A 46,786-nucleotide genomic window follows, 5' to 3' on the forward strand; every position below is an offset into this window, starting at 1 on the left:
GACGGTGGGGATCGCGACCAGGACGCCGAACGCGAGGGTCACGCCGAGGTTCGCGCCGAGCGCGTCGATCGCGACCAGCGGTCCGGGGTGGGGCGGGACGAGGCCGTGCATCACCGAGAGGCCGGCGAGCGTCGGGATCGCCACCTTCATCAGCGGCAGACCGCTCCGGCGGGCGACCAGGATCACGACCGGGATCAGCAGCACGAGCCCGACCTCGAAGAACATCGGCAGCCCGATCAGCGCGCCGACGAAGCCCATCATCCAGGGCAGCGCGCGAGTGCTCGAGCGGGCGATGAGGGTGTCCACGATGCGGTCCGCGCCGCCCGAGTCGGCGAGGAGCTTGCCGTACATCGCGCCGAGGCCGATGAGGATGCCGACGCCGCCCATGGTGTTGCCGAACCCCAGCGCGAAGCTGGCGACCGCGTCCGCCGCCGCCAGCCCCGCGATCAGGCCCGTCGTCAGCGCTCCGATCAGCAGGGAGACGAAGGGGTGCAGCTTCAGCCAGGTGATCAGCACGACGATCACGGCGATGCCGACGACGGCGGCGAGGATCAGCTGCCCCTGCCCGGCGGTGGTGGCCGGCGCGTCCCCGGCGGCGGCGCGGAGGGCGGGGAGGAGGGTCGGTGTCATGAGCGTCCTTGGTCGAGCCGACGGCCAGCGGCCGGCTTTTGTCCGACATAACCTGCGTGTGTCCCGATCATGCCCGAAGATCGGCCGGGGCGCGACTCCGGCGATGGCAGGATGACCGCATGCCCGCGCCGACGCCCTCGCTGCACCACTCGGTGCTGGACGAGCTCGGCTCGCAGATCGTGCGCGGCGAGCTCGCGCCGGGCACCACCTTCAGCGCCGACGAGCGTGCGGAGCGGCGCGGGGTCTCCCGCTCGGTGATGCGGGAGGCGGTGCGCGTCCTCGAGACGCTCGGGCTCGTGACGTCCCGCCGCCGCGCGGGGACGCGGGTCCAGCCTCCGGAGTGCTGGAACGCCCTGGACACGCGGGTCGTCGCATGGGGACTGGACGGCCCGGACCGGCGGCGCCAGCTGCACCAGCTCAGCGAGCTCCGCCTCGGGGTGGAGCCGCTCGCGGCCCGGCTCGCCGCGGCGAACGCGACCGAGGAGCAGCGGCGGACGCTCACGGAGGCGGGCGACGCCCTCTCCACCCACTCCCGCGCAGCCGACCAGTCCGCCTACCTCGCCGCCGACACCGCCTTCCACCGCTCCCTCCTGGCCGCGTCCGGCAACCGGATGCTCGCGCAGCTGGGCGATCTGGTCGCCGAGGTCCTCGCCGGCCGCACCCGCAATGCGCTCATGCCGCGCGAGGCCGACTCCACCGCGGTGCGGCTGCACCGGGCGGTGGCCGCCGCCGTCGCCTCGGGCGACGCGGACGCTGCGGAGGCCGCGATGCGGGCGATCGTCGAGGAGTCGGACCGGGCGGTGCAGGAGAGCTGACGGGGTTGCACGCCCGCAGCGCCGCGCGCACAGTGGAGCGCATGGTCGAGGGATACACGTCCGCGCAGGTGCGGGCCGCCGAGGCTCCGCACCTGGCCCGGCGGGAGCCGCTGATGCAGCGCGCCGCCGACGGCCTCGCCCGCGAGCTGCGTCTCGTGCTCGCCGGGCGCTCCGACCGCTCCCGTCCGGCCTCGGTGCTCGTCCTGGTCGGTCCGGGCGACAACGGCGGTGACGCGCTCTACGCGGCCGCCGAGCTCTCCTCCTCCGGAACCGACGTCGTCCTCGTCCTCACGGCCGAGCGGGTGCACCGCCGGGGCCTCGCCGTGGCGCTCGACGAGGGCTGCGGGCAGGTGCCGGCCGACGACGCGCCCGGCCTCGCCGCGGCGGTGGCGCGGGCGGATGTCCTGGTCGACGGGATCCTCGGCATCGGAGCGACGGAGCCCGCGCTGCGGGGACGGCCGCGCGTCGTCGTCGAGGCGGTGCTCGACGCGCTGGAGCGGCGGGCCGAGCGCCCGGTGGTCGTCGCGGTCGACCTGCCGAGCGGCGTCCATCCCGACGACGGGTCGGTCCCCGATCCCACCGTGCTGCGCGCCGATGTGACGGTCACCTTCGGCGCGATCAAGGCCGGTCTGCTGCTGCCTCCGGGCGACTCCTACGCGGGCCGTCTGCGCCTGGTCGACATCGGCCTCGGCCCGGACCTGGCCGGAGTGGAGCCCGCGGTCCGCGAGTGAGTGAGCGGCTCAGGAGGGAGCGAGGAGGTGCGCCTTCTCGGGGTGCTGCTCGAACCACTGTCCGACGTACCAGCACATCGGCACGACGCTCCGCCCGCCGGCGGCCTCGATGTCGTCGACGGCGAAGGAGACCAGCTCCCCTGCGAGCCCGCGGCCTCGGAAGGGCGGGGTCGTGAAGGAGCGGACGAGGGAGACGCTGCCGGGCGCCTCGCGGTAGTCGAGGACGCCCACCAGGGCGCCGTCGAGGTGGAGCTCGTAGCGCGACGCGTCGTCCGCCCGGCGGAAGTCCTTGGCCATGCCTCCAGAGTAGGACGGCCCGGACGGATCAGGCCTCGTCGCCGAGCATCTCGCCGTCGACGTAGAGCCAGCGACCGTCCTCGCGCAGGAAGCGGCTGCGCTCGTGCACGAGGCCGGGGCCGGCGGGCGAGCGGTAGGAGGCGCGGAACTCGACCAGGCCCTCCTCGTCGCCCTCCCCGCCGAACGAGGTGTCGACGATCTGGAGCCGGCGCCACTGGACGTCGGGATCGAGGTCGATGCGGCGCGGCCGGGTCGAGGGGTGCCAGCTCGCGAGCAGGTAGGGAGCGCTGCCGAGGACGTTCGCGCTGTAGCGGCTGCGCATCAGGCGCTCCGCCGTCGGCGAGGGCTCCTCGCCGAGGTGGGCGGGGCGGCAGCAGTCGGCGTAGTGGCGGCGGCTTCCGCAGGGGCAGGAGTCGGCGGGATGCATCCGGCCAGTGTGGCAGGCGATGCGACGCCCCCGGCCCGCCGAGGCTCCGGCGAGCGCCGCGACTCCCCGGACCGTCCAGGTGTGCATCCCCTCCACATCCGCTCCGCCGCCTTGAGGGTGCCGCCGGATCCCGGCAACGTGGCCCCCTCATCGACCACGGACGGAAGGAACGACCCGATGCTCACGCTCACCGACAACGCCAGCACCGTCGTCAAGACCATCACCGGGCAGACCGAGACCCCCGTCGAGGGAGGCCTGCGCATCAGCGGCACCGATCTCGACGCCCGCAACTTCGCTGTCGCGGTCGCCGCGGCCCCCGAGACGACGGACGCCGTCGTGGAGCAGGACGGAGCGCGCGTGATCCTCGACGTCGCCGCCTCCGTCGCTCTCGGCGACAAGGTCCTCGACGCGCAGGTGGACGAGGGCGGCTCCGTCAGCTTCGGGATCGCTCCGCAGGGCTGACCCCGTCGACCCGGAGGCCGCCCCCACCGCAGTGCGGGAGGGCGGCCTCCGTCGTCCCCGGGATCAGGAGAGGACGTCGCGGGTGGTGAAGCGGCCGATCGCGAGCGACCCGAACACGGCGACGTAGGCGAGCTGGAGCAGCGCGTTCTCGCCGAAGGAGCTCCACGCGATCGGGTCGCGCAGGAGGTCGGCGAAGTCGAACCACCGGTCCGTCAGCAGGAACGGGTGGAGGGCGTCCAGCTGCGAGAGCGAGCCGACGATCTGCGCCGCGATGGAGACGACGACGGTGGCCGCCATGGCGCCGACCGGCACATCGGTCAGTGTCGAGATGAAGAGGCCGATCGCCGAGAGCCCGACGAGCGAGAGCGCCGCGTACACGGCGATCGCCAGGGCCCGGCCGATCGCGTCGCCGAGCGGGACGGTGCTGCCGGAGAGGAGCGTCACCGGTCCCGCCGGGAAGAGCGCCAGGCCGATCAGGATCCCGACCACCATGACGGTGAGTGCTGCGGCGAGGCAGAAGGCGAGGGAGGCGGCGAACTTCACCGCGAGCAGCCGCACGCGGCCGACGGGGCTGACCAGCAGGTAGCGCAGCGTCCCGAGCGAGGCCTCGCCCGCGATCGCGTCGCCGGCGACGACCCCGACCGTGAGCGGGAGGAACAGCGGGACGGCGACCGTGATGGCCGCGAAGCCGGTGAAGAGGCCGTTGCCGGCGATCGCTCCCACGAAGGACGGCCCGCCTCCGTCCCCGCCCGAGAGCCGCACCGCGACGGCGAGCAGGATCGGGATGGCGGCCAGGGCCGCGAGCAGCGCCCAGGTGCGGCGCCGACGGAAGAGCAGGGCGAGCTCGGAGGCGAGCAGGGACCCGATCCCTGCGCGGCGGACGGTCGCGTCAGCGCTCGACATCGAAGCCCTCCCCGGTCAGCTCGACGAAGCGCTCCTCGAGCGAGGGGCGGCGGACGGCGAACCCGCGGACGCGGACGTCGGCCCGCACGAGGTCGGCGACCAGCGTCTCGGCCTCGAGCCCGGGCGGCAGTGCGGCGACGACCAGCGGCGGATCGGCGGGGTGCGGGCCCGGCGCGGTGCGCGGCTCCAGACCCCGGGTGTGCAGGGCCACGATCGCGCGCTCGCGGTCGGGCGTCAGCAGCTCGACCGAGGCGGCGTCCCCGCGCAGCTCGTCGAGCCCGCCCTGGGCGACGAGGCGCCCGGTGCGCATGACGGCGGCGTGGGTGCAGAGCTGCTCGATCTCGGCGAGGAGGTGGCTGGAGACGAGGACGGTCGTGCCGTCCTGGTTCAGTCCGCGCACGAGAGCGCGGACCTCGCGGGTGCCCTGCGGATCGAGGCCGTTCGTGGGCTCGTCCAGCACGATCAGGTCGCGCGGCGAGAGCAGGGCGACCGCGATGCCGAGCCGCTGCTTCATGCCCAGGGAGTAGGAGCCGACCTTCTTGCGCGCCGCGGCCGAGAGACCGACGCGGGCGAGGGCCTCCTTCGCACGGGTGTCGCGGGTGCGGGACGAGGTGCCCGCCTCCGCGGCGTCGAAGCGCCGGAGGTTGGCCGCTCCGGAGAGGAACGGGTAGAAGCCCGGCCCCTCGACCAGCGCCCCCACCCGGGGCAGGACCTCGGCCGCGCGCCGGGGCATGGCCTGCCCGAGGACGGTGATGCTGCCCGCGGTCGGCGCGGCGAGGGCGAGCAGCATCCGGATCGTCGTGGTCTTGCCCGAGCCGTTCGGGCCGAGGAAGCCGAAGACGGCGCCGCGGGGAACGGCGAGGTCGAGACCGGAGACCGCCTCCTGGCGCCCGAAGCGCTTGGTGAGGCCCCGCGTCTCGACTGCGAGCTCGCCCGCCGTCACCGAGCGGAGGCCGCGTCGCGGAGCGTCTCGGCCGGGACCGCTCCGGCGAGGACGCGTCCGTCGTCGGTGACGAGGACGGTCAGCAGGGCGGAGGAGAGGATGCGGCCGCCGTCGACCGGCGTGGTGACCGCGTCGAGCGAGGAGAGCGCGTCGGCGTCACCGGCGGGCAGCTCGACGACGCTCGTCCAGCCGGAGCCCGTGGTGACGACGTCGGAGTGCCCGGTGGTGTCCGCGGCGGGCGCGTCGGAGGCGTCCGCCTCGTCGTCGACCGGAGCGGTCTGCTCCGTCACCTCGGCGCCGGCCGGGGGCGTGAAGGAGAAGAGGGACGCGTCGGGCGTCGAGAAGTCAATGCTCGTGTACGCGACGCTGAACGCGGGCGCGGTGCCCCCGCGGGCGGTCATGGCTACCCCGAGCGGGAGGCCCGTCTCGCCGTCGACCGAGACGGTCACGGAGCCCACGAGGGTGCCGCCTGCGCGGGGCGTGAGCACGAGCTCGTACGCGTCGCGCCCGGCGACGCTGACGTCCGAGCCGACCGCGACCGTGGTCGTCGGGTCGATCGCGGCGAGCAGCCGCTCGGCGGCGGACGACGGCGTCACGACCTGATCGCCCGGCGAGGCCTCGGGGGCTCCGCCCGCGGGAGGCACGAGGTGGGTGGCGGTGTTCGCGCTCGAGTCGTAGATCCAGACTCCGTCGGTCGTCGAGGCGACGACGTCGCGCTCGGCCAGCCGGTCGAGCACCTGGAGGCGCGCGCCCTTCTCGGCGTCGACGTACACGCGCGCCTGGTGCGAGCCCGTGGCGAGCTCGACGAGGGAGTCGGCGGGGTCGGCGGACGCCGAGCCGGCCGAGCCGCCGAGCGCCGAGAGGTCGGGCAGGCCGAGGTCCGAGGTCTGCCGGATCTCGCCGGAGAACGCCGTGGCGTCGCTCTCGGCGACGAAGGCGAGGAGGTCGGCGGCGGACTTCTCGGGGAGGTCTCCCGCGGCGCTCGCCGAGAGGGGGAGGGCGACGGCCGCGGCGACGACGACCGCGGGGACGACGGCGACGGGCGTCCAGCGCTTCCAGTCAATGCTCATGCCGGGAACGCTACGCCTCGAACCTCCGCGGCGGGCCCGGAACGTGCCGGTCCACAGCCTTCCGGAAGGGGGTGCGGTCGGAGACCGCGGCCGGGATGATCAGGGCATGGACCTCCCGTTCGCGCTCCCCCTCGCCCCGATGCTCGCCAAGGCCGTTCCGGCGGTGCCGGAGCAGACCGCCGTCGCGGGCGGATACTCCTACGAGCCGAAGTGGGACGGGTTCCGCGCGATCGTCTCGGTCTCCGGCGGGGAGTGCGAGATCGGGAGCCGCGGCTCCAAGCCGCTGACCCGGTACTTCCCCGAGCTCGTCGAGGCCTTCCTCCGGCTGCTCCCCGACGGCTGCGTGCTCGACGGCGAGATCGTCCTGGCGACCGGCGAGCCGGGAGCGCAGCGGCTCGACTGGGACCTGCTCTCGCAGCGCATCCATCCGGCCGCGAGCCGCGTGAGGATGCTGGCGGAGACCACCCCGGCGATGCTCGTCGCCTTCGACCTGCTCGCCGTGGACGGGCGCAGCGTGCTCGAGGAGCCGTACTCGGCGCGGCGGGAGGCGCTCGCCGCGGTGATGGCCGGCGTCCCGCATCCGCTGCACCTCGGCCGCGCCACCGACGACGAGGCCCTGGCGCGCGACTGGCTGGAGCGCTTCGAGGGCGCAGGACTGGACGGCGTCGTGGCGAAGCCCCTGGCCGCGCCCTACTCCCCCGGGAAGCGCGCCGTGCTCAAGGTCAAGCACCACCGCACGGCCGACGTGATCGCGATCGGGTACCGCGAGCACGCCTCCAAGCCGGGCGTGGGCTCGATCCTGCTCGGCCTGCACGGCGACGACGGAGAGGTCCGCCAGGTCGGCGGGGCCTCGGCCTTCAGCGACGAGCGTCGCGTGCAGCTGCTGGAGGAGCTCGCACCCGCGGTCGAGCGCGACGCGGGGGGAGCGCCGGTGCGCGGCGAGGGCGAGCGGAGCCGGTTCTCGAGCGGCCGCGACACCTCCTTCGTGCGCCTGCGTCCCGAGCTCGTGCTCGAGGTCCGCTACGACCAGCGCGAGGGCGACCGCTTCCGGCACACCGTGCAGTTCGAGCGCTGGCGCCCGGACCGCGACGCCGCCTCCTGCACCATGGAGCAGCTGGAGCAGCCGACCGCGTACGACCTCGGCGACGTCCTCGGCTAGGCCTTCTTCGCGCGGCTGGGCTGCACGCGGGGCGGCTCGCCCGGCATCTTGGGGAAGTCGGGCGGGAACGGCAGCTCGCCGAGGCCGGCGGCGACATCGCGCTCCCACCAGCCGAGCAGGGCGTCGAGGCGGCCGGGGGCGTCGTGCATCCGGGCCCACGGATCACCGCGCTCGGCGAGGCGCGCCGGGACCGTGCGGATCGTGAAGGCCCGCGGGTCGACGCCGTCGAGCTCGTCCCAGTCCAGCGGAGTGGAGACGGGAGCGTGCGCGAGCGGCCGCGGGCTGTAGGCACCGGCGATCGTCCGGTCGCGGTTGGCCTGGTTGAAGTCGACGAAGATCCGCTCGCCGCGCTCCTCCTTCCACCACGCCGTCGTGACCTGCTCGGGCATCCGCCGCTCCAGCTCGCGCGCCGCGGCGATCACCGCGTGGCGGACGTCGAGGAACTCGTGCTCGGCGACGATCGGCGCGAAGACGTGCAGGCCGCGGTTGCCGGACGTCTTCACGAACGGGTCGAGGCCGGCCTCCCGCAGGACCTCCCGCAGCGCGTGCGCGGCGACGACCGCGTCGGCGACGTCGGTGCCGGGCTGCGGGTCGAGGTCGATCCGGAGCTGGTCGGGCAGGTCGGGCGCATCGGCGCGGGACGCCCACGGGTGGAAGACGACGGTGTTCATCTGCGCCGCCCAGACGGCGGCCGCGGGCTCGTCGATCACGAGCTGCGGATGCACCCGCCCGCTCGGGTACGTCACCGGGACGGACCGGACGTACTCGGGCGCGCCCTTGGGCGGGTTCTTCGAGAAGAACTGCTCGCCCTCGATCCCAGAGGAGAACCGCTGCAGCGAGACGGGGCGGCCGCCGTTCGCCGCGACGAACGGCTCGCCGACGGCGATCAGGTACTCCGCGACCTCGCGCTTGGTGATGCCCGGCTCCGGGAAGAGCACTCGCTCGGGGCTCGAGATCCGCACCTCCCGGTCGCCGTGCGGTCCGGGGACGGTGAGGACGACGGCGTCGCTGCTGGGCATCTGCTGAGGCTAGCCCGCGGCGCCGCCCGGCGACAGGGGTCCGCCGGGGCGCCGCCGCAGCCGGATCGGGCCCTTCGCCCGCGAGGGGTCGACGACCTGTCCGCCCTGCACGATGTCGATCTCGCCCCGGTCGACCAGGCGGCGCGCGGCCCGGCGCACGGGCTCCATCAGCGGCCGCCACTCCTCGCCGCCGACCCGGCGCGCGACCTCGGACGGGCACGCCGTCGACGACGCCGCTCGCGCGAGCAGGACGGTGCGGATCTCCTCCTCGAGCCGCGCCTCCTCCGGTCCGACTCCGCGACGGCGGCAGGCGTCCGAGCAGTAGCGGACGTCCTCCCAGTCCCGTGCCCACTTCGCGCGCCACTCGATCTCGCGACCGCAGGAGGCGCAGGTCTTGCTCTCGGGATGCGCGGTGGACGTGCGCTGACGGTGGGCCATGCCCTCGAGTCTGCGCGCAGACCGCGGCCGCGGCGACGGGTTGCGCTGAGGGCGAGCGACGGGCGCGCGGAGGCCGGCGCCGACGACGGGCACCCGATCCGGCGTGATCGGGAACAGGGAGCGGCGGATCGGCGTTCCCCGAGGTGGCGGCGTCATACTCCGCAATGGGGCGGCCCTCCCCCGGCCGGTGCGCCAGTCTGGAGGAGCCGTGCTGCGGCGCGACGGCGGGCAACCACCCCGTGCCGCACCCTCGATCGATCAGGAGTCTCCGATGAGCCGCGAGAACCTCGCCACCACCCCGGACCGCGAGCCGGAGCACCGCGCCTTCGCCGGACTCTCCCCAGAGGACTTCAAGCTCGCGTTCCGCAACCACGCCGCCGGAGTCGCGCTGATCACCGCAGACCCGGGCACCGGCCCGGTCGCCCTGACCGCGACCTCCGTCTTCTCGGTGAGCGCCGAGCCGCCGCTGTTCGTCTTCTCGCTCTCGTCCGCCTCGTCCAGCTCTCCGGCCATCCAGGCGTCCGAGACGCTGGTCGTGCACCTGCTCGGGGCGGAGCAGCTCGACCTGGCGCGTCTGGGCTCGACCAGCGGCATCGACCGCTTCGCCGACACGTCGCTCTGGTCGCGGCTGCCCACGGGCGAGCCGTTCTTCCCGGGCGCCGCCGCCTGGATCCGCGGCACGGTGATCAACCGCATGGAGGCGGGATCGTCCACGATCGTCGCCGTGCACGCCCTCGAGGCCCACGTGCCCGAGGACTCCGAGACCACGGCGCCGCTCGTCTACCACAACCGCACCTGGCACCACCTCGGCGAGCACTCCCGCCTCAGCTGAGCTCCGCGGGCGCTCCGGAGCAGGCGGTTCAGGCCTCCGGGCCGGTCGCCACCGTCCGGCCCGGCGTGCTCGACCACTGCGACCAGGAGCCCGGGTAGAGCGCCGGCGCGAAGCCCGCGAGCGTGAGCGCGACGACGTCGACCGCGGCCGAGACGCCGCTGCCGCAGTACACGCCGACGGGGGCGTGCTCCCGCACGCCGAGCGCCTCGAATCCGGCGCGCAGGTCGGAGGCGGGCCGGAACCGCCCCTCGGAGTCGAGCGCCGCGGACGCCGGAGCGTTCCGAGCGCCGGGGATGTGGCCCGCCCGCGGGTCGATCGGCTCGACCTCGCCGCGGTACCGCTCAGGCGCGCGGGCGTCGAGCAGGACGCCCGCCGAGGGCAGCGCCGCCGCCTCGTCGATGTCCAGCACCGGGAGCCGACCGTAGGCCAGCTCGACGTCGCCCCGCTCGCGCGGGACGTCGCCCGTCTCGAGCTCCCGCCCCGAGCGGATCCAGCCGGCGAGCGACCCGTCGAGCAGGCGGACGTCCTCCACTCCCGTCGCCCGCAGCAGCCACCAGGCCCGCGCGGCCGGGACGCTACGCGCGTCGTCGTACACGACGACGGACCGGCCCCGGCGGAGCCCCCAGCCGCGCGCCGCCTCCTGCAGCACCTCGATCGGAGGCAGCGGGTGGCGCCCCTCCTCCGGCTCGCCGTGGGCGGCCAGCTCGTGATCGAGGTCGACGTGCACCGCGCCGGGCAGGTGGCCCGCGAGGTACTCCGGGCGGCCGTCGGGCCGGTCGAGGCGCCAGCGCACGTCGAGGACGAGCGGCGGCTCGGTGGAGGCCATGAGCTCGGCGAGCTCGTCAGGGGTGACCAGCAGGCTCTCGCGGCTGGAGGGGGTCGTCGGGGTCATGGCGTCCTTCCGATCCGCGTCGTCGGCGGAGTCCTGCCCCAGCATGCCGGGTCACCCGGCGGCGCGGGAGCTCGGGCGGCAGCGGAGCATCAGTGCGCAAGGCGCCTTGTCGATGGTCGTCCGCCGGAGAGCCTCTCGCGCAGGCGGGTCGTCTTCGCCACTCGGTACCCGCGAGCGTGGCCCGGAGGCCTGCAGGGGACCGCTCGGGCCTGAGAGCGGAGGGCGGCGGCTCTCGTCGTCCGAGGACGGCCGAAGGCCCGCCCTCCGGCAGAGCGGGGCGGGCCTTCGTACACGATCGAATGCGATCTCGGAGTGTCAGTACGGGTAGTCCTCGCAGGCGACACCGTTCGGAGGACGGTTCTCGTCGAGTCGGGCGAAGTCGCCGTACCACTGCGCCCAGTACTCCAGGAACGCCTGCGCCTCCTGCTGGCTGCTGAAGTCTCGGCAGTCCCGATCGGCGGGACGCGGGGGCGGATTGCCGCCGGGCGCCGGTGCCGGCGCCGGTGCCGCGGCCTGCGCGCTCGCCCAGAGTGCGCGGCCCTGCGGCGAGTAGATCACCAGATTGCCGTCGTTCTGCATGACCATCCGGGAGCCCGGGCTGCCCGCCGTACCGGACTGCCAGCGCGCTCCGCCGGAGCCCGCGTAGACCACGGCGTTGCCGTCGGACTGCATCTCGAGCCGGTTGCCGCCTCCGGACGTGCCGGCCGCCCAGCGGGCCGAGCCGCGCGAGTAGACGACGAGGTTGCCGTCGCCCTGCATGACCGCCTCGCTCCCTCCGTCTGAGGAGCGCAGCAGCTGTCCGGAGGTGAGCCGGCTCCCGGAGGAGAGGGTATCCCGGACGGCGGGCGCGGGCGGCGCCGGAGGGGTGTCGCTCGCCCACAGCGCGCGGCCCGAGGCGGAGTAGACGACCAGGTTGCCGTCGTTCTGCATCTGCAGGCGGGATCCCGGATTGCCCGCCGTACCCGAGGCCCACAGGGGTCGGCCCGAGGCGGAGGTGACCACGGCGTTGCCGTCCGACTGCATCGAGAGCGTCTCGCCCTCGCCCTGGGTGCCGGCGCCCCATCGGACGTCCCCCCGCGAGTAGACCGCGAGATTGCCGTCGCCCTGCAGGGAGGCGCGCGACCGGCCGTCCGGCGAGGTGAGCTGCTGTCCCCGGCTGAGCCGCGAGCCGGAGGAGAGGACGTCTCGGATCTCGGGCGCGCGCGAGGTCGAGCTCGCCCAGAGCGGCCGTCCGGAGGCGGCGGTGATCACCAGGTTGCCGTCGTTCTGCATCCGCATCCGCGCGCCCGGGTTCCCGGGCGTTCCCGCCTGCCAGCGCACGCCGGACCCGGGGGCCGAGACCACCGCGTTCCCGTCGGTCTGCATCGCGAGGCGGTTGCCCGCTCCGGAGGTGACGGAGCTCCAGCGCGGCGATCCGTCCACGTAGACGACGAGATTGCCGTCGCTCTGCATCGCGGCGCGCGAGCGGCCGTCGGAGGCGGTCAGCTGCTGTCCCGGAGAGAGCTCGCGCCCGCTGTCGAGGACGTCGGCGATCGGCTCCGGCTCGGGCTCCTGCTCATCGGCCGAGGACCAGGCCGTGTCCCCGTTCGGGCGGACGACCACGAGCTGCCCGTCGTCCTGGATGAGGGCGAGCGCGCCCGTCTCTCCCACGGTCCCGGACGCCCAGACGGGCGTGCCGGAGCCGGTCACGACGACGAGGTTGCCGTCCTCCTGCATCCGCACCGTGGTCGCTCCTGTGCCCTGGGTCCTGGTGCTCCAGACGGGGCGGCGCCCGGCGTCGTAGATCACGGCGTTGCCGTCCGCCTGCATCTCGAAGCTCGCGGAGTCTCCGTTCGAGAAGATGCGCTCGCCCGCGTCGAGCGAGTCGCCGCCGAGGAGGGCGTTCGTGTAGGTCTGCGATCCGCGCGCCTCGGCGGGCGGAGTCTCCCCCGGGACGAAGGCGGTCGGAGTCTCGGCGACGGCCTGCGTCGCGAGGGCGGACGGCGCCAGAGCGGCGGAACCGCCCGCGGCGAGCAGGCAGGCGAGGGCCATCGCCGCGAGGCGATGAGGAGGTCGTGGCACGGAGAGCCCTTTCGGAGGCGGCGGCGGCGGAAGCCGGGGTCGAGCGGAGCCTGGCACGCGCTCGCCACGGCCGTCCATCCGGGCCGCGCGGAACCACTCAGCCGGAGCGGGCGATCCGCGCCGGCTGCGCGGGCGCCGCGTCCGGACCACGGAGCCTCCGGCCGGCTCGCGCGCCCCGGTCGGGGGCGGCGGCGATCGACGCGGATCGACGGAGGACGTGCTCCCACGGCCGGAGCGCACCCCGCGCGGGCGCCCCGGGAGGCGGCTCGGACCTCCCGCGGCGCGGAGGAGGTCCCCGTTCCTCCTAAAATCGGAGGCATGTCGAAAGTGTTGAGCAGTCTGCCCGTGGGCGAGCGTGTCGGAATCGCATTCTCGGGAGGCCTCGACACATCCGTCGCCGTCGCCTGGATGCGCGAGAAGGGCGCGGTGCCCTGCACGTACACGGCCGACATCGGCCAGTACGACGAGCCCGACATCGAGAGCGTCCCGTCCCGCGCGGCCCAGTACGGCGCCGAGATCTCGCGCCTCGTCGACGCGAAGAGCGCGCTGGTCGAGGAGGGGCTCGTCGCCCTGCAGTGCGGAGCCTTCCACATCCGCTCCGGCGGCAAGACCTACTTCAACACCACCCCCCTCGGCCGCGCCGTGACCGGAACCCTCCTCGTCCGCGCCATGCGCGAGGACGGCGTCGACATCTGGGGCGACGGCTCGACCTACAAGGGCAACGACATCGAGCGGTTCTACCGCTACGGCCTGCTCGCCAACCCCCGCCTGCGCATCTACAAGCCCTGGCTCGACGTGCAGTTCGTCAACGAGCTCGGCGGCCGCACCGAGATGTCGGAGTGGCTGGTCGCCCGCGGCTTCCCCTACCGCGACGCCACCGAGAAGGCCTACTCGACCGACGCCAACATCTGGGGCGCCACCCACGAGGCCAAGCGCCTCGAGGAGCTCTCCAGCGGCCTCGAGCTCGTCGAGCCGATCATGGGTGTCGCGTCGTGGCGCGACGAGGTCGAGATCGCCTCCGAGGTCGTCTCGGTGCGCTTCGAGGCCGGCCGCCCCGTCGCGCTGAACGGCGTCGAGTTCTCGGACGCCGTCGCGCTCGTGCTCGAGGCGAACGCGATCGGCGGACGCCACGGACTCGGCGTCTCGGACCAGATCGAGAACCGGATCATCGAGGCCAAGAGCCGCGGCATCTACGAGGCCCCCGGCATGGCGCTGCTGCACATCGCCTACGAGCGCCTGCTGAACGCGATCCACAACGAGGACACTGTCGCCCAGTACCACTCGGAGGGCCGCCGTCTCGGCCGCCTGATGTACGAGGGCCGCTGGCTCGACCCGCAGTCGCTGATGCTGCGCGAGTCCATCCAGCGCTGGGTCGGCTCGGCCGTCTCCGGGGAGGTCACCCTGCGCCTGCGTCGCGGCGACGACTACACGATCCTCGACACGACGGGCCCCGCGCTGAGCTACCACCCCGACAAGCTCTCGATGGAGCGGGTCGGCGACGCCGCCTTCGGCCCCGAGGACCGCATCGGGCAGCTCACGATGCGCAACCTCGACATCGCCGACTCCCGCTCGCGGCTCGAGCAGTACGCGGCCGCCGGCCTCGTCGGCGGTCCGACCGCCGAGCTCGTCGGCGAGCTCGAGATCGGCGAGGCCGACGCGATCACCGAGGGCGGCGGCTCCGCAGCGGCCGATGCGCTCGGACGCGCCACCGACCTGGCCTCGGAGGGTGCGGCGTTCGACGCCGGCACCGACTGACCCCGCCCGTCCGACGCCCCCGCGCGCATCCGTCCCATCGGGACGCGAGGCGCACGGGGGCGTCGTGCTGTGCGGGCCGACCCGGCGCGCCGGCTGCGAGGGCGGGCCCGGCGCGAGAGCGGTGCTCCGGCGTTCGTCGCGCCGGCCGTCAGGGCGCGGAGGATCGGACGAGCGCGAGCGCGGCGTCCACGGTGGCGAGCGACTGCGCCGGATCGACGCGGGCCAGCACGAGCGCGGCCACCAGGAGCGACACGAGGACGTCCGCCTGAGCCGACGCCCACGCCTGCGCGTCGGGCCAGCGGGCCAGCGCTCCGGCGCGCAGTGCGCCCAGCAGCTCGGCCCGGTAGTCGGCGATCACCTCGCGCACGGCGTCGTCGCGTGCGATCGGCGCGCCCGCGGCGTTGAGCAGCAGGCAGCCGCTCCTCGCGGAGAGCGTGCGGGAGTCGGCGAGCGCCGCCCGCAGCCCGGCGAAGTACTCCTCGAGCGCCGTCGGCGACGCCCCTCGCGGATCGACGAGCGGGGCGAGCCGGGGCCGCACCACCTCGTCGAGGTAGCTCTGCACGGCAGCGTCGAAGAGCCCGCGCTTGCTGCCGAAGGCGTGGTAGAGGCTGGAGCGGCGCAGTCCGGTCGCGGACTCCAGGTCCGGGAGCGACGCCTCCTCGAAGCCGCTCTCCCAGAAGACGGCGCGGGCGGCGCGGACGACCTGCTCGGTGTCGAAGCCCTGCGTGCGACCCACGGTGCTCCTCCTGAGGGGTGACAGCTGCGGCGCCGCACTGGCGCGGACCGCTCGCTCCAGTATATTGTGGACTGGTCGTTACACAATCGGTGCGGAGCCCTCCGCATCACGACCATCGCCTGGAGGCCCGCCGTGATCGTTCTCGGACTGGTGCTCGCCGCTCTCGCCGCGGCGCTGCACGTCTACATCTTCGTGCTCGAGTCGGTCCTCTGGACGACCTCGCGCGCCCGATCGACGTTCGGCACGACCGCCGGCGAGGCGGAGGCGACGAAGGAGATGGCCTACAACCAGGGCTTCTACAACCTCTTCCTCGCCGTCGTCACCGTGGCGGGCATCGTCGCCGTCGCGATCGGCGCCACCGCCGTCGGCGCGGCCCTCGTGTTCGCCGGCGCCGGATCGATGGTCGCCGCAGCACTCGTCCTGCTCCTCTCCGCTCCGACCAAGCGCCGCGCCGCGCTGACCCAGATGACCCCGGGTCTGCTCGCGGTGATCGCTCTCGCCGTCGGCCTCGCACTCTGATCCCCTCCGCTCCACCACCACGAAAGGTCCTATGAGCACCGTCACCAGCACCCAGATCCAGCTCGTCCGCCGCCCCGACGGCTGGCCCGTCGCCGAGGACTTCCGGACCGCGACCGTCGAGTACGGCGATCCGGCCGCGGGCGAGATCCGCGTCGAGAACGCCTTCCTCTCGGTCGACCCCTACATGCGCGGCCGCATGAACGACGTGAAGAGCTACACCCCGCCCTTCGCCCTCGGCGAGACCATGACCGGCGGTGCCGTCGGCCGGGTGACCGTCTCCGACGACCCCGCGTTCCCCGTCGGCAGCGCGGTCCTGCACCAGCTCGGCTGGCGCGACGTCGTGCAGGCCGAGTCGTCGCAGTTCCGCGTCGTCCCCGAGATCCCCGGAGTGCCGCTCTCGCTCCGCCTCGGCATCCTCGGGATGACCGGACTCACCGCGTACGTCGGGCTCACCGCCATCGCGGGCATGAAGGAGGGCGACACCGTCTTCGTCTCGGGCGCCGCGGGAGCCGTCGGCTCGGCCGCCGGTCAGATCGCGCGCCTCCTCGGAGCCGAGCGGGTCGTCGGATCCGCGGGTTCGGCCGAGAAGGTCGCCCTGCTGACCGAGAAGTACGGCTACGACGCCGCCTTCGACTACCACTCCGGCCCGGTCCGCGAGCAGCTGGCCGAGGCCGCGCCCGACGGGATCGACGTGTACTTCGACAACGTCGGCGGCGACCACCTCGAAGCGGCCCTCGACGCCTTCCGCGACGGCGGGCGCGCGGCGCTCTGCGGAGCGATCGCCGGCTACAACAGCACCGAGAAGACGCCCGGCCCCGACAACATGGCGAACATCATCACCCGCGGTCTCACGCTGCGCGGATTCACGCTGTCCGGCTACCTCGACCACGCGCCGGAGTTCAACCGGCTGATGGCCGGCTGGTTCGCCGACGGAGAGATCGCCTACGACGAGACCGTCGTCGACGGCATCGACCACGCCGTGGACGCGTTCCTCTCGATGATGCGCGGCGGCAACACCGGGAAGATGGTCGTCCGCGTCTAGCGCCGACCCCGGTGCGGCGGGCGCGGGGAGGGGCACCTCCGGACGCCCGCCGCATCCGTCCTCCGCCTCCCTGACCGGGACCTCCGAGAATGCTCGCGGATCCGCGGGGCCGATCGGTCCGGGCGGTGGCAGACTGCGGACATGAGCACGTTCTCGCACCGGACCGGCGCCTCCGCGCTGGCAGCAGCAGCACTCGTCCTCGTCCTCTCCGGCTGCGCGGGCAACGGCGGAGCCCCGTCCGCGCGGACGCCGCTCCCGACACCGACCGCGACCGCGACCCCGACGTCTTCGCCGACTCCCGCTCCGACGCCGACTCCCACCGTGACCGTGACGGTCACGGCGACCCCCGAGCCCTCGTCGACCGGTTCTCCCGCCGCGGATCCGGCGGCGGCGCGCTGCACGGGCTCCGACCTGACGATGGAGTACCGCCCCGACCCCGACGCGTCGGGTGCCGGGAACAGCGCCTTCGACCTCGTGCTCACCAGCACCTCCTCCTCGGACTGCGCTCTCGCGGGCATCCCCGGCGTCTACGCGACCGACGCCGACGGGAACCGGATCAGCGCGGTCGCCGACGCGTCCGGCCCGAACCCCGATGCTCCCGTGATCCTCGTCCCCGGCACCCGGGCGGACGTCCGGGTCGCCTGGCACTCCCCCGGCGCCTACGGCTGCGCGGTCGGGACCTCCGCGTTCCTCGTCGCCGAGGTCCTCGACGCCCCGGACGGCGCGGTCCGCGCCCCCGCCGAGCTCCAGGTGTGCACCGACGGCACCGTGATGATGGACGCGTCCGCCTACACGCTGCTCTGAGCCCTCGCCGAGCGCGCACGCCTCCTGCGCGGCCCGCTCACCGGGCGCGACCCCTTGACCGGGCGCGGCGCAGCCGGGACCCTCGCACTACACGTCCCCACCCCACCCCGGAGGTCACCATGAAGGTCGGCTCACTCGTTCTCCGTCTCGCCGTCGGCGGGCTCTTCGTCGGACACGGTCTACAGAAGCTGCGGGGCTCGTTCGACGGCCCCGGCCTCGACGGCACCGAGCAGATGATGTCGAGCCTGGAGATGCACCCGGCCCGGCGCAACGCCGTCGCCGCAGCGGTGACCGAGACGGCCGGAGGCGCCGCTCTCGCTCTCGGCGCCGCGACTCCGCTCGCCGCCGCCGGACTCGTCGCCACGATGGTCACCGCCGTGCGCAAGGTGCACTGGAGCAACGGCCTGTGGAACGCGGGCGGCGGGTGGGAGTACAACGCCGTCCTCGTCGCGGCGACGGCCGCGATCGTCGCGGACGGCCCCGGCGCGCTCTCGTTCGACGCCCTGTTCGGCAAGCGCAAGTGGGGAGCCGGCTGGGCGCTGTTCGCCCTGATCGGCGGAGCGGCTGCGTCGACCGCCCTGATCGAGGCCGGGCGGCGCGCCGCGCCGGTCGGAGCGGGCACCTCCGGCTCCGACGACGGCGGGTCGGACGACGACGGCGCCGACTCGACCGCCTCGTAGCCCCGCTCCGCCGCACTGTGCGGGCGCGGTAGCGTCGGAGGCGTGACCGAGACACGCGCCTCCGACTCCGACCGCCCCGAGACCGACGCGCTCGCCCTCTGGCTCGCGGCGGTCGAGCGCCTCGACGCTCAGGACGACCCAGACGGCGTCGTCGAGCGGATGCGCGTCCTCGCAGCCCGCTACCCGGGACACGACGGAGTCGCCGCTTTCGAGCTGGGCGGCGCCCTCGACAGCGCGGGACACGAGGCGGAGGCGGCGGTCGAGTACGAGCGCGCCCTCGCAGCCGGCCTGGATGACGAGCGGCGGGCGCGGTTGACGATCCAGTACGCCTCGACACTCCGGAACCTCGGCCGCACCGACGAGGCGATCGACCTCCTCGCCGGCGCCGCCGCGCACCCCGCGGTGGGCTCCGCGCGGGAGGTGTTCCTCGCGCTCGCCCTGCACAGCGCCGGGCGCGTCGACGAGGCCCTGCGGATCGCGCTGGAGGCGCTTGCTCCGGGGCTCCCCCGGTACCAGCGCTCCGTCCGCGCCTACGCCGCCGCCCTCACCGACCCCGAGCAGTAGCGCGGACGGCTCCTCCGCCCGGAGGCTCGGCGCGGCGAGCGCTGAGCCTCCATGGGCGCCGACTCAGTCCTCGAGCAGGATCGCGTCGATCTGCCCCATCGCCTGGCGGAGTCCCTCCTCCATGCCCATCTGGACCATCTGCTCGAGCTGCTCGACCGACTCGAAACGGCTGCTGAGGACCATCCGCGTGCGCCCCGGCTCGATCTCGTCGAGGGTGACCGTGGCCCGGGTGATCCCCAGCGCGTCGACCGGGTCGCCGCGCTCGTCGGCGAAGCCGTCCTCGAACTCGAACCGCGTCGGCTCCTCCACCCGGGTCACGCGCCACCAGCCGCGCGCCTGCTCGCCGTCCGGTCCCGTCATGACGTAGGCGCTCCGTCCGCCCTCGACCGGCTCGTGCCGCTCGAAGGTCGCCGGCCAGGTCGGCGGCCCCCACCAGCGCTCGAGGCGGCGCGGATCCGTCCAGAGGAGCCAGACGCGCTCGATCCCCGCGTCGAACTCGGCGGTCACGGTCAGGGTCAGTTCCTCGATGTCCTTCACGGACTGCAGCACGCTCATCGCGCCTCTCCCTCCAGCAGATCCCGCGCGCCGGTCGGCTCGCGGGTGTCACTCCTCGTCGAGGAGGTCCGACATGCGGTCGATCCTCCCCGCCCACAGCTGCTCGTAGGCGTCGAGCAGGCGCGACGCCCGCCGCACTGCGGCGACCTCGCCCTGCACCAGCTGCTCCCGCCCCCTCCTCCGCTTGCGGACGAGTGCCGCCCGCTCGAGGACGGCCACGTGCTTCTGCACCGCCGCGAACGACATCTCGTAGCGCGCCGCGAGTGCGGAGACGGACTGCTCGCCGACCAGCACCCGGGCGACGATGTCGCGGCGGGTGCTGTCGGCCAGCGCCCGGAAGAGCAGGTCGATGTCGGCGTCCATTCGTACAACCATGTGGTTGCACATTAGGGCCGTCCCCTCCCCCGCGCAAGAGCATCCGTCTCCGAGGCGAGCGCACCGACCGGCGCCCGACCTCAGGCGCTCGCGGCATCGAGGGCCTCGGCAGCGGCCGCGAGCACCCAGTCCGGCAGGGGGCGGGCCGCGAACAGCGAGGCGTAGAGCCGGGCCATCGAGTCGTCGGGGTCGAGCCGCAGCGCCTCGTCGAGGTGGAGCCCCGCGAGGCTCGAGACTCCCCTCGCCCACCAGCACCACGCGAGAACGGTGAGCACGGAGGAGCGCGCCTCCTCCGGCGCCAGCGCGGCGGCGCGGGCGAGGAGCCCGGTCGCCCGCGCCAGACGGCCGCGCTCCGGAGCACGCCCGCTGCCGAGCAGCAGGGCCGACAGCTCGAGGTCGTGGTCGTCGTCCGTTCCGGCGCGGGCGTCGTCCACCGCGCCGGGCGGCACTCCCACTCCTGCCTGCGGGCTCCGCGCGATCTGCACGGTCACCCGGTCGCGGAGGGGCGGCGACTGCAGGGTCCGCACGATCAGTCCTTCGCGGCGGACGTCCCGCGGTCCGCTGAGCCAGCGCTCGACGAGCCGTTCCGTGTCGCCGACCAGGGGCGGCCGGCGGAGCACCTCCGCGACGAGCGCGCGATCCTCCTCGGCGACCGGCGGCAGCACGGAGAGCGCGTCGATGTCCAGTGGCTCGTCGGCCACCGCTCGGGCGAGGACGCCGGTCTCGCTCCGCTCGATCTCGAGGAGCGGACGTGGCCTGCGGCACTCCTCGGCGTCCGTGTAGCGCCCCCATCCGTCGGCGGCGATGCAGGCCACGGCGATGATGTCCAGGCGCATGCGCTCCAGGCGCCGGAGCACCGCGTGGCCGAGGTCGAGATGCGGGATCCCCCGCTCCTCGGCGTAGCCCGCACGGGTGCAGACCACCACCAGCACACCGGTGGCCCGCGGCATCGTCTCCATCATGGCCGCGCAGCCGCCCGCCAGCGCCTCCGCCTCCATCCCGCGCAGCGTCTCCGGGAGCGGGATCCGGAAGCCTCCCCCGGCGCGCGTGCCGAGGAACGGCACCACCACGACGGACTCCTCCGGACGGATGCCGATGATGGAGGGGACGGCCGCCAGGAGGTCCTGGATCGCGCTCGCCCGCAGGACTTCGGGATCGCGGCGGCGGGACGGAGGAGCAGGGGTTCGCTGTGTGGATGTCATGTCCGACACCCTGCTCGCGTCGCCGGCGGCGCGAGATCCCGCCGGCCCGGACCGGGGAGAACCGGAGCGGATCGGCGCCTGTGGAGGAGCGCCCGGGGCCGGCGGCTCAGCCGGCCGCGGGAGCCCGCAGCACCTTCGCCATCGGCCGTCCCTTCGCGATCTCGTCGATCAGCTTGTCGAGGTACCGGATGCGCTGCATCAGCGGATCCTCGATCGTCTCGACCCGCACGCCGCAGATCACCCCAGTGATCGCCGAGGCCTCCGGAGGCAGGCGCGCCGCCGCGAAGAACTCCTCGAAGGTCGTCCTGCTCTCGAGGTGCCGGGCCAGCTCCTCGTCCGAGAAGCCGGTGAGCCAGCGGACCGCCTCGTCGACCTCCTCCCTCGTCCGGCCCTTGCGCTCCGCCTTCGCCACGTAGAGGGGGTGCACGTCGGCGAACGCCACGGAGAAGATCCTGCTCATGGCCGGGAAGCGTACTCGCGCGACGCCCGGCGCGGCAGAGGCGCCCGCCCCGCTATCCTCCCCAGTGGCCCTCGCGCCTCCACCCCGCAGCCCACAGAGAGAACCACCGTGAGCCTCCTCCGCACCAAGTCCGTCGAGCAGTCGATCGCCGACACCGATGAGCCCGAGTACAAGCTCAAGAAGTCGCTGACCGCGCTCGATCTCACGGTCTTCGGCGTCGGAGTCGTCATCGGCGCCGGCATCTTCACCCTCACCGGCCGCGCCGCCCACGACATCGCCGGACCGGCGATCGTCCTGAGCTTCGTCGTCGCCGCCTTCGCCTGCGCCCTCGCGGCCATGTGCTACGCCGAGTTCGCCTCCACGGTCCCGGTGTCGGGCTCCGCCTACACCTTCTCCTATGCCTCCCTCGGCGAGCTCTTCGCCTGGATCATCGGCTGGGACCTGATCCTCGAGCTGTTCCTCGGAGCGAGCGTGGTCGCGCAGGGGTGGAGCGCGTACCTCGGGTCGCTGCTGCAGCAGCTGGGAGTGACCCTCCCGCCGGCGCTGACCTACGGCGGCGTGGTCGACGTGCCGGCGATCCTGCTCGTCCTCGTGCTCGGCGCGCTGATGACCTTCGGGATCAAGGAATCGCTGCGCGTCAACCTGGTGCTCGTCGCGATCAAGCTGTTCATTGTCCTGTTCGTCATCATCGCGGGCCTGCAGTTCGTGAACACCGCCAACTACACCCCGTTCGTCCCCGCCGCCGAGCCCTCGCAGTCCGCGTCCGGTCTGACCCAGCCGCTGCTCCAGTTCCTCTCGGGCATCGAGCCGGCCACGTTCGGGGTCGGCGGCATCATCGCCGGCGCCTCCCTGGTGTTCTTCGCCTACATCGGGTTCGACGTCGTCGCGACGACCGCGGAGGAGACCCGCCGCCCCCAGCGCGACCTGCCCATCGGCATCATCGCCTCGCTGATCATCTGCACGGTCCTGTACTGCGCCGTCGCCCTCGTCGTGACCGGCATGGTCCCCTACCGCGAGCTCGACCCGTCGGCCGCGCTCGCCAACGCGTTCGCCTACCACGGGCAGACCTGGATGGCGACGGTCATCTCGGCCGGCGCCGTCGCCGGTCTGACCACCGTCGTGCTGACGCTGCTGATCGGAGCGACGCGCATCATCTTCGCGATGGCGCGCGACGGACTCCTCCCCCGGCGCCTGGCCACCGTCCACCCGCGCCTGCGCACGCCGTGGTTCACCTCCGTGGTCGTGACCATCGTCGTCGCGCTGCTCGCCGGGCTCACTCCGATCGGCGTGCTCGAGGAGATGGTCAACATCGGCACGCTCTCGGCGTTCGTGCTGGTCTCGGTCGGCGTCGTGGTGCTGCGCCGCAAGCGGCCCGATTTGAAGCGCGGCTTCCGGGTCCCGCTGAACCCGTGGCTCCCGCTGCTCTCGGCCCTGATCTGCACCTACCTGATGCTCAACCTCTCGATCGAGACCTGGCTGCGCTTCCTGATCTGGCTGGCCGTGGGCTTCGCGATCTACTTCGCCTACTCGCGCAGCCACGCGAAGATCGGCGAGCAGCCCTAGGGGGCCAGGCCCACCTTCGGCCTGGCCCAGGAGCGTCCGCGCGTGTCCTTGAGGATGTCGTACTCCACCTCGACGTGCGGCTCGATCGCGCTGTACTTGTCGTTCGGGGCACCGATCACGAGCTGGAAGCCGAGACCGCGCCACGCACCGATCGCCCGCTTGGTGAAGTGGGCGTCGGCCTTGATCAGCGCCTCGTCCATGAAGACCGGGGCGTACCGGGGACGGTCGGCTCCCGCGTCGCCGAGCTGGTAGCGCAGCGCTGCCCCGACGATGAAGGCGATCAGCTCCTGCGACTCCCCGCCGGACTTCTCACCGATGTGGTCGTACAGCGCCACGTGCGCTCGGGTGACGGCGTCCACGCGCTCGGCGCTGACCCGGACGTGGTTGCGGACGTCGACGAGGTCGCCGAAGTCGGGCGCGGTGCGCCGCAGCCGCTGGATGAGCCGGGACATCCGCCGGTAGACCTGCTCGCGCTCCTCCTCCGCGGACACGGCCTGGATCTGCGCGCGCACCTCGCGGAGCTCGCGGCGGAAGCGACGGCGCACCTCCGACTGGTTCTCGCGCGTCGTGATCTGCAGGCGGTGGCCGTCGTCGTAGAACGGCAGATCCTGCATGATCACGTTGATCGGCTCGATCCGCTCGCGGATCTCCCGCAGCGAGCGGCCGAGCGTGGAGTCGAAGCTCGTGAGGTCGTTGCCGGAGAGCGTGAGCAGGCTGTCGCGCCACTCGGTCTCGAGCCGGTGCAGGCCGCTGGTCTCGAGGGCGTCGAGCAGCCGCTCGAAGTCGCCCGCGGACGCCTCGGGGTCCGCGAGCAGGTTGGGATTCGGCCAGCGGTCGAGGAAGCCGGCCATGATCCGGCCGGCGCTCTCGCGCTGCTGCTCGTGCGCCTCGGCCGCGGAGCGGCGGTCCTCCGCCAGTCGCTGCGCCGCCGTGGCGAGCGCTGCGTCGAAGCGGACCAGGACGTCCGAGGCGCTGCCGGACGCCGCGGCCTCGGTCAGCGTGAACCGGGCGTCCAGGAAGGCGCGCTGGTCGTCGTCGAGCTCGCGTCCTGCGCGCTCCGCCGCATCGAGAACCGCTTGGCTCGCGTCGACGTCGTCGACCACGACGGCCCACTCCGCCTCGATCCGCTCGCGCTCCACACCGGCGCGCGCGATCTCCTGGCGGAGGCGCTCGTGGCGGCCGCGCAGCCCGTCGATCTGCTCCTGCAGCCCGGCGAGCTCGGGGTTCGCCTCCGCCGCCTCGGCGCCGACCGCCTCCCAGCGCTCCTGCTCGGCGAGCAGCGACTCGACGTCGACCGTCTCCCAGCTCACCAGCGCGAGGCGGGCGTGGCGCGTCATCCGGTCGTCGAGCGCATCGAGGGCCTCCTCCGCCGCCGACGCCGCCGAGACGGCCGCCGCGCTGCGGGCCCGGGCCGCCTCGACCAGGGCGTTCAGCTCGCGGAGTCGACGGGAGTTGGAGAAGCCGAGGACGTTCGCGGCGCCGTGGCCGCCGTGCGCACCGCGCTGCCCCTGCGAGAGCTGACCGGTGAGGGTCAGGGCGAGCCGATGGCGTCCGAGCTCCGCAGCGCTGTCGACGCACACGTAGCCGAAGCGGTCCTCGAGCCGGTCCTGCAGCCAGCCGGTGAAGGCGGTGGCGCGGTAGTCGAGGCGCCCGGGCAGCGTCTGCGGGTCGAGGCCCCGCACCTCCTCGAGCCCGGTCTCCACGCCCTCGTAGCGGAGCCGGACCGGGAGCCGGACGGAGTCGATGGCGCGGCGGAAGCGGTCGAGGTGGGCGGAGTCGATCATCAGCGTCGTCGCGAAGCCGCCGAGGGCGAGCGTGAACGCCTCGCGCCAGGGCTCGAACTCGGCACGCACCTCGACCAGCTCGCCGACGAAGGGCAGGTCGTCGGCGGTGAGGCCGGCTGCCTCCGCGATCCGCTCGCGCGCCTCGTGCAGAGGCCGGGGGATGCTGTCCCGACGGTCCGAGGCCGAGCGCTGCTCCGCCTCGAGCTCGGCGAGATCGCGCGCCTCGGCCTTCCGCTCGGCGACCGCGTCCGACCAGGCCGCACGGGTGCTGCGCTTGGCGTCGGCCGCGCTCGCCGCCCGGGCGAGCACTGCCTCGAACCGCTCGCGGGTGGTCTCCGGCTCGCCGAGAGCGCGCAGGTCCTCCTCGAGCCGGGCGCGGTTCTCGCGCGCCGCGCCCAGCCGCCGCTCCACCTCGCGGAGCTCGCGCTGGGCCGTCTCGAGGCGGTCGCCGCCGGAGGCCCGCAGCACCTCGGCGAGCCCGTCCCGCTCCGACTCCGCCGCCTCGGCGAGGGCCCGCTTCTCGCGGAGCACGGCGTCGACGGCGCGGGTGCGCTCGCGCAGCTCGAACTCGACGTCGCGCAGCAGGCCGAGGCGCTGCTCAGCGCGCCACAGGGCCGCCGGCGACACCGGGGCGTCGAACTCCCCGAGCGCGTCGATGAGGCGCACGCGCTCCGCGGACGCGGCGATGCGCAGGCGCAGGCCCCGCAACGGCTCGAGCGCCGAGACCTGCTGGCGCGCGGTGAGCATCCGCTGCCGGGTGCTCTCGAGCTCGTCGAAGTGGGCGACGACCGCGTCGGCGGAGGCCAGGGTCTCGGGCTCCTCGAGCACGAGCCGCTTGTAGAGGTCGTCGACGGTCGTGATCTGCTGACCGGCCTGGATGCGGGCGAGCAGGCTCATCGCCTTCGATCCGGCTCCCGCCGCTCCGATGCCGAGCACCGCGTGCAGACGCGCCGAGAACTCGCGGTCGGTGCCGAGCGGATCCAGGCCCGCCGCGCGCAGCGACGCGTCGGAGAAGCGGTGCGCCGCCGCCCGGTCGAGCGCGGCGAGATCGACCGGGCCCTCGGCGCTCGCGCGGATCCGCACGGTCTCCTCGAGCACCCGGGAGCCGGCCGGGACGTACCAGGCGCGGACCGCGCTGAAGCGCGAGCCGTCGTGGTCGACCCAGGTCATCGCGACGGCGGTCCAGGTGTCGACTCCGTCGCCGCGCAGGACGCGCATGGTCGTGCCCTCGTCCGTGCGCGACTCGTCGAGCTTGCCGCGCGCGTAGGAGAGGATGTTGCGCTGGTCCTCGCCGCGCGGACGGCCCGTCACTCCGCCGTTCGAGGCGCCGTTGAACGGCGTGGTGTGCGGCATCATCAGGGCGATGTAGGCGTCCATCAGCGTGGACTTGCCGGAGCCGGAGCCGCCGCAGAGCAGTGTGGCCCCGGGCGAGAAGCGGACCCGGTGCGCGCCGTCGTAGCCGCCCCAGTTGACCAGCTGCAGGTCCTCGGCGAGCCACTGCTGACCGCGGGAGGCGGCGGGGATCAGGCCGAAGAGGGTGTCGAGCATCGTCATCGGGGGTCGTCCTCGGGGTCGGGGGTGTCGTCCTCGGGGAGGTCGTCCTCGGGGAGGTCGTCCTCGGGGGTGTCGTCGTCGGGGGTGTCGTCGTCGGGGGTGTCGTCGTCGGGGGTGTCGTCGTCGGGACCTTCGTCGTCGGGAAGGTCCGCTTCCGCCGGTTCCCGATCCACGGAGCCGGGCTCCTCGGCGAGCGCCGCTCCCCCGGCCGGGGACGCCTCCTCGCTTCTGCGCCCGCGCAGCCAGTCGCTCAGCTCCCGCAGCTTCGGCGCGCTCAGCACGATCTCCACGATCGGGCTGATCCGGTACCGCCCTGCGGACTCCTCGTCGACGATGCCGTCGCGGCCGAGCCGCTCCAGCGCCTTGCGGACCATGCGCTGCCGGCGGGCGGTGTCGCGCTCGGCGTCGGCGAAGTAGCTGAGCACCGTCTGCTCGACCTCCTCGACGTCCACGCGCGCCGACGCCTCGCCGGCCGCCGACTCCCGCTGATGGACCGTGCGCAGGTGCACCAGCACCAGCGTCTCGGCGCGGGTGTAGGGGAGGTCGCGCAACAGCACGGGCATCTCCACCTCGTCGGAGCGCACCTGCTGCTTGTAGGCGACCCCGCGCTCGTGGTCGACGACGAGCCGCACGAACAGGTCGTTCAGCCGCGACTCGATCAGCTGCCGGTGCTCCTGGAGCACGGTCCACTGCTCGCGGTGGCGGTCGGCCAGGAGGAAGCGTCGCTGCAGCACGTGCACGAGCACGCGGCGCACCTCGGTGTCGAGGACGCCGCGGTCACCGGGGAAGAGCTCGTCGGGGTCCTCCTCCATCGACACGGGCGCGATGAACGGATCGGCGGCGGGCTCGTCGGTCGCCGGGGTGTCACTCATCGTCGGTCTCCTCCTGGGTGCGGGCGGTCACGGATCCGAAGGCGAAGCGGCGCACAGTCCCGTCGGGTCGGCGGGCGCTGACCACGGAGTAGCCCTCGCGGTCGACGAGGCCCGTCCGGTGCGCGATCTCGAGCAGCCCGAGCAGGTCGACGGGCCGTCGCGTGTCCTCCGGAGCCGCGCTGAACGCGTCCGCCAGATCGAACTCACCGCCGAGCTCCGACACGTAGGCCTCCAGCTCCGCGTAGCGGGGACCGCCCCAGGCCCGGCTGTCGTCGCCGACGAACTCAGCGTCGCCGTCGTCTCCGGCCAGGGGCGCCGGCCCGCCGGCCGGGCGCACGTCGCCCAGGGTCTGGCGCAGGTGGCCGATCCCGGCGACGGGCAGGTGCCGCAGCGGCGCGACCGGCGCGTCCGGCGAGATCCCGCCCGTCCACTCCTGGAGGCCCGCCATCACGTCGCGCAGCAGCTCGTCCACCTGGCGGTCGCGAGCCGGGTCGTGGGTGCGGACCTGGCCCGTGATGACGTGGGACGCGCGACGCTGCGCGGTCAGGACCTCCTGCACGCCCAGCTCCACCCGCCGGCCGATCGCGGCCAGCTCCCCGCGCTGGGCGGGGTCCATCAGGCGGGAGAACGGCTGCACGAGCACCGTGTGGAGCTGGTCGGCGAGCGCGTCGATGCGCTCGGGGTCGCCCAGGAGGCGGAGGGCTCCGGCGAACGCACGGCCCTCGCTGGTGGCCTGCATCACGTGCTGACCTCGCTCGAGGTACTCCCGCAGCACCTCGCCGGTCGGACGGACGTCGCGGCGCAGGTCCGCGACCACGTCGCGCTGCATCGCCTTGATCGACTCCGCCACCCGCGCGAAGTCGGCCGGCAGCTCGCGGGCGAGGTGCACCACGTTCTCGGCCTCCTCCAGGAGCTGCTCGTCGTCGGCGGGCTCGAGACCGGCGCCCTCCTCGAGGGCCGCGATCTCGGCGTCCAGGCGCGCCCGCTCCTCGCGGAGCCGCGAGAGCCGGGCCTCCGGGTCGGGATCGACGTCCGCGGCCAGCCGCTCGACCGCTTCCAGCAGGGTGCGCACCCGCGAGTTCGAGACGCGCGTGCGTCCGCCACCGGTGCGCCCGGTGATCTCGAGGGCGCTCACGGCATGGGCGCTCAGCCGGTAGACCTCGGCCTCGCCCTCGATCTGCGGCACGAGCCAGCCGACGCGGACCCAGTAGCGGCACACCTCGCGCGCCGTGCCGCTCGGCAGCGCGCGCTCGCCCTCGTCGTACCCGGCCGAGCGCAGCTCCTCGAGCAGCTCCCCCACCTCGGCGTGCGCGTCGGCGACGGCCACCGCCTGCCTGTCGACCGTGAACACGAGCGACAGGGCGGCGACGACGAACGGCGCGTAGCGGCCGTGGAGGAGATCGAGTGTCGGCGTCCGGAAAGCGCCGAGGGAGCGCAGGTAGGCGGCCTCGGCGCGGGAGTTCGACATCGCCCTCAAGGATAGGCGGCGGGCCGGCATCGCGCGGACGAGGCGCCAGGGGCCGTCCCGCTCGCGGACCCGACCTCCTCGGCCCGCCCCGATCCTGCGAGCGGCAGGACGACGGCAGCCGCTCCTCGCCGTTCCGCCGGGGTCGCGATCGCATCGACGCGAGATTCGCCCGACGCCGTCACCGGCCGACAGCCGCCACCCCGCCCGCCGAGCTCTGCGGCACGGGTCCGCACCTCCACAAGGAGAACCCGGTGACCGCGGAGGCGTGCTCCCCCGACTCCGTCGCCGCCGGCCCCCACTCCTGCAGCTCGGTGCACCTGTCCGCCACTGCGGCCTTCCGCACCGACTCGGTCGGCGGAGCGGAGTTCTTCAGCACCAGCAAAGGCGTGCGTCCTGCCGCGATCATCCGGGCGACGTCCTGCTCGGTGAAGACCCGCGCCTGGCCGGAGTAGCCGCCGTCGGTGAGCACGCTCGCGCCGGTCGCCGTGATGATCGGCGCCGAGATCGCCCAGGAGTCGGTGAGGAACAGGGGCGCGCCGTCCACCCCGCCGCCGGCGGCACGAGCGGCGGCGACCAGGCCGGTCTCGTCGGCGGTCATCGAGTCGTGCCCGCCGACCGCGTCCGGCGATGAGACCGCGAACGGAGCCGAGGTCTCGGCCCGCTGCGGGAAGCGCAGACCGACGAGCGCGTCGCCGCCCGACCCGTCGAGGGACGCGTCGAGCACCTGCAGGCTGAACGCGACCGGCCCGGCCAGGATCACGACCGCTGCCGCGAGCGCGACGGGACGACGGCGGGCCACTTCCCTCCGGCTCCCGACCGCTCGTTCCACCGCACCGCCCCTCCGTCGCCGCGCCGCCACCGCGACCACGACGAGCCCTGCTCCGGCGAGCGCCGCGAACGGCAGGCCCAGCACCGCGGGCAGCTGCCCGCCCACGGCGAGCACCGCGCTCCACGCCGTCTGCGCGACGAGGAGGAGCGGCAGCACCAGCCGCGCGACGACCCGGGTCGACGCGAGCAGCCGCACCGCCTCCGCCCAGCCCAGCGCCGCGAGGAGCGCCAGCTGCACTCCGATCGCCGCGACGTAGGCGGTGTGCGGCACCGTCGCCACCGAGAGCACCGCCGCCGCCGTCGCCAGCCACACCGCGGCCAGGACCAGGAGGGCGAACGGACCGCGGGTGCTCCCCCGCCGCGGCCACCAGCGCACCGCCCCCAGGATCAGCCCCGCGAGCGCCGCGGGGTACAGCCAGCCCACCTGGGTCGCGTACTGCGCGAGCAGAAGCTTCACCGGCGACGATCCCGCCGCTCCGCCCATCGCCGCGACGTGGGCGGACGCGACGACGGCGCCGGGCACCGCGCCCGAGATCAGCCGATCGAGCCCGTTGAATCCGAACACCATCGCGAACACGTCGTTCCCCGTCGACCCGTCGATGTACGGCCGGTCGCCCGCGGGCACCGCCTGGATCGCGACCGTCCACGCCACGGAGGCGCCCACCGCGACGGCCAGGAGCCCGCCCGCCCAGGCGAGGGCTCGGCGCCACCCGTGCACCCCGACGAGAGTCGCCACCACGAGCGCCGGCAGGACGAACCAGGCCTGCATCATCTTCGCCTGGAAGCCGATCCCGATGGACAGCCCGGTCATCAGGAGCGGCCACCACCGCCCGGTCAGCACCGCGCGCTGCCACCACACCAGCGCCACGGCGAGTGCCGCCGTGAGCAGCCCGTCCTCCATCGGGTGCCCGAACATCGACACGAAGATCGGCGTGCTCGCCGCCGCTGCCGCCGCGACCAGCCCGAGCCCCCGGCCGCCCCACCGGAGCCCGACGACCGAGCACGCCGCGACCGTGATCAGCCCCTCGATCAGCTGCGGCAGCGCGATCGACGACGTCGACATGCCGAACAGCCGGATGCTCAGCGCCTGCGGCACCGCGAACCCCGCCAGCTTGTCCAGCGTCACCGTGGCGGCGGGATCGAAGGCTCCGAACGCCAGCGCGTGCCACGACTCCGACATCGACCGTGCCGCCGCCTCGTAGAAGACGGCGTCTCCGCCCCGGGCGAGATTCCAGCCGGTGAGGACCGTCGAACCGCACAGGATCGCGAGGAGGGTGAGCCGCGCCCACCAGGGTTCGCGCCACCAGCGGGCGAGCGGAGCGGAGTGGGTCACGTCCACCGACGCTAGGGAGCCGGCCTGCCGCCGCCCTTGCGGGCGGTCGGGGAGACGCCGTGCATGCCGCTCCGGCTTCTCAGTCCGGACGCCGCCGGCACGGCCGACGACCAGGAAGGGTGCCGCGCCGCCCCGGTCACCCTCCAGGGTGCGGACATGCCCCGCTCCATGGCCGACCTCTCCTTCCGCCGCGCCCAGTGGGAGCAGCGCTATGCACCGCACGTGGCTCCCGTGAACCGCTGGGTCGACGAGCTGCGGAACCCTACGGACGCGGCTGGCTGCCCTACGTCGCTCCCCTGCACGGCGGAGTGGAGGCGCGCGTCGTCAGCGTCCTCCGCGATCCCGGCCCCGCCACCCAGGACGGCGTCGGAAGCGGCTTCCTCTGCACCGAGAACGACGACCCGACGGCGGAGCTCATGGCCGGGCTGATGGACGAGGTGGGCCTCGCCCCCGCCGACCTGCTGCCGTGGAACGCCTACCCCTGGTACATCAACCAGGCGCCGAACGCCGAGCAGCTCGACGCCGGCGTCGAGACCGTCCTGCATCTGCTCGCGCTCGCCCCCGACGTCGAGGTGGTCCTCCTGCAGGGCGGCGACGCCGATCACGGCTGGCGGCGCCTCCTCAGGCGGCACCCGGCGATCGAGCGCGAGCGCGGCCTCACGGTGATCCGCACCTTCCACCCGTCGCGACAGGCGCTCTGGGCACGGGATCCCGCCGAGCGGGAGGCGCGCTCCGCCCGACGTCGCGAGGCCTTCGCCGAGGTCGCCGCAGCGCTCCGGTGAGCGGCCCGCAGCCTCACGATGAGGCCCGGAAACGACGGAAGCCCTGACGACGACCAGTGGTCTCATCAGGGCTTTCCGTCGGGCTGACAGGATTTGAACCTGCGACCCCTTGACCCCCAGTCAAGTGCGCTACCAAGCTGCGCCACAGCCCGTGGCAGACCGGGCCGAGGCCCGGGCAACTCGACTACCTTAGCGGATGCCGACGCCGGAAGTGAAAACGAGCGGGCCCCGTAGACTCGCTGCGCGGAACGCGTCGGCACGGGTCGACGCGCCGTCGGCAGCTCGGGAGGCGTCAGCAGTGGATGCGCGGCAGAAGCGATCACAGGTGGCCCTGCACCGGGCCATCATCGAACTCGCGACCGGCCGCGACGTCGCCACCCTCACCGTCTCCGAGATCACGGATCTCGCCGGCGTGAACCGCTCCACCTTCTACGCCCACGCCTCCTCCGCCGCCGAACTGCTCTGCGCCGCCCTGCAGGACGAGCTCGACGCGATCCGCGAGGGCTACCTGCAGCAGCTCCGGAGCGGCGCCGCGACCGACGCGAGCATCCGCGAGGGCACCTCCCGCGTCCTCGGCCACCTGGACGGCCACCGCGACCTCTACCTCCGCGCCTTCGACGCCCCCGGCGGCGACTCGGGCCTCCGCGCGATGCTCGCGGGGCACTTCCGCACCGCCGTCTCCGCGACGCTCGACACCGGGATCCTCGACGTCCCGGCCGCGGACGCACCGCTCGGGTTCCTCGAGGACGCGACGGCCTCGTTCCTCGCGGCGGGCTCCGTCGGCCTGATGGAGCAGTGGCTCCGCCTGCCCGCGCCCCGCGATCCCGGCAGCTACCTCGCCGCCTACCGACGGCTCCTGCCGCCGTGGTGGCCCTTCGCCACCGGCGACTGACCGGCCTCCCGGCCCTGCCGACGCCCGCTCGGAGAGACGACCGCCCGGTTCGAGGGACGCCGCTGGGCCTCCGGCAGCGCCGCGCCGCCCGTCACTCCCGCTCGCGACGAGGTCGACCTGCTCGATCGAGACGCATCGGAGCGGCATCCGCCCCCTCGACTCGACGACCGCTCCTCCCGGAGACGCGGACGGCCCGCGGGAGGAGCTCCCACGGGCCGGACACGGTGCGGCTGCGCTCAGCGCGCGCGCTTCTCGCGGACGCGCATGTTGACGTTCACCGGCGACCCCTGGAAGCCGTAGATCTCGCGCAGGCGGCGCGCGATGTAGCGGCGGTAGCCCGGGTCGAGGAACCCGGTCGTGAAGAGGACGAATGTCGGCGGGCGCGACGAGGCCTGCGTGCCGAAGAGCACGCGGGGCTGCTTGCCTCCGCGGAGGGGGTGCGGGTGCGCCGCGGTGAGCTCGGCGAGGAACGCGTTGAACTTGCCCGTCGGGATGCGCGTGTCCCACGACTCGAGGGCGAGCTCGAGCGCCGGCACGAGCTTCTCGAGGTGGCGGCCGGTGCGGGCCGAGATGTTGACGCGGGGCGCCCACGCCACGTGGGCGAGGTCGGTCTCGATCTCGCGCTCGAGGTAGCGGCGGCGCTCGTCGTCGAGGAGGTCCCACTTGTTGAAGGCGAGCACGAGCGCCCGGCCCGACTCCAGCACCAGGTCGATGATGCGGACGTCCTGCTCCGAGATCGGCTGCGAGACGTCGAGGACGACGACGGCGACCTCGGCCTTCTCGAGCGCCGTCGAGGTGCGCAGCGACGCGTAGAAGTCGGCGCCCTGCTGGAGGTGCACGCGGCGGCGGATGCCCGCGGTGTCGACGAAGCGCCAGACCTTGCCGGCGATCTCGACCTGCTCGTCGACCGGGTCGCGCGTGGTGCCGGCGAGCTCGTTGACGACGACCCGCTCCTCCCCCGCGGCCTTGTTGAGCAGGCTGGACTTGCCGACGTTCGGGCGGCCGAGGATCGCGACGCGGCGCGGTCCGCCGACCTCGCGCTTGGCGACGGCCGACTCCAGAGGGAGCTTCTCGAGCACCGCGTCGAGAAGGTCGGCGACGCCGCGGCCGTGGACGGCCGAGACGGGGCGGGGCTCGCCCAGGCCGAGCGACCACAGCGATGCGGCGTTCGGCTCCTGGCGGGCGTCGTCCACCTTGTTGGCGGCGAGGAAGACCGGCTTCTTCGTCTTGCGCAGCAGCTTCACGACGTGCTCGTCGGTCGCGGTCGCGCCGACGTTCGCGTCGACGACGAAGATGACGGCGTCGGCGAGGTCGATGGCGATCTCGGCCTGCATGGCGACGGAGGCGTCGATGCCGCGGGCGTCGGGCTCCCAGCCGCCGGTGTCGACGATGGTGAACGCCCGGTCGATCCACTCCGCCTTGTAGGACACGCGGTCGCGCGTGACGCCCGGGGTGTCCTCGACGACGGCCTCGCGGCGGCCGAGGATGCGGTTCACCAGCGCGGACTTGCCGACGTTGGGGCGGCCCACGATCGCCACGACCGGGAGGGCGGGGAGGTAGCGGACCTCGTCCGAGTCCTCCCCGGCGAACTCGAGGAGGTCGAGGTCCTCCTCGTCGAGGTCGTAGTCCTCGAGTCCGCTGCGGAGCGCCTGCGCGCGTGAGGAGGCGAGCTGCTCGTCGAGGTCGCCGAGGCGCTCGACGAGGTCGTCGTCTCCGAAGTTCAGCTCGTCGTCACCGACGTGCGTGTCCTGTGCCATGACCGGCCCTTGCTCTCGAAGTTCGGACCTCGGCGACGACCGCGTCGACGGTCTGCTCGAAGTCGAGATGAGTGGAGTCGAGAAGAGTGACTCCTTCTGCGGCGTTCATGAAGTCGACCACCTGCGAGTCGGCGCGGTCCCTCGACCGCAGCGCCTGACCCGTCGCCTCGGCGGATTCCGTGGTGACCTCGCGCGAACGCCTGGCCATTCTAGCCTCTTCGCTCGCCGTCAGCAGGATCCGGACCGGAGCGGTCGGTGCGACGACCGTCGTGATGTCGCGGCCCTCGACGATGATGCCCTCCCGGCGCGTCTCGCCGATGATCCTCCGGAACAGCAGGGTGATCCTCCGACGGACCTCGGGGACCTTCGCCACGGCCGAGACCCGCGCGGTCACCCGGGGCTCGCGGATGGCGGCGGTCACCTCGGTCGGACCGACCCACACCGAGTACGACTCGGGGTCGGTGCCGATGGAGTAGTCGAAGCCGTCGAGCGCGTCGACGATCGCGTCCTGGTCCTCGAAGTCGAGGCCGCGGTCGAGCCCGTGCCAGGCGAGCGCGCGGTAGGCCGCTCCCGTGTCGAGGAACTCGAAGTCGAGGCGGCGGGCGGCAGCCCTCGACACGCTGGACTTGCCGCTGCCGGCCGGGCCGTCGATGGCGACCACGACGGCCTCGCCGAAGTCGCCCTGCTCGGCGGCCTCGGAGCGCGCCTCGCGCTCGGGAGCCGCGCCCCCGTCCTCCGGGATGCTCTGCTGTGCCCGGCGGGCGGGCGTCATCCTGTTCAGGCCGCCCTCCTGCCTGTTCTGCTCGGTGCTCATCCGGCGATCCTCCAGCCGCGTATGGTCAGTTCTTCGGTCAGCGGCGCGACCGCTTCGGGCACCACCGAGATCTCGGCGAGACCCACTCGGCGCCCCTGCGCGTGCTCGAGGCGCACGTCCTCGAGATTGACGCCTGCCTCGCCGATCTCCACCAGGAGCCGCGCGAGGGTTCCGGGAGAGTCGTCGACGAGGACGATCAGGGTCGAGAAGCGCTGGTCCTGGCCGTGCTTGCCGGGCAGGCGCGCCACTCCGGCGTTGCCCGCGGCCAGGTGCTCGGCGAGCACGCGGCGCGAGCCGGGCGCCTCGAGGTCGCGGAGCGCGTCGGCGACCGCGGCGACGTCGTCGCGGAAGGCGTCGAGCACCGCGACGACGTGCTCGCGGTTCGCGGCCAGGATCTGCATCCAGAGCTCGGGGGCCGAGGCCGCCAGGCGCGAGACGTCGCGGACGCCCTGCCCGGCGAGGCGGAGCGCCGCGTTCGGGGCGTCGAGGAGGCGCTGGCCGAGCAGTGACGAGATCACCTGCGGGGCGTGCGAGACGAGGCCGACCGAGAGGTCGTGCTCCTCCGGGTCCATCTCGACGATGGTGCCGCCGAGGTCGAGAGCGAGGCCCTCCACCCGCGCGAGCGCGTCGAGCGCCGTCTCGCCGTCGCGGCAGATCACCCAGGGCCGGCCGACGAAGAGGTCTCCCCGCGCGGCGACCGGTCCGCCGCGCTCGCGGCCGGCCATCGGGTGCGAGCCGATGTAGCGGGCGAGGTCGACGCCGCGGGAGCGCAGCTCGCGCAGCGGCTGGGTCTTGACGCTCGCCACGTCGGTGACGACGGCTCCGGGGTGCGCCGCGAGCTCGCGCTCGACGACGCTCGCGGTGACGTCAGGGGGGACGCAGACGACGACGACGGAGGGCCGGTCGTCGGCGGAGGCGGCGCGGCCGGCCCCGTAGTCGATGGCGAGGGAGAGGCTCGCGGGCGAGGCGTCGTCGAGGACGACGTCGATCCCGCGGGAGGCGAGGCCGAGGCCGATGGAGGCGCCGAGCAGTCCGGAGCCGACCACCCGCACCGTCCCGGTCGTCCGCATCGCGGGCGGCGCGGGGTGCAGGAGCTCGTTCACCCCGACAGCCTAGCGATCGGCGCGGCGCTGCTTGTCGGCGCCGGACCGGCGCGGAGGACCGTCGCTCCGCCCGCCGCTGGCGGAGGAGCCGCCGCGATCGGACGACCGTCCCGCCGAGCCGCCGCGGTCGGACGACCGTCCCGCCGAGCCGCCGCGGTCGGACGACCGTCCGGTCGATCCGCCGCGATCCGAGGATCGCCCGGCCGAGCCGCGCTCCGCCGGGGCGACGCGCTCGCCGCTATCAGGCCGGGGCCGCCGCGCACCCGCGCTCGCCTTCTTCGAGGGGACCGCGGGAGCGGCCGCCACCGCCTCGCCGCCCTGCCGCGCGATCGTGAGCAGCGCGCCCAGCTCCTCCCGGGTCAGGTCGCGCAGATCGCCCGAGCGCAGGGTGCCCAGGTGCAGCGGCCCGAACTGGCGCCGGACGAGCTCGATCACCGGGTGGCCGACAGCCGCCATCATCCGGCGGACGACCCGGTTGCGACCGGAGTGCAGGGTGATCTCGACGAGCGAGGCGTTCGAGCGGCCCTCCGGCCGGCCGAGGAGACGCGCCTTGTCGGCGGCCACCGGTCCGTCGTCGAGCTCGATCCCGGAGGTCAGCGTCGCGATCGTCTGCGGGAGGACCTGCCCGTGCACCTTCGCGATGTAGGTCTTCGTCACTCCGAACGACGGGTGCGCGAGGACGTGGGCGAGCTCGCCGTCGTTGGTCAGCACCAGCAGGCCCGAGGTCTCGGCGTCGAGGCGCCCGACGTTGAACAGCCGCTCCTCGAAGTTCTTCGTGTAGAGGCTGAGGTCGGTGCGTCCGTTCTCGTCCGCCAGCGAGCTGACGACGCCGATCGGCTTGTTGAGCATCACGTAGCGGCGCGAGGTGTCCAGCTGCACCGCGACCCCGTCCACCTCGATCCGGTCGGTCGCCGGATCGATGCGGCGGCCGAGCTCGTCCGCCACCTCGCCGTTGACGCGGATCCGCCGCGCCACGATCATCTCCTCGACCACTCGTCGGGAGGCGACCCCCGCTGCCGCGAGGACCTTCTGCAGTCGTTCGCCGTCGGGGCCGCTGTCAGGCGCGCTCATCGAATCCGTCTCTTCCGTCGCTCAGTAGGGGGGAGATCTTCGGCAGCTCGTCGAGCGAGGTGAGGCCGAGGTGCACGAGCAGCTGCTCGGTGGTGCCGTAGAGGACCGCGCCCGTCTCGGGGTCGTGGCCGACCTCCGCGATGAGGCCGCGGCCGAGGAGGGTGCGCGCGACGGAGTCGACGTTGACCGCGCGGATCTGCGCGACCTGACCGCGCGAGACCGGCTGCTTGTAGGCGATCACGGCGAGCGTCTCGAGCGCCGCCTGCGAGAGCCGCGTCGGGTTCTGCGTCAGGACGAAGTCCTTGACCACCGGGTCGTACTCGCGGCGCACGTAGATCCGCCAGCCGGCACCGACCTCGCGCAGCTCGAAGCCCCGGCGGATCGCCCCGTCGGCGCCGTCGTAGTCGGCTAGCAGGCGCTCGATCGACTGGCGGACCACGGCGATCGGCCTCGACAGCGCGGTCGCGAGGGAGGCGAGCGGCTGCGGCTCGTCCGCGACCATCAGGATCGCCTCGATCGCCCGGTCGATCTCGAACGCGACGGTCCCGGGGCCGGCGTCAGGAGTCATAGTCGGCTCCGAGCGCGGCGAGGCTCGCATCGCTCCACTGCTCGGCGACCCAGCGCAGCGTGAGCTCGCCGAGCGGCTCCGGCTGGTCGAACGAGATCGCGGCGTGCCGGTAGAGCTCGAGCACGGCCAGGAAGCGCGCGACGATCACGCCCTTCTCGTCGGCGTCCGCGATCAGCTCGCCGAAGGTGGCCCTCCCGCGGGCGCGCAGCATCGCCACGACGTGCGCGGCCTGCTCCCGGATGCTGATCTGCGGGGCGTGCAGGTGGTCCAGGCCCACCGTCGGCAGCTCGCGCGGAGCGAGGGCGACGGTCGCGAGGGCGGCGAAGTCGGCGGGCGACAGGGTCCAGACGAGCTCCGGCTTCGCGGACCGGTACTCCTCCTCCAGAGGCACGTCCCGCACGTGGCGGGCGGTCTCGATCGCGATCCGCTCGGCGAACCACGACGACACCTGCTTGAAGGCGCGGTACTGCAGGAGCCGGGCGAACAGCAGGTCTCGCGCCTCCAGCAGCGCCGCGTCCTCGGCGTCCACGAGCTCGCCCTGGGGCAGGAGTCCGGCGATCTTCAGGTCGAGGAGCGTCGCGGCGACGACGAGGAACTCCGACGCGCGGTCCAGCCCCTCGAGCGAGTCGATCCCGTGCAGGTACGAGAGGAACTCGTCCGTCACGGCGCTCAGGGCGATCTCGGTGATGTCGACCTGCTGCTTCGCGATGAGGCTCAGCAGGAGGTCGAACGGACCCTCGAAGTTGGTCAGCGCGAGGTGGAACCCGGTGGGAGCGGTGCGCTCCTCGAGGAGGACCTCAGGCGACCGCGCCACGCGAGATCAGCTCCCTGGCGAGCTTGCGGTACGCCTTCGCGGCGTTGTGCTCGGGCGCGAACTGGGTGATCGGGACGCCGGACACGCTGGCGTCCGGGAACTTCACCGTGCGGCCGATCACCGTCTCGAGCACGCTGTCGCCGAAGGCGTCGACCACCCGGTCGAGCACCTCCCGCGAGTGCAGGGTGCGGGAGTCGTACATCGTGGGCAGGATGCCGTCGAGCTCGATCACCGGGTTGAGCCGGTCGCGGACCTTGTCGATCGTCTCGATCAGCAGGGCGACGCCGCGCAGCGCGAAGAACTCGCACTCGAGCGGGATGAGGACGCCGTGGCTCGCGGTGAGCGCGTTGACCGTGAGCAGGCCCAGCGAGGGCTGGCAGTCGATCAGGATGACGTCGTAGTCCGCGCTCACCTTGCGGAGCACGCGGGCGAGGATCTGCTCGCGCGCGACCTCGTTGACGAGGTGGACCTCGGCGGCGGAGAGGTCGATGTTGGCCGGGATGACGTCCAGGCCCGGCACGCGGGTCCTCCGGATCGCCTCGGCCGGGTCCTTCACGGTGCCGAGGAGCAGGTCGTAGATCGTGATGGCGTCGTAGGTCGTGACCCCGAGGCCGGCCGAGAGGGCGCCCTGCGGGTCGAAGTCGATGGCCAGCACGCGGCGGCCGTACTCGGCGAGGGTCGCGCCCAGGTTGATGGTCGTCGTCGTCTTTCCGACGCCGCCCTTCTGGTTGCAGAGCGAGATGATCCGGGCGGGGCCGTGACCGGTGAGCTCCACCGGCAGCGGGAAGTCGCGCAGGGGGCGGCCGGTCGGGCCGAGCGTCGGGGCTTCGAGACCGGTGAGCTCGGCCTTGTCGTCCGTCTTGCGTGTCACCTGCGTCGTCCTCGCTTCCGTGGCGGCGTGCGCTCCCGCGCGGCCTCCGACGAGTGTACCGGCGCCCCGCTCCCCGGCCGCCGCGCCCCGCCGTGCGGGTCCGCGGCTCTAGCGCCGCGCTCGCGGGTGCGCGGACGTGTAGACGTCCCGGAGCGTGTCCGCCGTCACCAGCGTGTAGATCTGCGTCGTCGCCACCGAGGCGTGCCCGAGGAGCTCCTGCACCACGCGGACGTCGGCACCGCCCGCGAGCAGGTGGGTCGCGAAGGAGTGCCGGAAGGTGTGCGGCGAGATCTCCCGGTCCAGCCCGGCCTTCTCGGCGACGGCGCGGATGACCAGCCAGGCGCTCTGCCGCGACAGGCGGCTCCCGCGGACCCCCAGGAAGAGCGCCGGCGTCGCGCGCCCCCTCCGCGAGAGCTCGGGCCGCGCACGGACGAGGTACTCGTCGACCGCCTCGCGGGCGAAGCGGCCGAGCGGCACCATCCGCTGCTTGGACCCCTTGCCCGTCAGCCGCACCACCTCCGCGGCGACCACGTCGTCGACGTTCAGGTCCACCGCCTCCGAGATGCGCGCGCCCGTCGCGTAGAGCAGCTCCAGCAGGGCCCGGTCCCGCAGGTCCGCGAGCTCCTCGCCGCGCGCCGCGTCGAGCAGTGCCGCCATCTGCTCGACCGTGACCGCCTTCGGCAGGGTCATCGGGATCTTCGGCGGCACCACGTCCCGGGCAACGTCGTCCGCGACGACCCCCTCCTCGAGGGCGAAGCGGTGCAGCCCTCGGACGCTCGAGAGGATCCGTGCGCGCGAGCTCGCCGCGAGCGGCCGCTCCGGGCGTGCGGCCAGCCAGGAGGAGAACTCCCCCACGTCGACCCGTCCGAGCTGCGCCAGATCGACGGTCCCGCGCTCCTCGAGCCAGCCGAGGTAGAGCTCCAGGTCGCGCCGGTAGGCCGCGAGCGTGTGCGCCGAGAGCCCGCGCTCCACGCTCGCCTGCCGGAGGTACGCCTCGGCGCAGGCGCGGGGGCTCACCCCCGGGGGTGGCGGACCCGCGGGTGGCGCGTCCACGGCGAGGACGCGTCGCCCAGCCCGTCCCAGCCGCGCGAGCGGAACGCGTGCGCCGCGAGCACCGCGATCGTCAGCGAGGGGTTCTGCACCCGGCGGGCGAGGACCGCCTCGACCGCCTCGTCCAGCGGCACCCACCGCAGCTCCATGTCGGCCTCCTCCGCCTCGCGGTCGAAGGCGGAGCCGGTGGACGAGAGCCCGCGGGCCAGGTAGATCCGGATGACCTCGTCGCTGCCGCCCGGCGAGGTGGCGAACTCCGAGAGCAGGTCCCAGCGCTCGGCCTGCAGGTCCGTCTCCTCGCCCAGCTCCCGCTGAGCGGCGACCAGCGGATCCTCGCCCTCGACGTCGAGCAGGCCGGCCGGGATCTCCCACTCGCGGGTGCGGACCGGGTGCCGGTACTGCTTGATCAGGGCGACGCGGTCCTCGTCGTCGAGGGCCAGCACCGCGACGGCTCCCGTGTGATCGAGGAACTCCCGGCGCAGCTCGCCGCCGCCGTAGCGGAACGTCTCCGCGCGGACGCCCCAGACCATCCCGTCGAAGACGCGCTCACTGGTCAGGACCTCCGGCTCGACGAGCTCGTCCGACAGCGGCTCACTCATCGGCGCCCGCCTCCGATGCCGGGAAGAGGCGCGAGGCCTCCTGGCGCTCGAGGGCGGCGGTCACGAGGCCGCGGAAGAGCGGGTGCGCGGCGTTCGGGCGCGAGCGGAGCTCCGGGTGCGCCTGCGTGCCCACGTAGTAGGGGTGCTTCTCGCGGGGCAGCTCGACGTACTCCACGAGGTGGCCGTCGGGCGAGAGGCCGGAGAACCAGAGCCCCGCCTCGGCGATCCGGTCGCGGTAGCGGTTGTTGACCTCGTAGCGGTGCCGGTGGCGCTCGGCCGCCTCAGGTGCGCCGTACACCTCGGCGACGATCGAGCCCTCGGCGAGCTCGGCCGTGTAGAGGCCGAGGCGCATCGTGCCGCCCATGTCCCCGGACGCGAGGATCTCGACCTGCTCGGCCATCGTCGCGATGACGGGGAACTCCGTCTCCGGGTCGAACTCCGACGACGAGGCCCCCTCGAGGCCGGCCTCGTTGCGGGCGTACTCGATGACCATGCACTGCAGGCCGAGGCAGAGCCCGAGGGTCGGGATCCCGTTCTCCCGGGCGAAGCGCAGCGCGCCGAGCTTGCCCTCGATGCCGCGGATGCCGAAGCCGCCGGGCACGCAGATGCCGTCGAGCTCGGAGAGAGCCTTGGCCGCAGCCTCGGGGTCCTCGAGCCCGTCGGAGGCGATCCAGCGGATGGCGACCTTCGTCTGCTGCGCGAAGCCGCCGGCTCGCAGAGCCTCCGTCACGGAGAGGTAGGCGTCGGGCAGGTCGATGTACTTCCCGACCAGGCCGATGGTGACCTCGTGCTTGGGCTCGTGCACGGCCTCGAGCAGTCGCGACCAGCCGTCCCAGACGACCTCGCCGGCCGGGAGGCCCAGCTGGTCGATGATGTAGGCGTCGAGGCCCTGCTCGTTGAGCATCTGCGGGATCTCGTAGATCGACGCGACGTCCTTCGCGTTGACCACGGCCTGCTCGTCGACGTCGCACATCAGCGCGATCTTGCGCTTGTTCGACTCCGACACGGGCCGGTCGCTCCGCAGCACCAGCGCGTCCGGCTGGATGCCGATCGAGCGCAGCGCCGCGACGGAGTGCTGGGTGGGCTTGGTCTTCTGCTCGCCGGAGGCGCCCATGAAGGGCACCAGCGAGACGTGCACGAAGAAGACGTTGCGGCGGCCGAGCTCGTGGCGGACCTGGCGGGCCGACTCGATGAACGGCTGGCTCTCGATGTCGCCGACGGTGCCGCCGATCTCGGTGATGATGACGTCCGGCTGCGGGTCGTCCTCCGACTGGAGGCGCATGCGCCGCTTGATCTCGTCCGTGATGTGCGGGATGACCTGGACCGTGTCGCCGAGGTACTCGCCGGCGCGCTCCCGCGCGATGACCCGCGAGTAGATCTGGCCGGTCGTGACGTTCGCGGCCTGGTTCAGGTTGATGTCGAGGAAGCGCTCGTAGTGGCCGATGTCGAGATCGGTCTCGGCGCCGTCGTCGGTCACGAAGACCTCGCCGTGCTGGAACGGGTTCATCGTCCCCGGGTCCACGTTGAGGTACGGGTCGAGCTTCTGCATGACGACGCGCAGCCCGCGCGCGGTCAGCAGGTTGCCCAGGCTCGCGGCCGTGAGTCCCTTGCCGAGCGAGGAGACGACACCGCCGGTGACGAAGATGTGCTTCGTGATCTTCGAGGGGGCGTCCTGCCCTGCCGTCGAAGCGTTCCGGGTCGAGGACCCGGAGGAGCCCTCGGGATCCGAGGGAGAAGAAGAGGAAAGGCCCGCGTTCGTAAAGTCCACCACGGGGTTCCACCGTAACAGCAGAACGGCGGCGGCGGACCGCCCGGGACGGATCGATGTCGTCCCGGGCCGCTCGCGATCAGCCCCGCCGACTCGATTCGAGGAGCTCCCGCGCATGAGCGAGAGCGTTGGCGGAGTCGGTGAGCCCCGAGAGCAGGCGCGCCATCTCGGACACCCGCTCCTCGGAGTCGAGCTGCGTCACGGCGCTCGAGGTCACCGCGCCGTCCGAGCCCTTCTCGACGCGGAGGTGGTTCGTGGCGAATGCGGCGACCTGCGCGAGGTGGGTCACCACGATGACCTGCGACGTCTCGGCGAGCCGCGCGAGCCGTCGGCCGATCTCGATCGCCGCTGCTCCGCCGACCCCCGCGTCGACCTCGTCGAAGACGAACGTCGGAACGGGGTCGTTGGCGGCGACCACGACCTCGATCGCCAGCATCACCCGCGAGAGCTCGCCGCCCGAGGCTCCACGAGCGAGGGGCCGGGGTGCGGCCCCGGTGTGCGGCTGGAGCAGCATCTCGACGGAGTCGCGCCCGTGGACGCTCGGCTCCCCCGCGGCCGTCACCTTCACGTGCAGGCGCGCATCCGCCATGGCCAGCGCGGTGAGCTCGTCGCTGACCCGCTCCCCCAGCTCGGCGGCCGCCGCGGTCCGCAGCTCGGTCAGCCGGGACGCGAGGCGGTCGACGAGGTCCGCGTCGGCCGCGGTGTCGGCCTCGAGAGCCGCGATCCTCTCGTCGTCGCCGTCGAGCTCGAGCAGGCGGAGTCCGGAGGAGTCCACCAGGTCGAGCACGTCGTCCAGCGTCGGTCCGTAGGTGCGGGCGAGCAGGGACAGCTCCGCCCGCCGGTTCTCGATCAGCTCCAGGTCGTGCGCGCCGTCGAGGTCGAGCTCCGCCAGGTACGAGGAGAGCCCGCCGGCGGCGTCGACGAGGAGCACCGCTGCCTCGCCGAGCGTCTGGACCGTCGGCTGCAGGGCGGCGTCGTGCTCGGCCGCCCGCTCCAGCACGCGCCGCGCCGTCTCGAGGAGCCCGAGCGCGTCCCGCCCGTCCAGCTCCTCGGACGAGATCGCCTCGCGGGCCTCGCCGGCGGCGAGCCGGAGCTGCTCGATGCTCCCGAGCCGGGCGGACTGCGCCGCGAGCTCGACGTCCTCCCCGCGCTGGGGGGCGACCACCTCGATCTCGGCGAGGGCGGAGCGGAGCCGTTCGGCTTCGCGGGCGCGCGTCTCCCGGGCCTCGGTGAGCGAGTCGAGCTCCTCCCGGTTGGCCCGCCAGCGCTCGAAGGCGCTCGCGTAGTCGCGGAGGGCGTCGGCGAGACCGGGTCCGCCGAACCGGTCGAGCGCCTCGCGCTGCGCCGCGGCGGAGCGGAGGCGGATCTGGTCCGACTGCCCGTGCACGACGACCAGCTGATCGGCGAGCTCGCTCAGCACGCTGACCGGTGCGCTCCGGCCGCCGACGACGGCTCGCCCGCGTCCCTCCGCCGAGACCGAGCGCGCGAGGAGCAGCTCCGGGCCGTCGAGATCGCCGCCGGCGTCGTGGACCCGCTCGGCGACCGGGCCCTGCTCTGGGACCAGCCAGCGCCCCGACACCCAGGCCTGCTTCGCTCCCGAGCGCACCGCGGACGCGTCCGATCGCGCGCCCAGCACGAGGCCGAGCGCCGTGACCACCATCGTCTTGCCGGCGCCGGTCTCGCCGGTGACAGCGGTGAAGCCCGGTCCGAGCGGGAGCGTCGCCTCGGCGATCACTCCGAGGTCGCGGATCTGCAGCTCTTCGAGCATCGGGCCTTACTCCGTCTCCGCCGATCCCCGCCATCCGCGGATGGGGAGACCGAACTTGTGCACGAGTCGATCGGTGAAGGGGGCGTCGTGGAGGCGCGCGAAGCGCACCGGCACGGGCGAGCGCCGGTAGACGACGCGCGCTCCCGGCGGCAGCTCGTAGGCGCGCCGGCCGTCGGCCCAGAGGACGCCGACGCCGTCGGTCCTCTCCTTGACCTCGACGGCGAGGCTCGACGACGGGCCCACGACGAGGGGCCGCGCGAAGAGAGCATGGGCACTGAGCGGAACGAGGAGCATCGCCTCGACGGTCGGCCACACCACGGGCCCGCCCCCGGAGAAGGCGTAAGCGGTGGAACCGGTCGGAGTGGACACGACGATGCCGTCGCAGCCGAAGCTCGACAGCGGACGTCCGTCGACGCCCACCATGACCTCGAGCATCCGCTCGCGGCTGCCCTTCTCGACCGTGGCCTCGTTGAGCGCCCAGGTCTCGTAGACGACGGCCTCGTCGATCTTGACGCGCACCTGCAGGGTCATCCGCTCCTCGACCGCGTAGTCGCCGTCGAGTGCGCGGGCGACGGCGTCGTCGAGATCGTCCCGCTCGCTCTCGGCGAGGAATCCGACGTGGCCGAGGTTCACGCCGAGCAGAGGGGCCGTCCCGGACCGGACGATCTCCGCCGCGCGGAGGATGGTCCCGTCCCCGCCGAGCACGAACACGAGCTCGATGGACTCGAGCGGCACGTCGGACCCGAGCACGGCGACGTCGCTCAGATCCGGAGCGACCGCGACGATGTCGCCCTTGTCGTCGGCGCAGAGGACGGGGTGGGCGCCGGAGTTCCGGAGGCGCTCGACGACGAGGACCGCCGCATCGAGGGAGTCCGTCCGTCCGGTGTGGGCGACGACGAGGATGTTGCGCTCGTCACGAGGGGACTGCATCGAGGGTGTGTCCTTCTGGTCGGTCGACAGCGGCGGACACGATCGCGTCATCCGGTGGTGAGCGCGGTGACCGCGTCCCTCCATTCTGTCGGAATCGTTCCGCGGTCGCGGTGGAGGTGCGCCAGATACTCACGATTCCCAGCGCCCCCCGGGAGTGGCGACTCGGCCAGCCCGACGACGCCGAGCCCCAGGTCCCACGCCGACCACAGGACGTCCGAGAGGGCCTCGCGACGCAGCTCGGGATCCCGGACGATCCCCTCCCGCACTCCCAAGCGGCCGACCTCGAACTGCGGCTTCACCAGCACCACGAAGTCGGCGAGCGGATCCACAGAGGCCGCCACCGGAGGCAGAACCATCCGCAGGGAGATGAAGGACACGTCGGACACGACCAGGTCCGGCACGATCTCGGTCCTGGCGGCTTCGGCGAGCCGGGCGGCGGTGAGATCCCGCGCATTGAACCCCTCCACCACGTGGACGCGATCGTCGGACCGGATCCGGGGAGCGAGCTGCGCGTGCCCGACGTCGAGGGCGATCACCGAGGCGGCGCCGCGCTCGAGCAGGACCTGCGAGAACCCGCCCGTCGACGCCCCGACGTCGAGAGCGTTCCGGCCGGCGACTCGCACCGTCACGAAGGTGTCGAGGGCGGCGAGCAGCTTGTGGGAGGCCCGGCTGACGTAGTGGTCGAGGCCGGCGACCGCGACGTCCTGATCGTCGCGGACGCGGATCGAGGGCTTCAGTGCAGGGACGCCGTCCACCGTCACCAGACCGTCGGCGATCATCCGAGCGGCATGGGTGCGGGACCGGGCGATGCCCCGTTCGGCGAGAGCCGAGTCGAGTCGCGAGTCGTCGGTCATCGGTCGCGGTCCGCGTTCTCGAGTCGGATGCGCAGCTGCTCCTGCAGCTGGACGTATCCGGCTGCCCTCTCGTTGAGCGGAGTCTGCTCGATCCGGAGGAGCTCGTCTGACAGGACGTGTTCCTCCACGGGGTCGAAGCCGTTCTGGAGCGGCCTCGATTCCGGAAAGGGCGTCGGGTCGTGCTGAGTCATCGCTGCTCCTCGTTCCGGAGTCGGGCGACGACGGTCATCGTCGCTCCGGCCCGTCCTGTTCGTCCTCGAACAGAGACCGACCGGTTAAACAGCGATGGCCACCCATTTCTGGGTGGCCATCGTGAATGGTGTCCGGCGGTGTCCTACTCTCCCACAGGGTCCCCCCTGCAGTACCATCGGC

46 protein-coding genes, 1 tRNA gene and 1 pseudogene (1 of these 48 only partly in view) are annotated in these 46,786 nt (G+C 73.5%); 14 read left to right on the forward strand and 34 right to left on the reverse strand.

Going from position 1 to position 46,786, the window contains the following annotated elements:
* Positions 1–630, reverse strand: the beginning of a protein-coding gene (locus C5C10_RS07320) for a GntP family permease (protein ID WP_104273301.1). 777 nt of this gene lie to the left of the window's left edge; 630 of the gene's 1,407 nt are visible here — the first part of the coding sequence; its start codon is at positions 628–630; its stop codon lies off the left edge, out of view.
* A gap of 119 nt (positions 631–749) precedes the next feature.
* On the opposite strand from C5C10_RS07320, the gene C5C10_RS07325 reads away from it, so the two are divergent.
* Together C5C10_RS07325 and C5C10_RS07330 are read left to right on the forward strand one after the other, a co-directional pair.
* Positions 750–1,445, forward strand: a complete 696-nt coding sequence (locus C5C10_RS07325; protein ID WP_104318946.1) for a FadR/GntR family transcriptional regulator — start codon at positions 750–752, stop codon at positions 1,443–1,445.
* A gap of 41 nt (positions 1,446–1,486) precedes the next feature.
* A complete protein-coding gene (locus tag C5C10_RS07330; RefSeq protein WP_104328923.1) occupies positions 1,487–2,176 on the forward strand; it encodes an NAD(P)H-hydrate epimerase in 690 nt (229 codons plus the stop codon).
* A gap of 9 nt (positions 2,177–2,185) precedes the next feature.
* Here the strand turns inward: C5C10_RS07330 and C5C10_RS07335 are convergent, their stop codons facing one another.
* Both C5C10_RS07335 and C5C10_RS07340 read right to left on the reverse strand, forming a co-directional pair.
* Positions 2,186–2,473, reverse strand: coding sequence for a GNAT family N-acetyltransferase (locus C5C10_RS07335; protein WP_104222554.1), 288 nt, complete (start codon positions 2,471–2,473; stop codon positions 2,186–2,188).
* Positions 2,474–2,501: 28 nt separating this feature from the next.
* Positions 2,502–2,900, reverse strand: a complete 399-nt coding sequence (locus C5C10_RS07340; protein WP_104225449.1) for a YchJ family protein — start codon at positions 2,898–2,900, stop codon at positions 2,502–2,504.
* A gap of 177 nt (positions 2,901–3,077) precedes the next feature.
* Here C5C10_RS07340 and C5C10_RS07345 point away from each other — a divergent pair, with 177 nt between their 5' ends.
* Positions 3,078–3,362, forward strand: coding sequence for a hypothetical protein (locus C5C10_RS07345; RefSeq protein ID WP_104328924.1), 285 nt, complete (start codon positions 3,078–3,080; stop codon positions 3,360–3,362).
* Between the two features lie 63 nt (positions 3,363–3,425).
* Here C5C10_RS07345 and C5C10_RS07350 read toward each other — a convergent pair whose 3' ends face one another.
* The 3 genes from C5C10_RS07350 to C5C10_RS07360 are packed head-to-tail and all read right to left on the reverse strand — an operon-like array spanning position 3,426 to position 6,278.
* Positions 3,426–4,265 (reverse strand): ABC transporter permease, encoded by an 840-nt coding sequence (locus C5C10_RS07350; RefSeq protein WP_104250736.1) that lies wholly within the window; start codon positions 4,263–4,265, stop codon positions 3,426–3,428.
* Positions 4,252–5,208, reverse strand: a complete 957-nt coding sequence (locus tag C5C10_RS07355; RefSeq protein WP_104238593.1) for an ABC transporter ATP-binding protein — start codon at positions 5,206–5,208, stop codon at positions 4,252–4,254. The genes C5C10_RS07350 and C5C10_RS07355 overlap by 14 nt, the downstream gene beginning before the upstream one ends.
* Positions 5,205–6,278, reverse strand: a complete 1,074-nt coding sequence (locus C5C10_RS07360) for a DUF2092 domain-containing protein (protein ID WP_104328925.1) — start codon at positions 6,276–6,278, stop codon at positions 5,205–5,207. Before C5C10_RS07360 ends, C5C10_RS07355 begins: the two co-directional genes overlap by 4 nt.
* A gap of 106 nt (positions 6,279–6,384) precedes the next feature.
* On the opposite strand from C5C10_RS07360, the gene C5C10_RS07365 reads away from it, so the two are divergent.
* Positions 6,385–7,437 (forward strand): ATP-dependent DNA ligase, encoded by a 1,053-nt coding sequence (locus C5C10_RS07365; protein WP_104255474.1) that lies wholly within the window; start codon positions 6,385–6,387, stop codon positions 7,435–7,437.
* On the opposite strand, the gene ligD is transcribed toward C5C10_RS07365, so the two are convergent.
* Together ligD and C5C10_RS07375 are read right to left on the reverse strand one after the other, a co-directional pair.
* Positions 7,434–8,456: a non-homologous end-joining DNA ligase gene (gene ligD / locus C5C10_RS07370; protein ID WP_181028781.1), complete on the reverse strand. Its 1,023-nt coding sequence runs from the start codon at positions 8,454–8,456 to the stop codon at positions 7,434–7,436. The genes C5C10_RS07365 and ligD overlap by 4 nt on opposite strands.
* 9 nt (positions 8,457–8,465) lie before the next feature.
* Positions 8,466–8,894 carry a DUF2256 and DUF3253 domain-containing protein gene (locus C5C10_RS07375; protein WP_104233370.1) on the reverse strand — a complete coding sequence of 143 codons (429 nt, stop codon included), beginning with the start codon at positions 8,892–8,894 and terminating at the stop codon, positions 8,466–8,468.
* A gap of 271 nt (positions 8,895–9,165) precedes the next feature.
* On the opposite strand from C5C10_RS07375, the gene C5C10_RS07380 reads away from it, so the two are divergent.
* Positions 9,166–9,726 (forward strand): flavin reductase family protein, encoded by a 561-nt coding sequence (locus C5C10_RS07380; RefSeq protein ID WP_104222547.1) that lies wholly within the window; start codon positions 9,166–9,168, stop codon positions 9,724–9,726.
* A gap of 28 nt (positions 9,727–9,754) precedes the next feature.
* On the opposite strand, the gene C5C10_RS07385 is transcribed toward C5C10_RS07380, so the two are convergent.
* Both C5C10_RS07385 and C5C10_RS07390 read right to left on the reverse strand, forming a co-directional pair.
* Entirely contained in the window at positions 9,755–10,618 is an 864-nt protein-coding gene (locus tag C5C10_RS07385; protein WP_104328939.1) for a sulfurtransferase, read from the reverse strand.
* Between the two features lie 315 nt (positions 10,619–10,933).
* Positions 10,934–12,649 (reverse strand): hypothetical protein, encoded by a 1,716-nt coding sequence (locus C5C10_RS07390; protein ID WP_181073412.1) that lies wholly within the window; start codon positions 12,647–12,649, stop codon positions 10,934–10,936.
* Between the two features lie 348 nt (positions 12,650–12,997).
* Between C5C10_RS07390 and argG the strand changes: the two genes are divergently transcribed.
* Positions 12,998–14,434 carry an argininosuccinate synthase gene (argG, locus tag C5C10_RS07395; protein ID WP_104222545.1) on the forward strand — a complete coding sequence of 479 codons (1,437 nt, stop codon included), beginning with the start codon at positions 12,998–13,000 and terminating at the stop codon, positions 14,432–14,434.
* A 148-nt stretch (positions 14,435–14,582) separates the two neighbouring features.
* Here argG and C5C10_RS07400 read toward each other — a convergent pair whose 3' ends face one another.
* The gene (locus C5C10_RS07400) at positions 14,583–15,170 is read right to left on the reverse strand and encodes a TetR/AcrR family transcriptional regulator (protein ID WP_104238589.1); all 588 of its coding nucleotides are present in this window, start codon (positions 15,168–15,170) and stop codon (positions 14,583–14,585) included.
* Between the two features lie 132 nt (positions 15,171–15,302).
* Between C5C10_RS07400 and C5C10_RS07405 the strand changes: the two genes are divergently transcribed.
* The 5 genes from C5C10_RS07405 (at position 15,303) to C5C10_RS07430 (ending at position 18,779) form a co-directional block, all read left to right on the forward strand.
* The gene (locus C5C10_RS07405; protein ID WP_104325469.1) at positions 15,303–15,689 is read left to right on the forward strand and encodes a DUF1304 domain-containing protein; all 387 of its coding nucleotides are present in this window, start codon (positions 15,303–15,305) and stop codon (positions 15,687–15,689) included.
* A gap of 31 nt (positions 15,690–15,720) precedes the next feature.
* The gene (locus C5C10_RS07410) at positions 15,721–16,731 is read left to right on the forward strand and encodes an NADP-dependent oxidoreductase (RefSeq protein WP_104222542.1); all 1,011 of its coding nucleotides are present in this window, start codon (positions 15,721–15,723) and stop codon (positions 16,729–16,731) included.
* Positions 16,732–16,872: 141 nt separating this feature from the next.
* Positions 16,873–17,535: a DUF4232 domain-containing protein gene (locus tag C5C10_RS17785; protein WP_181073413.1), complete on the forward strand. Its 663-nt coding sequence runs from the start codon at positions 16,873–16,875 to the stop codon at positions 17,533–17,535.
* Between the two features lie 119 nt (positions 17,536–17,654).
* On the forward strand, positions 17,655–18,215 hold the full coding sequence (locus C5C10_RS07425; protein ID WP_104238585.1) for a DoxX family protein: 561 nt from the start codon (positions 17,655–17,657) through the stop codon (positions 18,213–18,215).
* Between the two features lie 42 nt (positions 18,216–18,257).
* Positions 18,258–18,779, forward strand: coding sequence for a tetratricopeptide repeat protein (locus C5C10_RS07430; RefSeq protein WP_258060472.1), 522 nt, complete (start codon positions 18,258–18,260; stop codon positions 18,777–18,779).
* Between the two features lie 63 nt (positions 18,780–18,842).
* On the opposite strand, the gene C5C10_RS07435 is transcribed toward C5C10_RS07430, so the two are convergent.
* From C5C10_RS07435 to C5C10_RS07450, 4 genes are all read right to left on the reverse strand, one after another.
* On the reverse strand, positions 18,843–19,334 hold the full coding sequence (locus C5C10_RS07435; protein ID WP_104222538.1) for an SRPBCC domain-containing protein: 492 nt from the start codon (positions 19,332–19,334) through the stop codon (positions 18,843–18,845).
* A gap of 48 nt (positions 19,335–19,382) precedes the next feature.
* A complete protein-coding gene (locus C5C10_RS07440; protein ID WP_374953252.1) occupies positions 19,383–19,697 on the reverse strand; it encodes an ArsR/SmtB family transcription factor in 315 nt (104 codons plus the stop codon).
* Positions 19,698–19,789: 92 nt separating this feature from the next.
* Positions 19,790–20,911: a DUF4192 family protein gene (locus C5C10_RS07445; RefSeq protein ID WP_146082121.1), complete on the reverse strand. Its 1,122-nt coding sequence runs from the start codon at positions 20,909–20,911 to the stop codon at positions 19,790–19,792.
* A 106-nt stretch (positions 20,912–21,017) separates the two neighbouring features.
* Complete coding sequence (locus tag C5C10_RS07450; RefSeq protein WP_104247170.1) at positions 21,018–21,371, reverse strand: DUF2200 domain-containing protein; 354 nt, start codon at positions 21,369–21,371, stop codon at positions 21,018–21,020.
* Positions 21,372–21,479: 108 nt separating this feature from the next.
* Here C5C10_RS07450 and C5C10_RS07455 point away from each other — a divergent pair, with 108 nt between their 5' ends.
* Positions 21,480–22,934: an amino acid permease gene (locus tag C5C10_RS07455; protein WP_104222535.1), complete on the forward strand. Its 1,455-nt coding sequence runs from the start codon at positions 21,480–21,482 to the stop codon at positions 22,932–22,934.
* Here C5C10_RS07455 and C5C10_RS07460 read toward each other — a convergent pair.
* The 4 genes from C5C10_RS07460 to C5C10_RS07475 all read right to left on the reverse strand — a co-directional run bounded on the left by C5C10_RS07460 (position 22,931) and on the right by C5C10_RS07475 (position 30,773).
* Positions 22,931–26,272: an ATP-binding protein gene (locus C5C10_RS07460; protein WP_104328930.1), complete on the reverse strand. Its 3,342-nt coding sequence runs from the start codon at positions 26,270–26,272 to the stop codon at positions 22,931–22,933. The genes C5C10_RS07455 and C5C10_RS07460 overlap by 4 nt on opposite strands.
* Positions 26,269–27,144, reverse strand: coding sequence for a DUF4194 domain-containing protein (locus tag C5C10_RS07465; RefSeq protein ID WP_104328931.1), 876 nt, complete (start codon positions 27,142–27,144; stop codon positions 26,269–26,271). Before C5C10_RS07465 ends, C5C10_RS07460 begins: the two co-directional genes overlap by 4 nt.
* Entirely contained in the window at positions 27,137–28,612 is a 1,476-nt protein-coding gene (locus C5C10_RS07470) for a DUF3375 domain-containing protein (protein WP_104328932.1), read from the reverse strand. The genes C5C10_RS07465 and C5C10_RS07470 overlap by 8 nt, the downstream gene beginning before the upstream one ends.
* 178 nt (positions 28,613–28,790) lie before the next feature.
* Entirely contained in the window at positions 28,791–30,773 is a 1,983-nt protein-coding gene (locus C5C10_RS07475) for a glycosyltransferase family 39 protein (RefSeq protein ID WP_104328933.1), read from the reverse strand.
* Between the two features lie 308 nt (positions 30,774–31,081).
* On the opposite strand from C5C10_RS07475, the gene C5C10_RS07480 reads away from it, so the two are divergent.
* On the forward strand, positions 31,082–31,555 hold the full coding sequence (locus C5C10_RS07480) for a uracil-DNA glycosylase (RefSeq protein WP_219813240.1): 474 nt from the start codon (positions 31,082–31,084) through the stop codon (positions 31,553–31,555).
* Between the two features lie 78 nt (positions 31,556–31,633).
* Here C5C10_RS07480 and C5C10_RS07485 read toward each other — a convergent pair.
* Positions 31,634–31,707: transfer RNA gene (locus C5C10_RS07485), tRNA-Pro, on the reverse strand.
* A gap of 173 nt (positions 31,708–31,880) precedes the next feature.
* On the opposite strand from C5C10_RS07485, the gene C5C10_RS07490 reads away from it, so the two are divergent.
* Positions 31,881–32,447: a TetR/AcrR family transcriptional regulator gene (locus C5C10_RS07490; protein ID WP_104222507.1), complete on the forward strand. Its 567-nt coding sequence runs from the start codon at positions 31,881–31,883 to the stop codon at positions 32,445–32,447.
* 236 nt (positions 32,448–32,683) lie between these two features.
* On the opposite strand, the gene der is transcribed toward C5C10_RS07490, so the two are convergent.
* From der to C5C10_RS07560, 14 genes and pseudogenes are all read right to left on the reverse strand, one after another.
* Positions 32,684–34,204 (reverse strand): ribosome biogenesis GTPase Der, encoded by a 1,521-nt coding sequence (gene der / locus C5C10_RS07495; RefSeq protein ID WP_104222506.1) that lies wholly within the window; start codon positions 34,202–34,204, stop codon positions 32,684–32,686.
* Positions 34,179–35,018 (reverse strand): (d)CMP kinase, encoded by an 840-nt coding sequence (gene cmk, locus C5C10_RS07500; RefSeq protein ID WP_244229618.1) that lies wholly within the window; start codon positions 35,016–35,018, stop codon positions 34,179–34,181. The genes der and cmk overlap by 26 nt, the downstream gene beginning before the upstream one ends.
* Positions 35,015–36,088, reverse strand: coding sequence for a prephenate dehydrogenase (locus C5C10_RS07505; protein WP_104328940.1), 1,074 nt, complete (start codon positions 36,086–36,088; stop codon positions 35,015–35,017). Before C5C10_RS07505 ends, cmk begins: the two co-directional genes overlap by 4 nt.
* Positions 36,089–36,421: 333 nt before the next feature.
* Positions 36,422–37,192, reverse strand: a pseudogene (locus tag C5C10_RS07510) (pseudouridine synthase); the annotation flags it as partial.
* The gene (gene scpB / locus C5C10_RS07515) at positions 37,179–37,760 is read right to left on the reverse strand and encodes an SMC-Scp complex subunit ScpB (protein WP_104328935.1); all 582 of its coding nucleotides are present in this window, start codon (positions 37,758–37,760) and stop codon (positions 37,179–37,181) included. The gene scpB and the pseudogene C5C10_RS07510, both read right to left, overlap by 14 nt.
* Positions 37,750–38,574, reverse strand: a complete 825-nt coding sequence (locus tag C5C10_RS07520) for a ScpA family protein (protein ID WP_104255454.1) — start codon at positions 38,572–38,574, stop codon at positions 37,750–37,752. The genes scpB and C5C10_RS07520 overlap by 11 nt, the downstream gene beginning before the upstream one ends.
* Positions 38,558–39,445, reverse strand: a complete 888-nt coding sequence (locus C5C10_RS07525) for a ParA family protein (RefSeq protein ID WP_104222502.1) — start codon at positions 39,443–39,445, stop codon at positions 38,558–38,560. Before C5C10_RS07525 ends, C5C10_RS07520 begins: the two co-directional genes overlap by 17 nt.
* A gap of 108 nt (positions 39,446–39,553) precedes the next feature.
* Positions 39,554–40,462, reverse strand: a complete 909-nt coding sequence (xerD, locus tag C5C10_RS07530; protein ID WP_104238573.1) for a site-specific tyrosine recombinase XerD — start codon at positions 40,460–40,462, stop codon at positions 39,554–39,556.
* The gene (locus tag C5C10_RS07535; protein WP_104250719.1) at positions 40,459–41,094 is read right to left on the reverse strand and encodes an NUDIX hydrolase; all 636 of its coding nucleotides are present in this window, start codon (positions 41,092–41,094) and stop codon (positions 40,459–40,461) included. Before C5C10_RS07535 ends, xerD begins: the two co-directional genes overlap by 4 nt.
* Positions 41,087–42,751 (reverse strand): CTP synthase, encoded by a 1,665-nt coding sequence (locus C5C10_RS07540; RefSeq protein ID WP_104222604.1) that lies wholly within the window; start codon positions 42,749–42,751, stop codon positions 41,087–41,089. Before C5C10_RS07540 ends, C5C10_RS07535 begins: the two co-directional genes overlap by 8 nt.
* Before the next feature lie 190 nt (positions 42,752–42,941).
* A complete protein-coding gene (recN, locus tag C5C10_RS07545; RefSeq protein ID WP_104328936.1) occupies positions 42,942–44,630 on the reverse strand; it encodes a DNA repair protein RecN in 1,689 nt (562 codons plus the stop codon).
* A 6-nt stretch (positions 44,631–44,636) separates the two neighbouring features.
* A complete protein-coding gene (locus C5C10_RS07550) occupies positions 44,637–45,560 on the reverse strand; it encodes an NAD kinase (protein WP_104222498.1) in 924 nt (307 codons plus the stop codon).
* Positions 45,561–45,607: 47 nt separating this feature from the next.
* Positions 45,608–46,414 (reverse strand): TlyA family RNA methyltransferase, encoded by an 807-nt coding sequence (locus C5C10_RS07555; protein WP_104328937.1) that lies wholly within the window; start codon positions 46,412–46,414, stop codon positions 45,608–45,610.
* A complete protein-coding gene (locus C5C10_RS07560; protein ID WP_104328938.1) occupies positions 46,411–46,605 on the reverse strand; it encodes a hypothetical protein in 195 nt (64 codons plus the stop codon). The genes C5C10_RS07555 and C5C10_RS07560 overlap by 4 nt, the downstream gene beginning before the upstream one ends.
* Between the last annotated feature and the right edge of the window lie 181 nt (positions 46,606–46,786).

This window comes from Rathayibacter sp. AY1A3 (assembly GCF_002930975.1).
GTDB lineage: Bacteria > Actinomycetota > Actinomycetes > Actinomycetales > Microbacteriaceae > Rathayibacter.

Excerpts from the sequence above, each read along its gene's own strand:
- C5C10_RS07435 (WP_104222538.1), bottom strand. The coding sequence starts at position 19,334 with ATGAGCGTGCTGCAGTCCGTGAAGGACATCGAGGAACTGACCCTGACC.
- C5C10_RS07360 (WP_104328925.1), bottom strand. The coding sequence starts at position 6,278 with ATGAGCATTGACTGGAAGCGCTGGACGCCCGTCGCCGTCGTCCCCGCG.
- C5C10_RS07465 (WP_104328931.1), bottom strand. The coding sequence starts at position 27,144 with ATGAGTGACACCCCGGCGACCGACGAGCCCGCCGCCGATCCGTTCATC.
- C5C10_RS07555 (WP_104328937.1), bottom strand. The coding sequence starts at position 46,414 with ATGACCGACGACTCGCGACTCGACTCGGCTCTCGCCGAACGGGGCATC.
- C5C10_RS07535 (WP_104250719.1), bottom strand. The coding sequence starts at position 41,094 with ATGAGTGAGCCGCTGTCGGACGAGCTCGTCGAGCCGGAGGTCCTGACC.
- C5C10_RS07350 (WP_104250736.1), bottom strand. The coding sequence starts at position 4,265 with ATGTCGAGCGCTGACGCGACCGTCCGCCGCGCAGGGATCGGGTCCCTG.
- der (WP_104222506.1), bottom strand. The coding sequence starts at position 34,204 with ATGGCACAGGACACGCACGTCGGTGACGACGAGCTGAACTTCGGAGAC.
- C5C10_RS07340 (WP_104225449.1), bottom strand. The coding sequence starts at position 2,900 with ATGCATCCCGCCGACTCCTGCCCCTGCGGAAGCCGCCGCCACTACGCC.
- C5C10_RS07425 (WP_104238585.1), top strand. The coding sequence starts at position 17,655 with ATGAAGGTCGGCTCACTCGTTCTCCGTCTCGCCGTCGGCGGGCTCTTC.
- C5C10_RS07375 (WP_104233370.1), bottom strand. The coding sequence starts at position 8,894 with ATGGCCCACCGTCAGCGCACGTCCACCGCGCATCCCGAGAGCAAGACC.
- argG (WP_104222545.1), top strand. The coding sequence starts at position 12,998 with ATGTCGAAAGTGTTGAGCAGTCTGCCCGTGGGCGAGCGTGTCGGAATC.
- C5C10_RS07345 (WP_104328924.1), top strand. The coding sequence starts at position 3,078 with ATGCTCACGCTCACCGACAACGCCAGCACCGTCGTCAAGACCATCACC.
- C5C10_RS07335 (WP_104222554.1), bottom strand. The coding sequence starts at position 2,473 with ATGGCCAAGGACTTCCGCCGGGCGGACGACGCGTCGCGCTACGAGCTC.
- C5C10_RS17785 (WP_181073413.1), top strand. The coding sequence starts at position 16,873 with ATGAGCACGTTCTCGCACCGGACCGGCGCCTCCGCGCTGGCAGCAGCA.
- C5C10_RS07410 (WP_104222542.1), top strand. The coding sequence starts at position 15,721 with ATGAGCACCGTCACCAGCACCCAGATCCAGCTCGTCCGCCGCCCCGAC.
- scpB (WP_104328935.1), bottom strand. The coding sequence starts at position 37,760 with ATGACTCCTGACGCCGGCCCCGGGACCGTCGCGTTCGAGATCGACCGG.
- C5C10_RS07505 (WP_104328940.1), bottom strand. The coding sequence starts at position 36,088 with ATGCGGACGACCGGGACGGTGCGGGTGGTCGGCTCCGGACTGCTCGGC.
- C5C10_RS07330 (WP_104328923.1), top strand. The coding sequence starts at position 1,487 with ATGGTCGAGGGATACACGTCCGCGCAGGTGCGGGCCGCCGAGGCTCCG.
- ligD (WP_181028781.1), bottom strand. The coding sequence starts at position 8,456 with ATGCCCAGCAGCGACGCCGTCGTCCTCACCGTCCCCGGACCGCACGGC.
- C5C10_RS07470 (WP_104328932.1), bottom strand. The coding sequence starts at position 28,612 with ATGTCGAACTCCCGCGCCGAGGCCGCCTACCTGCGCTCCCTCGGCGCT.
- C5C10_RS07445 (WP_146082121.1), bottom strand. The coding sequence starts at position 20,911 with ATGACATCCACACAGCGAACCCCTGCTCCTCCGTCCCGCCGCCGCGAT.
- C5C10_RS07325 (WP_104318946.1), top strand. The coding sequence starts at position 750 with ATGCCCGCGCCGACGCCCTCGCTGCACCACTCGGTGCTGGACGAGCTC.
- recN (WP_104328936.1), bottom strand. The coding sequence starts at position 44,630 with ATGCTCGAAGAGCTGCAGATCCGCGACCTCGGAGTGATCGCCGAGGCG.
- C5C10_RS07385 (WP_104328939.1), bottom strand. The coding sequence starts at position 10,618 with ATGACCCCGACGACCCCCTCCAGCCGCGAGAGCCTGCTGGTCACCCCT.
- C5C10_RS07460 (WP_104328930.1), bottom strand. The coding sequence starts at position 26,272 with ATGACGATGCTCGACACCCTCTTCGGCCTGATCCCCGCCGCCTCCCGC.
- C5C10_RS07380 (WP_104222547.1), top strand. The coding sequence starts at position 9,166 with ATGAGCCGCGAGAACCTCGCCACCACCCCGGACCGCGAGCCGGAGCAC.
- C5C10_RS07560 (WP_104328938.1), bottom strand. The coding sequence starts at position 46,605 with ATGACTCAGCACGACCCGACGCCCTTTCCGGAATCGAGGCCGCTCCAG.
- C5C10_RS07390 (WP_181073412.1), bottom strand. The coding sequence starts at position 12,649 with ATGGCCCTCGCCTGCCTGCTCGCCGCGGGCGGTTCCGCCGCTCTGGCG.
- C5C10_RS07550 (WP_104222498.1), bottom strand. The coding sequence starts at position 45,560 with ATGCAGTCCCCTCGTGACGAGCGCAACATCCTCGTCGTCGCCCACACC.
- C5C10_RS07440 (WP_374953252.1), bottom strand. The coding sequence starts at position 19,697 with ATGGACGCCGACATCGACCTGCTCTTCCGGGCGCTGGCCGACAGCACC.
- C5C10_RS07365 (WP_104255474.1), top strand. The coding sequence starts at position 6,385 with ATGGACCTCCCGTTCGCGCTCCCCCTCGCCCCGATGCTCGCCAAGGCC.
- C5C10_RS07450 (WP_104247170.1), bottom strand. The coding sequence starts at position 21,371 with ATGAGCAGGATCTTCTCCGTGGCGTTCGCCGACGTGCACCCCCTCTAC.
- cmk (WP_244229618.1), bottom strand. The coding sequence starts at position 35,018 with ATGAGCACCGAGCAGAACAGGCAGGAGGGCGGCCTGAACAGGATGACG.